The organism is Streptomyces sp. NPDC059002 (assembly GCF_042740435.1).
Taxonomy (GTDB): Bacteria; Actinomycetota; Actinomycetes; order Streptomycetales; family Streptomycetaceae; genus Streptomyces.
Genome location: NZ_JBHYJI010000006.1, coordinates 1 through 57,671, shown reverse-complemented (window position 1 = coordinate 57,671; position 57,671 = coordinate 1). Strand labels below are relative to the sequence as shown.

At 71.2% G+C, this 57,671-nt stretch carries 47 protein-coding genes (1 of these 47 running past the window's edge); 23 read left to right on the top strand and 24 right to left on the bottom strand.

Annotated elements, in window-relative coordinates:
• Positions 1 to 53, top strand: the final stretch of a protein-coding gene (locus ACFWZ2_RS07980) for a cupin domain-containing protein (protein ID WP_384543499.1). It extends 421 nt beyond the left edge of the window; 53 of the gene's 474 nt are visible here — the last part of the coding sequence; the start codon falls outside the window, past its left edge; the stop codon is at positions 51 to 53.
• 58 nt (positions 54 to 111) lie between these two features.
• Here ACFWZ2_RS07980 and ACFWZ2_RS07975 read toward each other — a convergent pair whose 3' ends face one another.
• Positions 112 to 1,335, bottom strand: coding sequence for an Ig-like domain-containing protein (locus ACFWZ2_RS07975; protein ID WP_384543497.1), 1,224 nt, complete (start codon positions 1,333 to 1,335; stop codon positions 112 to 114).
• Between the two features lie 196 nt (positions 1,336 to 1,531).
• On the opposite strand from ACFWZ2_RS07975, the gene ACFWZ2_RS07970 reads away from it, so the two are divergent.
• Entirely contained in the window at positions 1,532 to 1,834 is a 303-nt protein-coding gene (locus ACFWZ2_RS07970; RefSeq protein ID WP_384543495.1) for a hypothetical protein, read from the top strand.
• Between the two features lie 93 nt (positions 1,835 to 1,927).
• On the opposite strand, the gene thrC is transcribed toward ACFWZ2_RS07970, so the two are convergent.
• Complete coding sequence (gene thrC / locus ACFWZ2_RS07965) at positions 1,928 to 2,944, bottom strand: threonine synthase (protein WP_384543799.1); 1,017 nt, start codon at positions 2,942 to 2,944, stop codon at positions 1,928 to 1,930.
• 175 nt (positions 2,945 to 3,119) lie between these two features.
• Here thrC and ACFWZ2_RS07960 point away from each other — a divergent pair, with 175 nt between their 5' ends.
• Positions 3,120 to 3,971 (top strand): MurR/RpiR family transcriptional regulator, encoded by an 852-nt coding sequence (locus ACFWZ2_RS07960; RefSeq protein WP_384543493.1) that lies wholly within the window; start codon positions 3,120 to 3,122, stop codon positions 3,969 to 3,971.
• Between the two features lie 23 nt (positions 3,972 to 3,994).
• Here the strand turns inward: ACFWZ2_RS07960 and ACFWZ2_RS07955 are convergent, their stop codons facing one another.
• On the bottom strand, positions 3,995 to 4,579 hold the full coding sequence (locus ACFWZ2_RS07955) for a hypothetical protein (RefSeq protein WP_384543491.1): 585 nt from the start codon (positions 4,577 to 4,579) through the stop codon (positions 3,995 to 3,997).
• Positions 4,580 to 4,705: 126 nt separating this feature from the next.
• On the opposite strand from ACFWZ2_RS07955, the gene ACFWZ2_RS07950 reads away from it, so the two are divergent.
• Positions 4,706 to 5,299 (top strand): DinB family protein, encoded by a 594-nt coding sequence (locus tag ACFWZ2_RS07950; RefSeq protein ID WP_384543489.1) that lies wholly within the window; start codon positions 4,706 to 4,708, stop codon positions 5,297 to 5,299.
• Positions 5,300 to 5,349: 50 nt separating this feature from the next.
• On the opposite strand, the gene ACFWZ2_RS07945 is transcribed toward ACFWZ2_RS07950, so the two are convergent.
• Positions 5,350 to 6,798 carry a carboxylesterase/lipase family protein gene (locus tag ACFWZ2_RS07945; protein WP_384543487.1) on the bottom strand — a complete coding sequence of 483 codons (1,449 nt, stop codon included), beginning with the start codon at positions 6,796 to 6,798 and terminating at the stop codon, positions 5,350 to 5,352.
• 52 nt (positions 6,799 to 6,850) lie between these two features.
• On the bottom strand, positions 6,851 to 7,780 hold the full coding sequence (locus ACFWZ2_RS07940) for an MBL fold metallo-hydrolase (protein ID WP_384543485.1): 930 nt from the start codon (positions 7,778 to 7,780) through the stop codon (positions 6,851 to 6,853).
• A 241-nt stretch (positions 7,781 to 8,021) separates the two neighbouring features.
• On the opposite strand from ACFWZ2_RS07940, the gene ACFWZ2_RS07935 reads away from it, so the two are divergent.
• Positions 8,022 to 8,930: a helix-turn-helix transcriptional regulator gene (locus ACFWZ2_RS07935; protein WP_384543483.1), complete on the top strand. Its 909-nt coding sequence runs from the start codon at positions 8,022 to 8,024 to the stop codon at positions 8,928 to 8,930.
• Here ACFWZ2_RS07935 and ACFWZ2_RS07930 read toward each other — a convergent pair.
• The gene (locus tag ACFWZ2_RS07930; protein WP_384543481.1) at positions 8,916 to 9,977 is read right to left on the bottom strand and encodes a saccharopine dehydrogenase; all 1,062 of its coding nucleotides are present in this window, start codon (positions 9,975 to 9,977) and stop codon (positions 8,916 to 8,918) included. The genes ACFWZ2_RS07935 and ACFWZ2_RS07930 overlap by 15 nt on opposite strands.
• Before the next feature lie 84 nt (positions 9,978 to 10,061).
• On the opposite strand from ACFWZ2_RS07930, the gene ACFWZ2_RS07925 reads away from it, so the two are divergent.
• From ACFWZ2_RS07925 to ACFWZ2_RS07910, 4 genes are all read left to right on the top strand, one after another.
• Positions 10,062 to 10,652, top strand: a complete 591-nt coding sequence (locus tag ACFWZ2_RS07925) for a TetR/AcrR family transcriptional regulator (RefSeq protein WP_384543479.1) — start codon at positions 10,062 to 10,064, stop codon at positions 10,650 to 10,652.
• A 300-nt stretch (positions 10,653 to 10,952) separates the two neighbouring features.
• A complete protein-coding gene (locus tag ACFWZ2_RS07920) occupies positions 10,953 to 12,359 on the top strand; it encodes an alpha/beta hydrolase (protein ID WP_384543477.1) in 1,407 nt (468 codons plus the stop codon).
• A 22-nt stretch (positions 12,360 to 12,381) separates the two neighbouring features.
• Positions 12,382 to 13,155, top strand: coding sequence for an alpha/beta fold hydrolase (locus ACFWZ2_RS07915; protein WP_384543475.1), 774 nt, complete (start codon positions 12,382 to 12,384; stop codon positions 13,153 to 13,155).
• Positions 13,156 to 13,240: 85 nt separating this feature from the next.
• Complete coding sequence (locus ACFWZ2_RS07910; RefSeq protein ID WP_384543473.1) at positions 13,241 to 13,921, top strand: DNA alkylation repair protein; 681 nt, start codon at positions 13,241 to 13,243, stop codon at positions 13,919 to 13,921.
• Positions 13,922 to 13,929: 8 nt separating this feature from the next.
• Here ACFWZ2_RS07910 and ACFWZ2_RS07905 read toward each other — a convergent pair whose 3' ends face one another.
• The 4 genes from ACFWZ2_RS07905 to ACFWZ2_RS07890 form a co-directional block, all read right to left on the bottom strand.
• Positions 13,930 to 14,403, bottom strand: a complete 474-nt coding sequence (locus ACFWZ2_RS07905; RefSeq protein WP_384543471.1) for an NUDIX hydrolase — start codon at positions 14,401 to 14,403, stop codon at positions 13,930 to 13,932.
• A 112-nt stretch (positions 14,404 to 14,515) separates the two neighbouring features.
• Complete coding sequence (locus ACFWZ2_RS07900) at positions 14,516 to 15,859, bottom strand: phosphatase PAP2 family protein (protein WP_384543469.1); 1,344 nt, start codon at positions 15,857 to 15,859, stop codon at positions 14,516 to 14,518.
• Positions 15,860 to 15,985: 126 nt separating this feature from the next.
• Positions 15,986 to 16,675 carry a 1,4-alpha-glucan branching protein gene (locus tag ACFWZ2_RS07895; RefSeq protein WP_384543467.1) on the bottom strand — a complete coding sequence of 230 codons (690 nt, stop codon included), beginning with the start codon at positions 16,673 to 16,675 and terminating at the stop codon, positions 15,986 to 15,988.
• Positions 16,676 to 16,797: 122 nt separating this feature from the next.
• Entirely contained in the window at positions 16,798 to 17,343 is a 546-nt protein-coding gene (locus tag ACFWZ2_RS07890; protein ID WP_384543465.1) for a DUF1707 domain-containing protein, read from the bottom strand.
• 476 nt (positions 17,344 to 17,819) lie between these two features.
• On the opposite strand from ACFWZ2_RS07890, the gene ACFWZ2_RS07885 reads away from it, so the two are divergent.
• The 9 genes from ACFWZ2_RS07885 (at position 17,820) to ACFWZ2_RS07845 (ending at position 38,005) form a co-directional block, all read left to right on the top strand.
• A complete protein-coding gene (locus ACFWZ2_RS07885; protein WP_384543463.1) occupies positions 17,820 to 18,737 on the top strand; it encodes a hypothetical protein in 918 nt (305 codons plus the stop codon).
• A gap of 49 nt (positions 18,738 to 18,786) precedes the next feature.
• Positions 18,787 to 19,806 (top strand): UDP-glucuronic acid decarboxylase family protein, encoded by a 1,020-nt coding sequence (locus ACFWZ2_RS07880; protein WP_384543461.1) that lies wholly within the window; start codon positions 18,787 to 18,789, stop codon positions 19,804 to 19,806.
• A gap of 134 nt (positions 19,807 to 19,940) precedes the next feature.
• Entirely contained in the window at positions 19,941 to 20,840 is a 900-nt protein-coding gene (locus ACFWZ2_RS07875; protein ID WP_384543459.1) for a TauD/TfdA family dioxygenase, read from the top strand.
• A gap of 65 nt (positions 20,841 to 20,905) precedes the next feature.
• Positions 20,906 to 26,203, top strand: a complete 5,298-nt coding sequence (locus ACFWZ2_RS07870) for an amino acid adenylation domain-containing protein (protein WP_384543457.1) — start codon at positions 20,906 to 20,908, stop codon at positions 26,201 to 26,203.
• A gap of 210 nt (positions 26,204 to 26,413) precedes the next feature.
• Complete coding sequence (locus tag ACFWZ2_RS07865) at positions 26,414 to 31,018, top strand: AMP-binding protein (protein WP_384543455.1); 4,605 nt, start codon at positions 26,414 to 26,416, stop codon at positions 31,016 to 31,018.
• Between the two features lie 56 nt (positions 31,019 to 31,074).
• The gene (locus tag ACFWZ2_RS07860) at positions 31,075 to 34,638 is read left to right on the top strand and encodes an amino acid adenylation domain-containing protein (RefSeq protein WP_384543452.1); all 3,564 of its coding nucleotides are present in this window, start codon (positions 31,075 to 31,077) and stop codon (positions 34,636 to 34,638) included.
• Positions 34,639 to 34,643: 5 nt separating this feature from the next.
• Positions 34,644 to 35,816 carry a Gfo/Idh/MocA family protein gene (locus tag ACFWZ2_RS07855; protein WP_384543449.1) on the top strand — a complete coding sequence of 391 codons (1,173 nt, stop codon included), beginning with the start codon at positions 34,644 to 34,646 and terminating at the stop codon, positions 35,814 to 35,816.
• A gap of 27 nt (positions 35,817 to 35,843) precedes the next feature.
• On the top strand, positions 35,844 to 36,782 hold the full coding sequence (locus ACFWZ2_RS07850) for an LLM class F420-dependent oxidoreductase (RefSeq protein ID WP_384543446.1): 939 nt from the start codon (positions 35,844 to 35,846) through the stop codon (positions 36,780 to 36,782).
• Positions 36,783 to 36,784: 2 nt separating this feature from the next.
• Complete coding sequence (locus tag ACFWZ2_RS07845; RefSeq protein ID WP_384543443.1) at positions 36,785 to 38,005, top strand: tryptophan 2,3-dioxygenase; 1,221 nt, start codon at positions 36,785 to 36,787, stop codon at positions 38,003 to 38,005.
• 55 nt (positions 38,006 to 38,060) lie between these two features.
• Here the strand turns inward: ACFWZ2_RS07845 and ACFWZ2_RS07840 are convergent, their stop codons facing one another.
• From ACFWZ2_RS07840 to ACFWZ2_RS07820, 5 genes are all read right to left on the bottom strand, one after another.
• A complete protein-coding gene (locus ACFWZ2_RS07840) occupies positions 38,061 to 39,287 on the bottom strand; it encodes a glycosyltransferase family 4 protein (protein WP_384543440.1) in 1,227 nt (408 codons plus the stop codon).
• A 47-nt stretch (positions 39,288 to 39,334) separates the two neighbouring features.
• On the bottom strand, positions 39,335 to 41,278 hold the full coding sequence (locus ACFWZ2_RS07835) for a PIG-L family deacetylase (RefSeq protein WP_384543437.1): 1,944 nt from the start codon (positions 41,276 to 41,278) through the stop codon (positions 39,335 to 39,337).
• A 128-nt stretch (positions 41,279 to 41,406) separates the two neighbouring features.
• Positions 41,407 to 42,063, bottom strand: coding sequence for a response regulator transcription factor (locus ACFWZ2_RS07830; RefSeq protein ID WP_384543434.1), 657 nt, complete (start codon positions 42,061 to 42,063; stop codon positions 41,407 to 41,409).
• Between the two features lie 144 nt (positions 42,064 to 42,207).
• Positions 42,208 to 43,599, bottom strand: a complete 1,392-nt coding sequence (locus ACFWZ2_RS07825) for a (2,3-dihydroxybenzoyl)adenylate synthase (RefSeq protein ID WP_384543431.1) — start codon at positions 43,597 to 43,599, stop codon at positions 42,208 to 42,210.
• Positions 43,600 to 43,827: 228 nt separating this feature from the next.
• Positions 43,828 to 44,496 carry a haloacid dehalogenase type II gene (locus ACFWZ2_RS07820; RefSeq protein ID WP_384543429.1) on the bottom strand — a complete coding sequence of 223 codons (669 nt, stop codon included), beginning with the start codon at positions 44,494 to 44,496 and terminating at the stop codon, positions 43,828 to 43,830.
• A 176-nt stretch (positions 44,497 to 44,672) separates the two neighbouring features.
• Here ACFWZ2_RS07820 and ACFWZ2_RS07815 point away from each other — a divergent pair, with 176 nt between their 5' ends.
• A complete protein-coding gene (locus tag ACFWZ2_RS07815) occupies positions 44,673 to 45,113 on the top strand; it encodes a nuclear transport factor 2 family protein (protein ID WP_384543426.1) in 441 nt (146 codons plus the stop codon).
• On the opposite strand, the gene ACFWZ2_RS07810 is transcribed toward ACFWZ2_RS07815, so the two are convergent.
• The 3 genes from ACFWZ2_RS07810 to ACFWZ2_RS07800 all read right to left on the bottom strand — a co-directional run bounded on the left by ACFWZ2_RS07810 (position 45,110) and on the right by ACFWZ2_RS07800 (position 48,013).
• Positions 45,110 to 45,976, bottom strand: a complete 867-nt coding sequence (locus ACFWZ2_RS07810) for an LLM class flavin-dependent oxidoreductase (RefSeq protein WP_384543423.1) — start codon at positions 45,974 to 45,976, stop codon at positions 45,110 to 45,112. The genes ACFWZ2_RS07815 and ACFWZ2_RS07810 overlap by 4 nt on opposite strands.
• A 203-nt stretch (positions 45,977 to 46,179) precedes the next feature.
• Positions 46,180 to 47,373 (bottom strand): MFS transporter, encoded by a 1,194-nt coding sequence (locus ACFWZ2_RS07805; RefSeq protein WP_384543420.1) that lies wholly within the window; start codon positions 47,371 to 47,373, stop codon positions 46,180 to 46,182.
• A 52-nt stretch (positions 47,374 to 47,425) separates the two neighbouring features.
• A complete protein-coding gene (locus ACFWZ2_RS07800) occupies positions 47,426 to 48,013 on the bottom strand; it encodes a TetR/AcrR family transcriptional regulator (RefSeq protein WP_384543417.1) in 588 nt (195 codons plus the stop codon).
• 201 nt (positions 48,014 to 48,214) lie between these two features.
• Between ACFWZ2_RS07800 and ACFWZ2_RS07795 the strand changes: the two genes are divergently transcribed.
• Positions 48,215 to 49,990: a coagulation factor 5/8 type domain-containing protein gene (locus tag ACFWZ2_RS07795; protein ID WP_384543415.1), complete on the top strand. Its 1,776-nt coding sequence runs from the start codon at positions 48,215 to 48,217 to the stop codon at positions 49,988 to 49,990.
• 14 nt (positions 49,991 to 50,004) lie between these two features.
• Here the strand turns inward: ACFWZ2_RS07795 and ACFWZ2_RS07790 are convergent, their stop codons facing one another.
• Positions 50,005 to 51,237, bottom strand: coding sequence for a hypothetical protein (locus ACFWZ2_RS07790; protein ID WP_384543412.1), 1,233 nt, complete (start codon positions 51,235 to 51,237; stop codon positions 50,005 to 50,007).
• Between the two features lie 311 nt (positions 51,238 to 51,548).
• Here ACFWZ2_RS07790 and ACFWZ2_RS07785 point away from each other — a divergent pair, with 311 nt between their 5' ends.
• From ACFWZ2_RS07785 to ACFWZ2_RS07775, 3 genes are all read left to right on the top strand, one after another.
• Positions 51,549 to 52,187, top strand: coding sequence for an SRPBCC family protein (locus ACFWZ2_RS07785; protein WP_384543409.1), 639 nt, complete (start codon positions 51,549 to 51,551; stop codon positions 52,185 to 52,187).
• Between the two features lie 84 nt (positions 52,188 to 52,271).
• Positions 52,272 to 53,117 carry a metalloregulator ArsR/SmtB family transcription factor gene (locus tag ACFWZ2_RS07780; protein WP_384543406.1) on the top strand — a complete coding sequence of 282 codons (846 nt, stop codon included), beginning with the start codon at positions 52,272 to 52,274 and terminating at the stop codon, positions 53,115 to 53,117.
• The gene (locus tag ACFWZ2_RS07775; RefSeq protein WP_384543403.1) at positions 53,114 to 53,716 is read left to right on the top strand and encodes a dihydrofolate reductase family protein; all 603 of its coding nucleotides are present in this window, start codon (positions 53,114 to 53,116) and stop codon (positions 53,714 to 53,716) included. The genes ACFWZ2_RS07780 and ACFWZ2_RS07775 overlap by 4 nt, the downstream gene beginning before the upstream one ends.
• Before the next feature lie 12 nt (positions 53,717 to 53,728).
• On the opposite strand, the gene ACFWZ2_RS07770 is transcribed toward ACFWZ2_RS07775, so the two are convergent.
• The 5 genes from ACFWZ2_RS07770 to ACFWZ2_RS07750 form a co-directional block, all read right to left on the bottom strand.
• A complete protein-coding gene (locus tag ACFWZ2_RS07770) occupies positions 53,729 to 54,079 on the bottom strand; it encodes a hypothetical protein (protein ID WP_384543401.1) in 351 nt (116 codons plus the stop codon).
• A gap of 37 nt (positions 54,080 to 54,116) precedes the next feature.
• A complete protein-coding gene (locus ACFWZ2_RS07765) occupies positions 54,117 to 54,728 on the bottom strand; it encodes a TetR/AcrR family transcriptional regulator (protein ID WP_384543398.1) in 612 nt (203 codons plus the stop codon).
• Positions 54,706 to 56,241 (bottom strand): DHA2 family efflux MFS transporter permease subunit, encoded by a 1,536-nt coding sequence (locus ACFWZ2_RS07760; RefSeq protein WP_384543395.1) that lies wholly within the window; start codon positions 56,239 to 56,241, stop codon positions 54,706 to 54,708. Before ACFWZ2_RS07760 ends, ACFWZ2_RS07765 begins: the two co-directional genes overlap by 23 nt.
• A gap of 107 nt (positions 56,242 to 56,348) precedes the next feature.
• Positions 56,349 to 57,182: an endonuclease/exonuclease/phosphatase family protein gene (locus ACFWZ2_RS07755; protein ID WP_384543392.1), complete on the bottom strand. Its 834-nt coding sequence runs from the start codon at positions 57,180 to 57,182 to the stop codon at positions 56,349 to 56,351.
• Positions 57,183 to 57,219: 37 nt separating this feature from the next.
• Positions 57,220 to 57,576, bottom strand: a complete 357-nt coding sequence (locus ACFWZ2_RS07750; protein ID WP_384543389.1) for a nuclear transport factor 2 family protein — start codon at positions 57,574 to 57,576, stop codon at positions 57,220 to 57,222.
• Positions 57,577 to 57,671 lie beyond the last annotated feature (95 nt).

Here is a 57,671-nt window from a genome sequence, read left to right as displayed (position 1 = left end):
AGGGAAAGCCGCTCGCCGAGCCCGACCTGAGCAAGTGCGACGCCCGACGGTGAACCACCCGTAATCCGAGACGCATCACAGCACTTGGGGGCGGGCCCGGCCAGTGGGCGTTCAGACGGCCGAGCCCGCCTTCCAGTCGGCCCAGCTCATGTTCCAGGCGTTCAGTCCGTTGTCGGGCTTGATCGTGTCGTCCGGGGAGTTCTTGACGACGACCACGTCGCCGACGATCGAGTTGCGGTAGAACCAGGAACCCGGCTGGCTCGGGTCGTTCCCGCCCTTGACGTCGTTCAGGCCGACGCAGCCGTGACTGGTGTTGCTGTTGCCGAAGATCGAGTCCGCACTCCAGTAATTGCCGTGGATGAACGTTCCCGACGTGGAGAGGCGCATGGCGTGCGGCACGTCCGGGATGTCGTACTCACCGCCGAATCCCACGGTGGAGCCGTCCATCCGGGTCTCCTTGAACATCTCGGAGATCACCATCTGACCGTTGTACGTGGGGTTCTTGGCCGAGCCCGCCGAGATCGGAATGGTCTTGATCGTCTTGCCGTCGCGGGTGACCTTCATGCTCTTGGTGGCGACGTCGACGGTGGAGACCTGGCTGCGGCCGACCTTGAAGGTGATCGTCTTGTGCTGGATGCCATAGACGCCCCTGGCCCCCTCGACCCCGTCGAGGTCGAGCTTCAGCGTCACGGTGGAGCCCGCGGTCCAGTACTTCTCCGGTCGGAAGTCGAGGCGCTGACCGCTGAACCAGTGGCCGACGACCTCCTGGCCCGTGCTCGACGTCACCTTGATGCGGGACTGGACGGCCTTCCTGTCGGTGATCGCCTTGTCGAAGGTGATCGAGACCGGCATGCCGACGCCGACGGTGGACCGGTCCTCGGGGGTGAAGTGGCCGATGAAACTGTTGGCCTTGGACACGGTGGTGAACGATGAATTCCCGTGGGCCTCAAGGCCTTTGGAGTCCTTGGCCGTCGCGGCTATCTTGTAGACGGTCCCGCGCTCCAACGGCCCGTCGGGCTGCCAGCTCCTGCCGTCGGCGGCCATCGAGCCCCGCACGGACTTGCCTGTGGAATCCTTCATCGTGACCCGGGTCAGTTTGCCGTCGCTGACGGTGACCTTCGTGTCCTTGTTGATGCTCGTGTTGGTTCCGCCGTTCTTCGGCAGGATGGTTATTCGGGCCTTCGACACATCCTTGGCGGTGTCCGCGTCCGCCCCCTTCCCCCCACTCTTCTTCTCGACACCGCATGCCGAGAGCAACAGCCCCGTGCCAAGCAGTGCGGACGCGGACAGCAGGTTCCTGCGGCTCCTGTATTCCGCCGTCACACGCTTCTCCATTCGCAGTTGATGAAAGAGGCCACCCATTCTGCGACAAGGCCCCGAAAGAAAAGATAAAGGGGACCGACCTTTCGAAACTGTTTCGCCCACCGCCCGGTCGTCCACCGCCGGACATACGCCTGGCGACGCGACCCGATCCGCGGCGGACATCCGTCGCCGGATACTGTCTCCACCAGATGATCAAAGGGGCGGGGGCATGGTGAGACGGTGGTACGCGGCGCTGGGCTTCAATGTCCTCCTGGGAATCCCGGCCGTGATCCCGCTCTGGATGCTGTGGTACATCGCCGCGACATGGGCACATCCGGCACCGGAGGAGAACGACGGCCTGGGGGTCGTCGTCGCGCTGTTCGGGCCCCTGGTCGCCGCCTGCGGTTTCCTCTGGTGGGCGGCCAACCGGCCCCTCGCCCGCCGGACCCACCTCAGCCAGTCCCAGTACTGGCTGCTCAGCCTGCTCGGCATGTGCCTGCCGACCGTCGCGCTCTTCTGCAACACGGTCTGAGCGACCGGCGACGACCGCCGGGCCGCCCCTCTCCTCCGGCTTCCCCGGCGCGCCCGGCTCCTCCCGCAAGGGGGCGAGGGTCAGCTCGCCGGGTCAGGCCAGGCCGAGCGCCCGGGCCACGTCCGACGTGGCCGTGCTCGTCTCCACCGAGTCGTAGCCACCCAGCATCGACACGTCCGGGTCCTTCAGGCCGTTGCCGGTGACGGTGATGACGATCCGCTGGGCGGGGGCCACCCGGCCCGCCGCGTGTTCGGCGAGGAGGCCCGCGATACCGGCCGCCGACGCGGGTTCCACGAAGATGCCCTCGCGGCGGGCGACCAGGCGGTACGCCGCGAGGATCTGCTCGTCGCCGACAGCCGCGATCAGGCCGCCGGACTCGTCGCGGGCGGCCAGTGCCCCGTCCCGGGACGCCGGATTGCCGATGCGGATGGCGCTGGCCACGGTCTCGGGCGTCTCGACGGTCCTGCCGTGCACCAGCGGGGCCGCACCGGCCGCCTGGAAGCCCCAGATCCGGGGGCGGTGCGTGGCGCGGGCGGCCTTCTCGTACGCCGAGTAGCCGCGCCAGAGGGCCGTGATGTTCCCGGCATTGCCGACCGGCAGGCAGTGCAGGTCGGGGGCGTCGCCCAGCGCGTCCACGATCTCGAACGCCACCGTCTGCTGGCCCTCGATGCGGTGCTCGTTCACCGAGTTGACCAGGGCCACGGCGTGCTCGTCGGCCAGTTCGCGGGCGATCCGCAGGCAGTCGTCGAACGTGCCGGTCACCTCGACGATCTCGGCGCCGTACCGCACCGCCTGGGCGAGTTTGCCGAGCGCCACGGCGCCCTTGGGCACCAGCACGACGGCCTTGATCCCCGCCCGGGCCGCGTACGCGGCGGCGGAGGCACTGGTGTTGCCGGTCGACGCGCACACGAGCATGTCGGCGCCGGACTCGACCGCCTTGCTGACGGCCACCGTCATGCCGCGGTCCTTGAACGAGCCGGTGGGGTTGGCCCCTTCGACCTTCAGCCACACGTCGCAGCCGGTGAGATCGGAGAGATGGCCCGCCCGGATCAAGGGGGTGTTGCCCTCGTGCAGGGTCACGACCGGCGTGCGGTCGGTCACTCCCGGCATCCAGGACCCGTAGGCGTGGATCAGCCCCTGCCAGGCAGGAAGGGTGCCCTGTCCGGGCTCGGAGGTGTTCACGGTTTGAAGAGTCACGATCGTTACTCTACATCGCCATCACTCCATGCGGCGTAACATTCGTTTCATGAAGGCGCACGCCAGGCGGCCACGTACGATCAAGCCCATGCCGTACGACCCAAGCCGCCGCCCGGACCTGGTGACCGCGCGACTCAGCGAGATCTATCCCGAACTGCCGCGCGGCGAGCAGGCGATCGTGCGCGTACTGCTCGACGACTACCCCTTCGCGGCCCTCGGCTCCCTGCGCTCCCTCGCCGACCGCGCCAAGGTCAGCCCGCCCACCGCATCGCGCCTCATCACCCGGCTCGGCTGGAGCGGCTTCGCCGACTTCCAGGACGCCGTACGCACCCAGGTCAAGGAGCAGGACCAGTCCCGGCTCCGCCAGTTCGTCAGCACCGCCCCCACCGAGGCGAACCAGGCCGCCGAGCAACTGCTCGCCGGGCTCGGCAGCACCATCGAGGCCGCGAGCGAAACACTCCTCGGCCGCATCGGCGCGCTGCTCGCGGGCGCGGGCAGCGTCTGGGCCGTGGGCGGCCCGCTCAACGAACTCGCCGCCGACTATCTCGTACGACAGCTCTCCGGGCTGCGCCCCGGCGTCCACCGGGTCCCGGCGGGGACGGCTGCGCGGGCCCGGTGCCTGGTCGACCTCGGTCGGCACGACCTGATCGTCGCCTACGACTTCCGCCGTTACGCCGCCGACGTCGAGCGCTTCGTCCGGGCCGCCCGGGCACGGGGCGCCCGACTCGTACTGGTCACCGACGCCTGGGAGTCACCGCTCGCCGAGGACGCCGAAGTACTCCTCCAACTCCCCCGAGAAGCCGCCGGCCCGATCGCCCCGCTGACCCACGTCGTCGCCGTCACCGAACTCATCCTCGTCGCCGCGGTCCCCCACCTCGCGGGCCCCACGGAACGCCTCGCGGAACTCGACGCGCTGACCGAGGAACTTCAGCGGCCCTAGGCACCCCGCCGCAGGGCCCCCTGCTACCCGGCGACCGGGCACCGAACGTCCAGAACAACCGCCGTACCCGCAACGGTCATGTCCTCATGCATCGTGATCACTTGCCCAGGCCGAAGGTTCTGCCACCCCGACCGATCGAGCGGCGCGAGACGCACGGTGGCCCGACCACCCGGCTCGACGAAGGGCACGAACTCCGCCCAAAGAGCGGCCACATGGAGTGTCGGCTCCCCCGCCGGGGTGCGATTCCCGATCTCCCACATGGGCCTAAGCACACCGGCCCCCGAAAACGGCGTCCGTCGACGAGCCTCGCCGACAGGCCTGAGGGTGAGGTCCGCCCGGATGACGCCACATCGGGCTTCGTAGCACCGCCAGCGACACCAGGCAGCACTCCTCTCCAACCTCAACTGCTCGGCAGCGGCGGCGAGAGCCTCCCAGAACTCAAGCGACAACGCCCGCTCGCCCCCGCACTCCTCCAGCAGCCCGATCGCCACCTCCCACTCGTCGCGCACGAGGCACTCCCAGACATCGCTCACCGTCACGTCGCCCTCGTCGGCAACGTCTTCCGGGACCAGCAGGGCTGCCGCTTCCAGCAGTTGGGGGACGTCCATCCCGTCATTGTGTACGAGGACCTGCCGGTAGCCGTTGCCAGCACGTTCGTCCGCGGCATGCACTCTGCCGAGGACTGATCGTCCGTCCATTGAGCAGGACGACGGGGCGTGGCAGGCTCCTGGCCCGTGATCGATGATTTCGCGAAAGAGAATCTGCACAGCGACCTGCGAAATGTGCGCGAGGTGATGCTCTGGAAGCTCGACGGACTTGGCGAATACGACATCCGCCGCCCCCTGACCCCATCGGGAACCAATCTTCTCGGCCTGGTCAAGCACCTGTCGTTCTGGGAGTCCAGGTACTTCGGCGAGGTCTTCGCCCGCCCCTTCCCCGAGCCTCTGCCCCGGTGGGACGACGCCAGGGAGCGTGGTGCCGACCTGTGGGTGTCCGAGCAGGAGACGCGCGAGGAGGTCATCGCTCGCTACCGACGCGTCTGGGAGCACTCGGACGCGACGATCACCACGCTCACCCTCGACTCACCCGGCCACGTGCCCTGGTGGCCGCGTCCCGATGTGAAGCTCTTCAACGTCCTGACCCACATGCTCACCGAGACCACCCGGCACGCAGGGCATGCCGACATCCTGCGCGAGCAACTAGACGGCTCGACAGGGACAACGGCTGAACTCGCGGCCCCGCACGCCGAAGCGGCCCTCTGGGATGCCCAGTGCGCGAAGATCGAGCGGGCCGCCCGAGCAGCCGCCGCCCAGCCCGATCAGGACTGAGACCGCAGACACTCACGCCTGGACCGAGATGACCGTCCAGAGGGGGACGCTCAGCCGCCGAAGATCTCCGGCACGGGCCGCTGCGGATCGTAGGGAGCCCAGCCCGGGTTGCCGGTGGTGGCGAACGCGACCCAGGCGCCGTGTACCTGGGCCGCCAGTCCTGCGGGGGCGGGGGCGGGGCCGAGCAGGCGGGTGGTCCCGTGGAGCCAGGGTTGGTCGGCGAGGTCGAATACGAAGGGGAGTTCGACGGCGTGGGCGGCGCCGAGTCGGCCGTGGAGGGCCGTCGAGCGGTACGCGAACGAGTAGAGGTGCGTGCGACCGCCCGAGATCCGGGCGTGGGCCTGGGCCAGACGCGTCGTACCGGCCTCGAAGAGGGTCTGTCCGAGCACGGCGGAGCGCAGGTCGCCCGGTGTGGCGTCCGGACGTGCCGCGCGGTGTGCGGTGAGGGCGGCGAGGGCGGATTCCGGGGTCGCATGGACCCGGGTGGCGAGGGTGCGCACGTCCGCTTCCGTCGTGGAGTCCAGGTGGCCCTGCGGTACGAGGTAGAGATGCCCCTCCTCGGTGTTGGTGCCGATGAGCAGGTCGACGTCGCGGGCCGGGCCGTCCGCGAGGGCGTCGGCCGACTGGACCGGCAGGACCAGGCTGAACGGGCTGAGCCCGGCGAGCGGGTCCGTGGCGGTGTCGGTGCGGAGGTCGAGGCCGGACAGCGCGGGCAGGATCGCCAGGAAGCTCTCGTCCGGGATCGGCGCGAACGCCTCGGCTGTCGGTTCGACACCCAGCGCGGCGGCCGCCGCCACGGTGACCCGACGCGCCTGCTCCGGCGTGAACGCCCCGGTGCCGTTGCCGCTTTGGACGATCGCCCGCCGGAACAGGCCGCCCGCCTCCGGCGTCGCCAGCAACGCACCGATGAGCGTGGCGCCCGCGGACTGGCCGAAGACCGTGACGTTGCCGGGGTCGCCGCCGAACGCCGCGGCCGCATCGCGTACCCAGCGGAGTGCCGCGAGCACGTCGAGCAGTCCGCGGTTGGCCGGAGCGCCCGCCAGATCGAGGAACCCGGGAATGCCCAGGCGGTAGTTCACGGTCACGAGGACGACGTCGTCGCGGGCGAACGCGCGGCCGTCGTACAGCGCCGCGCGGTTCGAGCCGGTGACGAACCCGCCGCCGTGCACGAAGACCATGACGGGACGCCTGCCACCGTCGGCGCCGGGCGTGTGGACGTCGACGGTCAGGTACTCCTCGCCGGGCACCCAGCCCGGCCCGAAGTAGGGGCTCATGTCGAGCCGGCCGAAGTCGCGGGTCGGCTGGGGAGCCGTGGGCGAGGGCCGCGTACCGTCGCGGACGCCCGACCAGCCCGGGTGCGGTGCGGGCGGGGCGAAACGGGCGGCGCCGGTCGGTGCCGCCGCGTACGGAAGGGCTCGGTAGCGCTCGCCGGATCCGTCACGGACGCCGCGCACGGCGCCCGCCGGGGTTTCGACGACGGGGTCTGCCTGTCGGGGCACGGGACACGTTTCCTCTCTGGAAGGGGAGAGCAAAGGGACATCGAAGGCGCCGTCAGGAGATGCGGGAGAACCCCGCCCACCCCTTGATCGCGAACTTCGACCCGCTGCGAGCGACCTGCACGGCGCCCCTGCCACCGAAGTGCGCGGGGAAGACGAGCGCGTTGTCCTCGGCGGCGCGGCCGAGCAGCTTGTGCCGGGTGGCGCGGGACCGCACCGGGTCCTCGCAGAAGCAGGAGTTGGTCTCCGGCTCCACGATCTGCAGCGCGGTGTGCACCAGGTCGCCGACGAACAGGGCCCGGTCGCCGCCGGATTCCAGGGTGAGTACGGAGGAGCCCGGGGTGTGCCCGGCGGCGAGATCGAGGCGCAGGTTCTTGTCGATCCGGTACGTCCCCTCCCACAGGCGCGTCAGCCCCGCCTCGTGGACGGGTGTGACGCTGTCCTCGAATACGTTCTGGTTGCCGCGGCCGAGCACGGTCGTGTGCCCGTTGGCCGGGTCCCAGAACTCGAAGTCCCGCCGGGTCATCAGATACGTGGCGTTCGGGAAGGTCGGCACCCAGGTCCGGCCGTCGAGGCGGGTGTTCCAGCCGACGTGATCGATGTGCAGGTGGGTGTTGACGACGATGTCGACGTCCTCGGGCCGCACCCCGGCTGCGGCGAGGTGGTCGAGGTAGTGCGTGTCCAGGCGGTTCCACACCGGTGCGTAGGGCCGGTCCTTGTGGTTGCCCACGCCGGTGTCGACGAGGATCGTGCGCCCCTCGCTGCGCAGCAGCCAGGACTGGATCGCCGAACGGCACTCGTCCGCCTCCGGGTTCCAGAAGTCGGGCGCCAGCCAGTCGCGGTGCTCGTCCCACGCGCCGCCGGGGCTGTCGGGGAAGAAGCGGCTCGGGGGCATCTCGACCGAGCCGTAGAACTCTTTGACGCGGGTGACGGTGACATCGCCGAGGGTGATCTGCGCCTGCTCCGGAGTGGGGTTGCGATCCATGGGGTGTGGTCCGTCCTTGAGTCTCGGGAGTACCGAACGTCGGGTCTCGGGGAGTGGCCGGAGCGGCCGAACCTCGCGTCCCACGAGGTGCCGAACAACTCCGACGAGGTGCCGAACAACTCCGACGAGGTGCCGAACAACTCCGAGCCTGGACACCCGGGCAGGCACACACCACTCCCGCGCTGTCGTATCCCTCGCAGGGTGTGGCTGGGACCGGACCGTGCGCCGAATACTGGGGTCCATGAACGGACCCGGCACACTCGGCGCCTTCCTCCAAGCCCGCCGCGCCCGGCTGCGCCCCGAGGACGTCGGCCTGCGTGACCTGGGGCCCCGCAGGCGGGTGGCCGGGCTGCGGCGCGAAGAACTGGCCCAGCTGGCGGGCGTCAGCGTCTCGTACTACGCACGGCTGGAACAGGGCCTGTCCCGCGGGGCCTCGACCGAGGTGCTCGACGCGATCGCCCGCGCCCTGCTCCTCGACGACCATGAGCGCGCGCACCTCGACCGGCTCGCGGGCGCCGCCCGGCACCCGCCCCGGTTGCGCCGCCCGCGGCCCGAGAGGCTCACCGACGAAACGCGGGACCTCCTCCGTGCCGTGGACGGCGTCCCCGCGATCGTGCTCGGCCGCCGTACGGACGTGCTGGCCTGGAACACCCTCGGACACGCCCTGCTCGCCGGTCACCTGGACTTCCACGGCCCGGACACCCCGGCGCGGCGCCCGAACATGAGCCGACTGCTGTTCCTGGACCCGCACTGTCAGGAGCTGTACGCGGACTGGCGGCGCAAGGCGCGTGCGGTGGTCGGCAACCTGCGCATCGCCGTCGGCAAGCACCCGGAGGACGCGCTGCTCGCGGAGCTGATCGGCGAACTGACCATGAAGAGCCCGGAGTTCGTCGCGCTGTGGGGCGACCACCGGGTGGCACCGTGCGATGCCGCGTCGTACGAACTGCACCATCCCGTCGTCGGCACGGTGACGGTGACCCAGCAGACACTGTCGATCGCCCGTTCACCGGGCCAGGTGCTCATCGTGTGCACCACCCCCGCCGGTTCCTCTTCGGAGGAGGCCCTCGCGCTCCTCCGACAGGCGAATGGCAACGGCAACGGCAGCGGCACCCGGGCGCCGATGGATCGAGAGACCCTACAAGCCCCCTGAAACCGGGACCTTCCCAGGAACTTCAGCAAAGGCCGAACCGGCAAGGGCGGCGTCGACGAACGTCGCGCCGATCTCCACCATCCGCTCCACCGCATACGCCGGGTCGATCAAGGCCTCAGGAGTGTGAAGGCCCGGTGGCACGGCCTCGCCGCGCAGGCCCAGCAGTCGTTCGACGCCGAGTGCGATGCCGAGCGCCGTGAGGGGGCGCTGTCCCGCCGGGTGGACGAGGTACTTGCTCGTACGGCATGGTGCGCCCGCTCGGTCCACGCCTTCGAGGTCGAACCGGACCTCGATGGAAGGGTGTTCGCCGCGGCGCCGCGCCGCGGATTCACCGACGGCGAAGGCGAGGCGGACGTTCGGCGCGCCCGTCGCGATGGCGAGGCTCGGCACGTCGAGGACGGCGATGCTCTGACCGGGCAGAACGACTCCGTCGGTGCTGGGCACATCCACTGTCGCATCGGGGCCGTCGACCCAGGTGAAGACGCCGTCACGGCGCACCGTTCCCGCCGTGGTGGCGGTGGCCCACCGCGCCAGATCCGCCGCGCCCGCGGGCCCTCCGGTGTCCGACTCGTCCAGTACGGCGCCGATGTGGATGGTGTCGACCCGGCCGAACTCCCCGGCCAGTTCGAGCGCCGCCAGGGCGACGGCACCGGCGCAGAAGTGACTGGCCATCAGGATGGGTGCGGCGATGGTGCGTTGAGCCGCCACGATGACCTCCGGCGCGATCTCCACCAGGGCGCTGGAGATGCTGAGGTACGGCAGACCGCGGTCTTGTGCGTAGTGCAGCCCGTGCAGGCGGTCGTCCCACAGGGCGGCGACCACCGCCGAGTAGTGGTGATCGGGCGGGAGGCCGAGATCGCCGCGCCCCAGGTCGACGGTCACGGCCGTCGCGGCGCCCAGCCCCTCGGCCACCCGCCGCGCGCGCTCGATGTCGCGGCCCGCGATGGTCAGCGGCAGCTCCGGGTGCCATCGGCGCAGGAGGTCCGCGGTCCCTGATCCGGCCTGTCCCGAGCCGCCCAATATCAGTACTGATTCCGGCAGTTGCACTGTGGATTCCTCTCACCGCAACGAAGCTACATTTTGTAGCCTACGTTTTGTAACATAGGCTGGAGCCCCGGACAACGGAGGACCATGACCACCACGACGACCCGGCTGTCCAAGCAGGCCAGGCGGGAGCAACTGCTCGACACCGCCGTGACGATCGTGCGCACCCAGGGCGCCGACGGCCTGACCCTGGTCACCCTCGCCGAGGCGGCCGGGGTGAGCAGACCGATCGTGTACGACCACTTCGGCACCCGCCCCGGTCTCCTGCTCGCCCTCCACCGGCGCCTGGACGAACGCCACCGGGGCGCGATCGCCCAGGCACTGCGGGATGCCCCGCCCGTCGCCGACCAGGTCGCCCGCGTCCTGAGCGCCGCGCACTTCGCCTGCGCCACCGACATGCCCGAACTCGCCTCCGTTTCCGCCGCGTTGAAGGGAAATCCGGAGATGGAGGCGGTGCAGTACGAGATGCTCGACGACTACACCGACCTGATGACCGCCGCACTCCGGCCCCACTCCGGCCTCGCGCCCGCGGCCCTTCGCCTGCGGTGCGTCGGCGTCCTGGGCGCGGCCGAGGCCATCGCCGCCGAGCTGAACCGGGACAGGACGACCACCGAAGCGGCGATCACCGCACTGTCCGGCCTGATCGTCGGTGGCCTCAACTCCCCTGCGGCCCCTTAGCTCTTGGATGATCCAGGGCTGCTTCGGTCCGACCCCTACGGGGCGATTCAGGGTCTTGCCGGATGTCCGGCGGAGCCTGCGGCGGGCGAAGATCGAGGCCTCGGGTCGGCCTAAGGAGTTGTCACTGTGGTGGACAGTCATGCATCGGGTGAGCGGCACAACCACCGTTGGAGAAGGCGGTTACCCCTTGCCTGTGGCGCAGCGCTCGCCGTGCTGGTCGGTGCCATGGGTGCACAGGGCGCGATGGGGGCGCCCGGCGGAGGGGACGGACGGGACGGCGGAGAGGCAAGCGGGGCTCGGGTGCCGGGGCCGGAGGGGGCGGGCTCGCGCATCGCGTGGAAGCCGTGCGAGGAGGACGCCTCGGCGGAATGCGGCGAGCTCCCGGTGCCGGTGGACTGGAGCAAGCCGGACGGGGAAAGATTCGGCCTCCAGCTCGCCCGGCGCAAGGCCACCGACTCCGACGCACGCGTCGGCTCCATGGTGTTCGGGCCCGGCGGGCCAGGGGACTCGGGCGTGCGGCGGATCGTGGACAAGGGCAACATGCGCCGGTTCAGCGACCGCCTCCGCAGCCGGTTCGACATCGTCAGCTTCGACCCGCGCGGCGTGGGGATCAGCAATCCGATCCGCTGTACGCAAGACCGCCTCGGCAGCCGTCCGCCGACGGTCATCAAGAGCCAGGCCGATTTCGACGCCATGGTGAAGTACAACCGCGACCTGCGCGAGGACTGCAGGAAGAACACCCAGAAGGGGCTCTTCGATCACGTCGACACCCTCAGCATGGTGAAGGACCTCGACGCCATCAGGGCAGCGCTCGGCGAGCACTCCCTCACCTTCCACGGCAGTTCGTACGGCACGCTGCTCGGCGAGCAGTACGCGGAGCAGTACCCGGAGCGGGTGCGCGCCCTGACCCTGGAGTCCGTGGTGGACCACAGCCTGGAGACGAGAGGGTTCCTCTCCACTCAGGCCGCCACGCTGCAGGACTCCTTCGACGAGTTCGTGGCGTGGTGCGGGCGGGCCAAGAAATGCGCCCTGCACGGTGCGGACGTGCGGGCTCTCTGGGCGGACCTGTTGGACCGGGTCGAGCGCGGGGAGCTGTGGGACAACGGCACGGCGCTGGCCCCGTTCGACCTGAACGTCATGGTCATGAAGCTGCTGTACGACCCCGAGTGGGCGAAGCTGGGCGACCTTCTGCAGCGGCTGAGTGGGAGCGGGGCGGGGACGGAGCGGACGACTGCGGCGGCCGACGGGAATCCCCGGAACACAGCCGAACCCGCCCTCGGGGACAATCCGTTCGAGGTCTTCTGTCAGGACTGGGCCTTGCCGGTCAGCAACTACCAGGACTACGCAAGGGAGTTGCGCCGCATCGCCAGGATCGCGCCGGACATGAAGTATCCCCGCGCCCTGATGTCCGTCTCGGCCTGCCTGGGCGCCCCTGAACCCGACAACCCCCAGCATCGGCTGAAGGTGCGCAACAGCCGGCCCATCCTGCTGACCAACTCGGTCCACGACCCGGCCTCCGGCTACAACTGGGCCACCAACGTCGCCGAACAGCTGGGCAACAGCGCGGTACTGCACACCTATCGGGGCTGGGGCCACGGCACGTACTCCAGCAGTCCCTGCGCGCAGCAGGTCATAGACGACTATCTGATATCGCTGAAGGTCCCGGCACGCGGCGCGAGTTGCCCCGCCGTCGAACCGACGGGGTGAGGCGGCTCCTACCATGCGTGGTATGCGCGAGTACTTCACGGTTGATCAGCGGCGGTTGTCGTTCCTCGACTTCGGTGGGCCGGGGCTCCCTCTGCTCGCGCTTCACGGGAACTACAACGAGGCGTCCGTCTTCGCCCCGCTGGCCGAGGCATTGGCGCCGCGATGGCGCGTGATCGCTCTGGACCAGCGTGGGCACGGCGAGTCCGACCGCACCCGCAGCCATGAACGGGCCGACTACATAGCCGACATCACGGCTTTCCATCAGCATCTGGGCCTCGGTCCGGTGGCGGTTCTCGGCCACTCCCTGGGCGGGTTGAACGCCTATCAGTACGCCGCCCGGCACACGGACCGTGTCACGTCCCTGATCATCGAGGACATCGGCGCAATGCTGAACCTGGACTGGTCGTTCACGCTGCAGCTCCCGCGCAGTGCCCCGTCCCGCGAGGCGCTGGCATCGGCCATCGGTGCGATGGCGCCCTACCTGGAGTGTTCCTTCCGGCAGCGCGACGACGGCTGGGGGTACTCGTTCGACATCGACCACACGGTGCTGTCCCAGCAGGCCCTCAACGGCGACCACTGGAGTGACTGGGAGGCAGTGACCTGCCCGACCCTGCTGATCCGCGGAGCGCACAGCGAAGTACTGGCGCGGGAGCACGCCCGGGACATGGTCGCGCGCCGTGCCGGTGGCCGGGCTCGGCTGATCGAGCTGCCCGCCGGACACGTCGTGCATCACGACGTGCCCGATCAGTTCGCCGCGGCTGTGCGTACCTTCCTGTCCCGGCAGCCCACGGCGTGACGGCGGGCGTGTGCACGACGGGCGTCCCCGACCTCCCGGCATAGGCTGAAACCTCGCACGTGAGGGACGGGAGGCGGAGGCTGAGATGGCCGAGACGACGGTGGCCGAGGTGATGGCCGAGCTGGCCGGGCTCGAGGACCCGAAGGCCCGCGAGGTGAACGAGCGGCACGGCGACGACCACGGTGTGAACCTCGGCAAGCTGCGCGCGATCGCGAAGCGGCTCAAGACGCAGCAGGAACTCGCGCGCCGGCTCTGGGCGACCGATGACACCGCGGCGAAACTGCTGGCGCTCCTGATCTGCCGCCCCAAGGCGTTCGAGCGTGACGAGCTGGACACCATGATGCGCCAGGCACGCACCCCCAAGGTGCAGGACTGGCTCGTGAGCTACGTGGTGAAGAAGAGCCCGCATGCCGAGGAGCTGCGCCTTACCTGGACCGCCGACCCGGACCCGGTGGCCGCCGGCGCCGGCTGGGTGCTGACCGCCGAACGCGTGGTGAAGAAGCCCGAGGGGCTCGACCTCGCGGGGCTGCTCGACGTCATCGAGGCGGAGATGAAGGACGCCCCGGAGCGTCTGCAGTGGGCGATGAACACCTGCCTGGCCCAGATCGGCATCGCACACCCCGAGCACCGCGCCCGCGCCATCGCGATCGGCGAGCGCCTGGAGGTGCTCAAGGACTACCCGACGTCCCCGGGGTGCACCTCTCCCTACGCGCCCACCTGGATCTCCGAGATCGTGCGCCGACAGGGCGACAAGCCGAAGGCTTGAGGTGGACCTCAGTGCCCGATCAGCCCGCCGATGGGGACGGGGTCGACATGCCCCGTCGGCGGGTTGGTCCGCGCCAGGGCGAGCCCGATGTCGAGCAGCGATGAACGACCGAGCGAGGCCACGTCGCCGATCGGCGTCCAGATCGACTCGGCGGTATCGCCATTGGGCTCGGGTCGCAGTCGGCCACCAGTAATACGCACCTGGTAGAAGATCCCCACGTTCTGCAGCTCCGGCCGACCGGGCACACGCCGCTCGGCCGCGGGCACCGTCCGCGAATCCACCCCGAGCAACCGCTCCACCACGCCCTCCAACCCCGTCTCCTCGGCGACCTCCCGGACCACCGCGTCAAAGGGATCCTCCGCATGCTCGACCCTGCCCCCCGGCAGCGTCCACACCTGCGCACCATCCGGCTTCACCGCATGCGCAAGCAACACCCGCCCACCCTCGATACACACGGCGTACGCCGCCAGCCGCAAGTCCATCCGCCGAGACTATCGGGCACAGCGGCCGCGACAGCAGGAAAGAAGAACGGGGCCGAGCGCCCCCGGATGCATCCGGGAAGTGCTCGGCCCCGCAGGGTGTGTGCGAGAGGGCTCAGACGACGAGTTCCGGTTGGGGTTGTGCGTCTGTCTGGCGCGGGAGGCGTACGGGGGCGGGCTTGGCGTCCCACTGCTTGGTGGTGCGGGCGTAGGCGTAGATCACCGAGCACATCGCGAGGATGAGGAGGGGGCCGAACACCCACGGGTGGTTGGCCATCGGCAGCGAGAGGTACCGGTACGACGTCAGGAAGGCGGCGAAGACCGTCGCGCCGTAGGCGACCAGGAGGATTCCCGACCGGTCCCAGCCGCGGGTGATCGCGCGCAGGGCCGCCTCGATGGTGAGGGTGAACACCACGCCGGAGATGATGTCCGCGCCGTAGTGGTAGCCGAAGCCCAGCGTGGCGCCGAGGGTGGCGATCAGCCAGAACGTGCCCGCGTAGCGCAGGACGCGGGGGCCCTTGCGGGAGTGGATGAAGATCGCGGTCGCCCATGCGGTGTGCAGGCTCGGCATGCAGTTGCGTGGAGTGATCTCGTCGAACGGCATCGCGTGCGGGGTCATGACCGTCGGCATCGTGTCGGGCCAGAGGTTGGCCACCGCCCAGTGCCCGCCGTCGGCGCCGTACGCGAAGATCGGGCCGACCACCGGGAAGATCATGTAGATGCCGGGGCCGAGGAGGCCGATCACCAGGAACGTGCGCACGAGGTGGTGGCTCGGGAAGCGGCGGTCCTTCGCCACGTTGCGCAGCTGGTACACGGTGACGGCGACCGCGGCGACCGCGAGCTGGATGTAGACCCAGTCGAGCACATGCGCGCCCACCGATCCCGTGGCCTCGACGAGCTTGCCCACCAGCCACGACGGGTTGCCCAGCGCGTGATCGGCGGTCGCCACGTACTGGTCGAGCACCGTCGGGCGGGTCTTCGTCGTGATCAGCAGCCAGGTGTCGCCCGTCTTGCGCCCGGCCACCAGCAGCAGGCCGAGGCCGACGCCCTTCAGCAGCAGGGTGCGCTCATTGCCGGTGCGGCGCGTGACGGCGATGACCGCACAGCCGATGATCACCCACAGTGCGCCGTTGCCGAACATCATCTTGGCGTCGACCAGCAGCCGCACCAGCGCGAAGACGATGTCGATGCCGACCGCGACGCCGATCGCGATGAACCGCTGCCGCCAGGTGAGCACGACCATCATCAGGCCCATGCTGGCGTAGAGCAGCGGACCCGATTTGGGCGCGAAGATCACCTCCTTCGCCTGGTTCGTGATCGGACCCGGCACGCCGTAGTGGCGCGCGGCGATCTCCAGCGCGATGAGGAACCCGAGGGCCACCACGGCTGCCACGGCCCACAGAATCACCCGGGGCTGACGCCATGCGGACGCAGTGCTGCTGTTTATTCGCGAAGACATCCGCGATGACATAGATCTCAATGTTTGACCGATTTGTTAGTTATTGACTAAATAGTTCACTTTTTGTGCATGGCAGCACGTTTTCCGGTGAAGCACGGGCGATGACGGAGATCGTCGCAAGTTAGATCATGCTATCGGAGTGGTACGGGTGGCCTCCGGCTGCCACAGGGCGGCCAGCATCCCGCGGGCGGGTGCGCCGTCCGCCCCGCTCCAGGAGCCGACGACGGTGCCGACGGCCCCCTGCGGAGCGGGGAACTGGCCGTCCGGGGCGGTCCGCAGGACCCGATGCAGACGGAGGATGGCGCCGTGCGGCGCGGTCAACTCCGTGCCCTCCCGATCATCCGCGGCAGTGACCGCGGCGGCGAAGTCCGCACAGACGGAGCCGTCACCCGTGCACGAGCCGATGACGTCCCGGTCGACGACGTCGCTGGCGTTCTGGTCCTGGGCCTGCACCCGCCCCTCGATCAGGGCCAGCAGCTGGCCGACCGCCACGGGGTCCTGACAGCCGTCGTACGCCCAGCGCCGCCCCAGCACACCGTGCTCCATGGTGCCGACGAGGGCGCGCTCGGCCCCCTCCAGCGGGGCGCCGCGATAGGTGAGGGGTACCAGGTAGGTGACCGGGGCAGGACCGGCCGCATCGGTGACCACCATGAACTCGAGCCCGACCTCACCGCGCGGGTCGTCGAGCCGGAATCCGCCGGACTTCGTCAACTCCGGCCCGCCCGCGCCGCCTTGGTACCAAGGGCGGGACGGCAGCCAGGAGTTGAGCAGCTCCAGTTTGTTCGGCTTGAGCGCGGTGTGGTGGATGACGGCCATGCGGGGGCTCGCTTCCCTGAGTGGATGTGAACCCTCACACCTTGGCATCTGTACGGCGCTGACGTGCGGTCGCCCTGAACGGTCCCCCTGCCGGGCGGGGCCTCAGCATGCCGGGCGGGGCCTCAGCGTCGCGCGTGACGGACCGTCAGTCGCCCGTAGCCCATGGCCCCGAAGATGCGGATCGTCGGCCCGTCGCCGGGACGGGCGCGCCGCGGGGCCTTGTACCGCATGTCCTTCCACTCGGTGTGCAGACCGTCGAGGTCGACGGTCGCGTCGCGAGGCACCGTGATCTTCGCCCGCCCCGTGCCGAGTTGGAGCTCGATGTCGACCACCGGGTACTCGATGACCGCCTGGGACAGGTCCAAGTGCACCCGTGCATACGCGGACTCGACCTTGAGGGTCTGCGGCACCTGCCATGCGCCGTGCCGCTTGATCCGTCCGCTGGCGGCGCCGATCGTGGACGTGCTGCCCTGCTTCTCGGCCGGGAGCGAGGCGACGGCCGACACGAGGTCGCCCTGCGTCTTGGCGGTGAGCACCTTGTCGAGGCGTGCGTCCATCTCGTCGTGCGGGATGCGGCCAGCGGCGTACGCCTCCTGCAGGCGCCGCACGGCCGCGTCACGCTCGTCCTCGTCGATCAACTGCGGCAGGTCTTCCGGCACGTCGGTCACCGTCTCACTGTACTGCCGCGCCCTGCGGCCGGATTCGTCGCGAGCGGCTCGGCCCGGCCCGGCTCTGCGCACTTCCGGTCCCGCCCGTGGACGCCGTGGATCCCATAGATCCCGCGGAACCCGTGGAACCCGTAGACGGAGATCAGCATCTTCATGTTTTGTGGGTGCGCGCGGACTTGGGCGGCGAGGGGTGTCAAGGTTCTGTTATGCCGTGGTCACGCAGGTTTCCATGGCCAAACATCGCATGACGGGGCGGGCGCCTCTCATCAGGGCGATTGACCGCTCGTCCCGAAGTCGTGCACCCGGCCTGCCTGTTCGGGCAGCGGACTCTGCCCCGCAGGTCCTCCCGTCGATCCGATAGCCCGCCGTAACCTTCTCGCATTCGCATGCGAATTCGTCGGGAGCCAGATCTCCTGGTCTTCGCATCCGATTGATCTCGTTGCTGTGACTGTCCTTGAAGAGATCGAGAGGGATCCGTGGCCGAAGGATTTCAGACACCAGTCCTTTTTGTTGCCTATCACCGCACGGACCTGGCTCCCGTCCTGATGGACCGGATCCGGGAAGTTCGGCCGACCAAGCTGTTCATCGCCGTGGACGGGCCGAAGGCCGACGTTCCCGGGGACGACCTCGCGGTCGCCGAAGTGCAGCGAATCATCGAGGAGAAGATCGACTGGCCCTGTGAGGTCCAGCGCAGGTACGGCGACAAGAACCAGGGCTGCAAGGTGAATGTCGCGGGTGCGATCGACTGGTTCTTCGAGCATGTCGAGGCCGGCATCATCATCGAGGACGACACCCTTGCGGATGTCTCCTTCTTCTCGTTCGCCGAGCAGCTCCTGCAGCATTACGCGGACGACGAAGAAGTGATGCACATCGGCGGCACCCACTATCTCTCCCCGCACCCGCGCCCTGAGTCGTACTACTTCTCGAAGTACAACACCATCTGGGGCTGGGCCACGTGGCGCCGGGCCTGGCAGCACTACGACATGTGGATCTCCGACTGGCCCGACGTCCTCGAAAGCGGCGTGCTCGCCGAGCACTTCCCCGACCCGACGGAACGGGAACTGTGGGAGGGGCGCTGGGGCCGCATCTATGAGGGGAAGGGACAGGATGACTGGGATTACCAGTGGTTCCTGTGCTGTCTGCTCCGCGGCAAGGCGATCATTCCGACGGTGAATCTGGTCACCAATCTCGGATTCCGTTCGGACGCGACGCACACCTCGGATCCCCAGCATGAATTCGCGGCACTGGAATGCGGCGAGCTGACCTGGCCGCTGACCCATCCCGCGACCAAGGACAGGGACCGGGAGCTGGACGAACGGATCTTTGAGCAGTTGGTCGCCCGGGCCCCGTTCGTGCAGGAGATGCGCCGACGTCACCAGGCCGCCGGTCGTTGATGTCCCCCTTCGGTCAGACGCCCACCGCACCGCTCGCACCGGAGGAACCATGCAGCCCAAGAGAGAGTTCCAGCGCGCAGTCGTCACCGGAGGAGCGGGGTTCCTCGGATCGCACCTGAGCGATGCCCTGCTCGCCTCGGGGTGCGAGGTGATCTGTGTGGACAACCTGTGCACCGGGTCCCGCGACAACATGCGGCACCTGCTGGACGATCCGCGTTTCACGTTCGTCCTGGCGGACGTCAGTGCGGGACTGCACGTGGAGGGTCCCGTCGACCTCGTGCTCCATCTGGCCTCTCCCGCCTCGCCCGTCGCCTACACCGAGCTGGCGATCGAGACGCTGGAGGTGGGCAGCAGGGGGACGTCCAACGCCCTGGAGCTGGCGGCCGAGAAGGGCGCACGCTTCATCCTCGCCTCCACGTCCGAGGTGTACGGGGATCCGCTGGAGAGCCCGCAGTCCGAGGTCTACCGCGGCAATGTCAACCCCGTCGGCGAGCGTTCGATGTACGACGAGGCCAAGCGGTTCGGTGAGGCACTGACCGTCGCGCATGCCACGCGCCGCGGTGTGGACGCCGGAATCGTGCGGATCTTCAATACGTATGGGCCGAGGCTTCGTTCGGGTGATGGGCGCGTCATTCCCAACTTCATCCGGCAGGCGCTCGTGGACGATCCCATGACCGTTTACGGGGACGGCACCCAGACCCGTTCGCTCTGCTATGTCGACGACACCGTACGCGGAATCCTCGATCTCGCGGCGAGCCACCACCTCGGACCCGTCAACATCGGCAATCCCGAGGAAATCACCATCACGGAATTGGCCGAGCGGATACGCGGGTTGATCGGGTCGTCCTCTCCCCTGCGCCATCTTGACCTCCCCGCGGACGATCCGAAGCGCCGCTGTCCCGACATTCTTCGTGCGGGCACCTTGCTCGGCTGGAAGCCGACCGTCTCGCTGAACGACGGGCTGCTCCGGACGATTTCCTGGTTCGAGGAGAACCAGGAAACACCGGACGAGGGTCCGCCGGTGGCCGAGAGTCTTTCCCAGGGTCTCAAAGAGAGGACTGGCCCATGACGAGCGAGACCCGGAGGGAACGCAGGTCGCGTCAGCTCCAGGCATTCGGTGCGTTGAGCCGTGACGCTCCGGCTCCCGTCCCCGAGCCGTCACGTGAACCGGTCTCCATTTCCTGCGAAGGACCGGGTCCCGCCGTGATCGAACCCGCGGTCGACGATGTGGATCTGGCCGGTTGGTGTGCGACCGCAGCCGAATCCATCAGGTCACTTCTCAACACCCATGGCGGAATCCTGTTCCGTGGTTTCCGCCCGCCCGGCAGTGAACTCTTCCAACGGTTCTTCTCCGCCGTCTGCCCGGACGCCATGGACTACCGCGACCGCTCCTCACCGCGGTCCGTCGTCGGCGAACGGCTCTATACGTCGACCGATCATCCGGCGGACCAGACGATCGCGATGCACAGCGAACTGTCGTACTCCGCGCAGTGGCCCACCCTCCTCGCGTTCTACAGCGACAAGGCGGCCGACACCGGCGGCGAAACACCGATCGCCGACACCCGGACCGTACTCAAGGAAATATCCGCCCCGACTCGGGAACGGTTCGAACGCCTCGGCGTGCGTTACCGACGCGAATTGCGGACCGGTGTCGGCCTTTCCTGGCAGGAAGTGCTCGGCACGCAGTCGAGGGAAGAGGCCGAGCAGGCCTGCCGTGAACTCGGAATGCGTCACGAGTGGATCGAGGACGGCCTCCGTATCGAATGGACCCGTCCGGCCATCCGGAAACACCACCTCACGGGCGAGCAGGTGTGGTTCAACCACGCCTCGTTCTTTCACGCGGATTCGGTGGAACCGGGCCTCGCCGACGCACTCGACGCGGCGTCGATGTCCCCGTTCTCCACGGCCTTCGGCGACGGCTCGCCCATCACCCGGGAGATCGCGGCGGAGCTGCGCGGCGCCTACGAGCGGGCGCTCGTGGTCAGACCGTGGGCCGACGGCGACATCCTCCTGATCGACAACCTGCTGATGGCGCACGGACGGCTCCCCTACCGGGGCACACGCCGACTGCTCGTGATGATGGGCGGCTCCGTCGCGCCGTAGCCCCGGCAACTCCCCTCACCCCCTCGATCCCAGACATCACAAGAACCCAGAAGATGGAGGCCGAGGTGCGTCTACACGGACTCTCCGCCCAGCAGCGCCGCAGCTGGCTCCGCGATCCGGAGACGCTTCGGATGAGCACGTGCGTCCTGTCGCTCGCGCACCCCGTCGGCATCGATGACGTGCGACGGGCCCTCTCGACGCCCGCGCTGCGCCACAGCGCGGGCCGGCGGTTCGCCCGGCAGCCGGACAGGATGGTCCCGGTCCGGGTCACCGAGGAGCCGTACGCACCCGTGGTGCTGTCCGACGCGGACGAAGACCGGATCGGCGAAGGCGCGCACCACGGTCCGGTGGAGTCAGGCGTTCCGGTGGAGGACTGGAACATCTCCGTACGGATATCCGGCGACGGCCGACGGCTCGTCGTCCGCGCACCCGCCCTCACCCACGACGCCACGTCGCTCCTGCTGTGGGCGCACGACCTCGCGGCGGAACTGGCCGCCCCGGACGGCGGGCCCGCCGCGGCCGCCACGGACGCGCCGGACTACCGGCACTTCGCGCACTGGCAGGACGCCGTGCTCGCGGACATGGAACCGCAGGAGCACGCCTACTGGCAGGCGCGACGCGACGAACTGACACGGTGCGCGGCGCCGCTGAGCACGACCGCGCAGCCGGAGCCCGGCGGCGCGTGGGAGACGCTTCCCGTCGAGGTCGACGCCTCGCTCCTGGACGATCTCGTGCGTGCCGCCGAGAAGCTCGCCGAGGAACCGGAAGACGTGCTCCTCGCCTCCTGGGCCTTCCTCGTGGCACAGAACGCGGGGGTCCCCGACGTCTGCCTCGGTGTCACCTTCACCGGCCGGGACGTCGACGACTTCCACGCACTGCGCGGCCCCGTCGCCAGGACGCTGCCCATGGGGTTCACGGCCACGCCGAACCTGGCGGACGCGACGCGCGCCGTACGGGAGTCCTGTGCCGAACTCGCCGAGTGGCAGGAGTGCTTCGACTGGGGCGTCGAACCCGGCGACCCCATCTCCTTCCCCGCGGGCTTTCGCGCCGTGACGGTGCCGGGCGGGCCGTCGGGCCAGGTCCTCGGCGGCGTTCTCGTGGAGAGCCTCGTGGACGCGGACAACGCGGCCACGCTGTTCTGCTCCGTGCTGCGCTCGGGCAGTCGGCTCCGGCTCCAGCTGGACTTCGATCCCGGTGTCCACGACCCGGAGTCCGTACGGTCCCTCGCCCGCCAGTTCCAGGTCCTGCTGCGGCACATCGCCCAGGTGCCGGACGCCCCGCTGCCCGAACGCCTGCTGCACGAGGACGACTTCGAGCGGTCCGTGACCGACTTCGCGGGACCGGTCAGGCCCCGCCCCGCCAAGAGCGCCGCCGAGCTGTTCCGGCAGCACGCGGTCCGCGACGGCGGCCATGTCGCCCTCGTCGACGGGGCGCAGAGCGTGACGTACGCCCAACTCGACGCCTGGGCGGGCCGGATCGCCGGGCGCCTTGCCGGTCACGAGACGGATTTCGTCGGTGTGCTGCTGGGCCCGGGCGCCCCGCTCATCGCCGCGATGCTCGGCTGCCTGTACTCCGGCAAGACCATGGTCCTGATGGATCCCGGGCATCCGGACGGCGTGCTGCGCCATGTCCGCGACGACAGCGGCATGGGCGCGCTGATCACCGAGGAGGCGTACGCCGACCGGGTCCGCGACTGGTCCGTGACGGCCTTCTCGGCCGAGGAGGAGCGCTTCGGGCAGGGTCCTGGCGCCGCTCCGGTACCCGTCGGGCAGGCCGGACCCGCGTACGTCATCTACACCTCGGGAACGACCGGCCGCCCCAAGGGCGTCGTCGTCCCGCAGCGCGCCCTGGTCAACTACGCGCTGTGGCTGGGCGAGGACCTCGGCTTCGACGACCGCGACCGCCCGGCCCTGCTCACCTCCGCCGCGTTCGACCTCGGTCATACGGCGTTGTGGGGTGCGCTGCTGCACGGCGGCACGCTCGTGCTGCCCGCGCAGGACACGCTCGGCGACCCGCACCGCCTCCTGGACGACCTGGTGCGGGAGCGCGTCACCGCGCTCAAGCTGACGCCCTCCCTGCTGCGGCTGCTCCTGGACGCGGACGCCGGTCAGCTCGCGCGGCTCGCGCCCCGTGTGGTGGTCACCGGCGGGGAGGCCGTGCGCCCCGCCGACCTCGAACGGCTCCACGCGGTCAGCCCGTCGACCGTGCTCGTCAACCACTACGGCCCGACCGAGACGACGGTGGGCTGCATCGCGGAACCGGTCCCGCCCGCCGGGCTCGCGGACTTCGTCCGGCGGCCCGTGCTCGGCACGCCGATCGCCAACACCACCGTGCACATCCTCGACGACGCGCTGCGGCCCGTGGCCCCGGGCGTCATCGGCGAGATCTGCGTCGCCGGTGACGGACTCAGCGAGGGCTATCTCGGCGACCCCGGCCTCACCGCCGTGCGCTTCGTCGACACGGCCCGGGCCGGGCGCGTGCACCGCACCGGCGACCTCGGGCTGCGGCTGCCCGACGGGCGCATCGCCTTCTGGGGCCGTGCGGACAGCAGGCACAAGGTCCGCGGGCACCGCGTCGAACTCGACGGCGTCGCACAGATCCTGCGCGAGCACCCGGGCATCGAGGACGCGGCCGTCGTCGCCGACACCGACCCGGAGGGGCAGAGCCGGCTCATCGCGTACTGCGTGCCCTCCACGCGGCAGACCGGTCCCGTCGCCCGTCTGTGCGCCCTGCTCGACAGCACGCCCGACATCGCCCAGGGCTGGACGGAGCTGCCCGACGGGCGCCCGGTCCTCACCCTCAACCGGGCCGAGACGACCTTCGCCCACCAGGAACTCTTCGCCGAACGGGCCTACTTGCGCGAGGGCATCCACCTCACGCCCGGCGACGTCGTGGTGGACGTCGGCGCCAACATCGGCATGTTCAGTCTCCAGGCGGCGACCGAAGCGCCGGGTTCGCGCGTCATCGCGATCGAACCCGCACCGGCGGCCTTTGCCCGGCTGACGGCCAACAGCACGCTGTACGACGGCGCCTGGACCCCGGTGGCCGCCGCGCTCTCGGCCGCACCGGGCCGCGGCACCCTGACGACGTACGCCGACCACAGCATGCTCGCGACCCTGCACCCCGCGGCCGACGAGGACCGCCGGATGCTGCGCGGGCTCGCCCAGCAGCGGCTGGGCCGCGGCCTCGACCGCGCCGAGAGCGACCGTCTCGACGAACTGCTCGACGAACAGCTCGCCGCCGACGCCGTCGACTGCGAACTCACCACGCTCTCCCAGGTGATCCGCGACCACGGACTCGACCGCGTCGACCTGCTCAAGATCGACGCGCAGCGCGCGGAGTGGGACATCCTGCGGGGCATCGAGGACGAGCACTGGCCGCTCGTCCGGCAGATCGTCCTGGAGGCCCAGGGCGACGCGGCGCATCTGGCCCGGATCCACGAGACCCTCGCCGATCGCGGATTCCTGGTGACGGTCGACCGTCAGGACCACACCGGCGCCGCCGGTCACGCGCTGATGTACGCGACGCGGCCGGGCGCACGGCGGCCCTCGGCCGAAGGCCCGACGCTCGCGGCGGCGCACTGGGACTCTCCGCGCAGATTCGTCGCGGCCCTGCGCGACCACCTCGCCGTGGAACTCCCCGAGCACGCGATCCCCGCGCGCATCGTCCTGGTCCCGCGCATTCCGCTGACCCGCAACCGCAAGGCCGACCACGCGGCCCTGCGCGCCACGGCCCATGCGCTGGACATCGAACGCCGCCCCACCGAGCCGCCCACCGCCCTGGGCCAGCAACTCGCCGCCCTGTGGCGGACCGCGCTCGGCGCCGACGAGATCGGGATGGAGAGCCACTTCATCGCGGAGGGCGGCGACAGCCTCAGCTCCGCCCGGCTCGCCACCCGGATCCGGGACGAGCTGGGTGCGCACATCACCATGGCGGAGATCCTTCGCACGCCCCGCTTCGAGGACCTGCTCAAGCTCGTGGCGCACAAGTCCACCGCGGCGGCAACCCTGATCGAGCCGTCCACCTGGGGTGACGTGCATCCGCTGTCACACCTGCAGGAACGCATCCGGCTGCTCAGCCATCTGGACGGCGGCAGCGCGGCGTTCAACCTGAGCCGGGCCTTCCGGCTGACCGGTGAGGTGCGTCCCGACCTGCTGGAGCAGGCGCTCGCCGCGGTCGTCGACCGGCACGAATCGCTGCGCTCCGTGCTGCGGCGCTCGGAACTGGTCCAGCAGGTGCGCGCCCCGGGGCAGTGCCGTCCGACGCTGACCGTCGAGACGTCCGCGGACGACTGGTCCCCCGCGGCGGCCGCCGAGCGGGCGCTGGCGGAGGCGCGGCGACCGTTCGACCTCGGGCACGACGTGCTGCTGCGCGGCGCGGTGACGACGTTCGCCGACGGCGGCCACCTGCTGACGCTGACGACCCATCACATCGTCAGTGACGGCTGGTCCGTAGAGGTTCTGGTCGCCGACTTCTTCCAGGCGTACGGCCGTCTGCGCGCCGGACAGACGCCCTTCCCCGCCCCGCTGCCCAGGCGGCACAGGGACTACGTCCACGCGCTGGAGGACCTGGCCCGCAAGGCCCGCGGTGAAGCCGCCGACTACCTGGAGCGCTGGACGGATCCGTCGGTGACGATGAAGCCGCTGCCGACCGACTCCCCGCGCCCGTCCGTCCCCTCCTTCCGGGCCGGCAGCCTCCACCTGGAGTGCCCGCCCGATCTGTACGCGGGACTGCGGGAGCTGGCCAGGGCGCAGGGTGTGACGCCGTTCGCCGTCTGCGTCGCGGCGATCCACACGGTCCTCGCCCAGTGGACCGGGGAGCGCCACCAGGTGCTCGCCGCCAGCCTCGCCAGTCGTGATCTGCCCGGCGTGCGCGACCAGATCGGTCTCTTCGCCAACACCGTGCTGCTGCGCGGCGACGTGGGTCCTGGCGAGCGGTTCGCCCAGGTCGTGGCGAGCACCGGCGCGGAGGTGGAGGAGGCACTGCGCCATCAGTACCTCGCCCTGTCCGACGTGGTCGACCGCATCGGCGCGCGCCGCCACGGCGGTCTGTCCAGCGCTCCGTCCGTGGGCATCACCTGGCACAGCATCGACATGGACGCCGAGGTGGCGGGCATCGACGCGGCGTGCGGGTTCCGCTGCGAGCCGCTGGAGCTGGATGAGCACGCGTCGCGTGCGGAGCTGTGGTTCTTCGTCCGCCCCGGGGACGGGCTGAGCTGGCAGATCATCTACGACTCCGCGCTGTTCCGCGAGGAGACCGTCGCCTCGCTCTCCCGCGACCTGTCGGAGCTCCTGGCCCAGGCGGTCCGCGACCCCGGCCTGCGCGTCGGCTCCGCGGGCCCGGACTTCGAGGTGTTCCTGTAGCGCCCGCGCGGGCCCCGCACCGTCACGAACGCATTCCGGGCGGCACCATCTGCTCGCCCGTCGCCCCGTCCGCCGTTCCCCCAAGTCACCACTTGCTCGCTCCCGGAGGGCACGTTGAGCCACAGCGCACCGCCTCTACCCCGACCCGTACGACCGGGATCCGTCCCGCCCCCGCCGTCCGAGGCCGACGTACGCCTGGAATCCGGCGCGTTGGCCGCCCTCGACCGTGCCGCACGCCACGACCGGTGGAGTGAACTGACCCTCCTGCTGTCCGCCCTGACCTGGTACACGGCGGCCACGGGCGAGGACCGGCCCGTGCGCGTCACCGTGCCGGGACAGGACGGCGCGCCGCGGTCCTTCGCCGTGCCGGTGGACCGCACCGCCTCGCTCCGCGGGCATGTCGGCGCCGTCAAGGGGCTGCTGACGGCCGCGTTGCGCGAGCGGCGCGACGGCACCGACGCGGACAGCTGCGACGTGTACGCCGCTGTGTCGGACTCCGGTGAACCGCTCGGCGGCGCCGGTGTGTCCGTCCGGTACGCGGGTGAGGGCCTGATCCGTGTCGGGACGCCGGACGCCACGCGGAGCCCCGCGGCCTTCGGGTCGGCGATCGGCCGGTTCCTGCTCGCCCTCGAAGAGCCCGGGACGCCGCTGGAGAAGATCGCCCTGCTCGACGACGAGGAGCGCGTACAGGTCCTCCAGTTGGGGAACGGGCCGCTCAAGCCCGGGTGGCCGCGCACGTCCCTGGTCGAGCTGTTCCGCGCGAGCGCCCGCGAGGTCCCGCACCGGCCCGCCGTGATCGACGGCGAACGCCGCATCGACTACGCGGAACTCGACGCGGACAGCGACCGGATCGCGCATGCCCTGCTCACCGACCACGCGCTGGAGCCCGGGCAGGTCGTGGCCGTCGCCCTGGACAACGGGATCGACGGCATCCGCGCCATGCTCGGCGTCCTGAAGGCCCGCGGAGTGCTCCTGTGGCTCGACCCGACCTGGCCCGGGGAGCGGCTGCACGCCCTGTGCACGGATGCCGACGCGCGGGTGGTCGTCACCGCGGACGGCCCGCCCCCGTCGGCGCTGTCCGGGACGCCCGCCCTCGCGATCGGCGCCCCGTCCGCCGGGCCCGCCGCGGATCTGCCGACGGTGCGCCCCGAGGACACCGCCTACCTGCTGTTCACCTCCGGCTCGACCGGCCGCCCCAAGGGTGTGCTCGTCGGGCACGGAAGTCTCGCCAACATGCTGCGGGACCAGTGCGGTTACGTCGGCGTCACCCAGGACGACCGGGTGCTCCAGCCGTTCTCGCCCTCCTTCGACGTCACGATGCTCGCCACCGGCGTGTCCCTGGTCGCGGGAGCCGCCGTCGTACCGGCGCGGATGCGGCGGGCCACGGCCGACTTCGCGGCGGACGTCCGGGCGAGCGGAGTCCGTGTCGCGTTCCTCGTGCCGACCCTGCTGCGCTCGCTGACGCCCGACGACCTGCCCGCCGCCGCCACGGTCATCAGCGGTGGCGAGGCATTGCAGGAGCCGGACGTACGGAAGTGGTGCGGCGCGGGCCGCCGGCTGATCAACTCCTATGGCGCGACCGAGACGACGTGCTGCACCAGCGCCGGTGACGTGGTGCTCGACGGGGAGATCACCATTGGCACCCCGGTCGCCAACACCCGCATCCGCGTGCTGGGCGGCGGGGGCGAGCTGCTGCCGATCGGCGCCGTCGGCGAGATCTGCGTCGAGGGTGTGGCCGTGGCGCAGGAGTATCTGCACGCCGGCGCACGGCAGTTGGCGGAGCCCGTGCCCGGGGAACCGGATGTCCGCCGCTACCGCACCGGCGATCTCGGACGCTGGCGTGCCGACGGCCGTCTGGAGCTGTTCGGGCGCCGCGACCGTCAGGTCCAGATCGGCGGGCACCGCGTCGAACCCGCCGAGGTCGAGGCCGCGCTCCTGAACCGTCCAGGCGTCGAGGCCGCGGGTGTCGTCGCCTCGCAGGGCCGCCTGTTCGCCTTCGTGGCCGGGGACGATGTCGCGGACCCGCGGGCGCTCGCCGCCGAGCTGTCCGCCGTACTGCCCGCCCACGCGCTGCCCGACCGCATCGTGCCGCTGCCCCAACTCCCGGAAACGGCAGGGGGCAAGACCGACCTGGAGGCCCTCGCGCGGTTGGCGGCGGACGAGGGCGACGGCCCGGCCGTGGCCCCGGACGGACCGTGGGAGGAGTATCTCTTCGGGCTCTGGCAGGAACTGCTCGACCAGGCTCCCGCCGGGGTCGGCGACAACTTCTTCGGCCTGGGCGGCACCAGCCTCACGGCCCTGCGGATGCTGTCCCGTCTCGAACTGGAAACCGGCGTCCCGATCGCCGTCTCCGCCTTCTTCGAGGCGCCCACCGCACGGGCCCTGGCCGCCCGGTGCGCCGACGTCCTGCCGCGGCCCGCGACGACGACCGACGCCGCGGCGGACTCCAATGGCCCCGGCGACGACCACGACGAGCCGCTCCCGCTCTCCCCCGGGCAGCTCGGCGTGTGGCTGAGCTGCGCGTCCGGCGAGGCGAGTGCCGCGTACAACGTTCCCCGGTGCTTCGAGCTGACGGGCACCCTCGACGTCGAGGCGCTGCGCGCCGCGGTGGCCGACCTCGGGCGTCGGCACGGCGCGCTGCGGACGACCTTCGGCTCCGTGCGGGGCACTCCGGTCCAGCGGGTCCACGCCGAGCCGTTGACGTCCTTGGAGATCGTCCCGGAGCCCGCGGGACCCGAGGAGCGCGCCGCGGCGGTCGACGCCCTGTGCGCGACACCGCTCCCGCTGGAGACGGGGCCGCTGCTGCGCGTCGTCCTCGTCGAAGGCAAGGAGTCCCGCACGCTCGTCGTCGTCGCCCACCACATCGTGTGCGAGGGCTGGTCGATGGCGCTGCTGCTCGACGACCTCGCCGCGCTGTACGCGGTCCACGCGGGGAACGCGGGGCCGCCGCCCGCACCGGCCCTGTCCTACCAGGCCGTCGCCGCCCGCCAGGGCGCGCAGGCGGACTCCGAGTCGGCCGCGCGGCAACGGGCCGAGTGGCGCGAACGCCTCACCGGCGCCCGCGGGGTGAGCTTCCCCGCCGACCCCGACGCCACGGCCGATGCGGCAGCGGACGGCTGTGTCACCCACCGCTTCGCCGCCCGCGACCGCGACCTCCTGCACGAGGTGGCCCGCACCCACGGCACCAGCCCCTTCGCGGTCGTCCTCGCCGTCGTGTCGTACGCGCTGCGCGAGGCGTCCGGGCAGGAGGACGTCGTCGTCGTCTCGCCCGTCTCCCTGCGCGGCGAGCCGTACTTGGACGACCAGATCGGCATGCACCTCAACATGCTGCTCCACAAGGTCGCCACCGGCGGCGCGCACACCATGGCCGACCTCGTCGCCCGTGCCAGGGACACGGTCCGCTGGGGTCTCGACCGGCGCGCCTGCCCGTACCCCGACGTGCTCGCCGACCTCGGGCTGCCGGGCTCGGCCTTCCCCGTCGAACTCGACTACCGCTCCGGCGACGTGCGGGCGGATCCCGCCGAGTGGGCCCTGGGGGACGTCACAGGGCGACGGCTGCCCCGGCGGACCGCGGTGGGGCGCAAATTCGGCTGGGACCTGCTGTTCACGGAGGACGAGCAGGGGCTGCGCCTCGAAGCGCTGTACGACCCCGCGGTGCATACGGCGGGGTCGGCCACGCGCGTCGTCGAGCGCATCGCGCGACTGCTGACCGACACCGTCGAAGGCCGCGCCCCGCAGCTGCCGCGCACGGCCGCCGCGGGTGACGCGACCACCGCGCTCGCGGCCCGCCGCGCCCGCCTGCAGCGCCGCATGTCGGGCCGGTCCCGCGACGACGCAGCGGTCGATGTACCGGCGCGGCTCCCCCGGCCCGGCCAGTCCATCGCGGAACGCCTCGACGACGACCGGGAGTTGCTCGACGGGCTCGCCGACCACGGCGGCTTCGTCCTCTACCGCGACACCGGCGCCGAGTCGCCCGAGGGATTCCGTGCGGTGCTCGATCTGCTCGGCTCGGCCCCCTTGCCGTACGAGGAGCGCTCGTCCGACCGCCGCGAGGTGGCGCCGTCCCTCTACACCTCGACGGAACACCCCGCCGACCAGCCCATCAAGCTGCACACCGAGCACTCGTACGCGCAGAGCTGGCCGCTGCGCCTGACGTTCTGCTGCGTGCGCCCCGCCGACCACGGCGGGGAGACCACGGTGGCGGATCTGTCGGAGATGACCCGCAGGCTGCGCCCCGGGACCGTCGCCAGGTTCCGCGACGAGGGCGTCCGTTACGTCCGCAACTTCGGCGGCGGCCTCGGCCTGGACTGGCCCACGGTCTTCGGCACCGACGACCGCGACGAGGTCGAGGAGTACTGCCGACGCCACGACATCGCCTACGAATGGCGCGGCGAGGACCGCCTGCGGACGACCTTCCACCGTCCCGCGCTGCGCATCCACCCGCACACCGGGCGCGAAGCCTGGTTCAACCACGCCTACTTCTTCAACCCCAGCAGTCTCGACCCCTCGCTCCGCGCCGAACTGCTCGACCACTGCGCCCCGGAGGACCTGCCGTTCCGGACGCTGTACGGCGACGGCGACGAGATCGAGGACTCCGTGATCGAGGAGATCGGCCGCGCCTACTCCGCGACGCTGCGCAAGGTGCGCTGGCAGAAGGGCGACGTGCTGATCGTGGACAACATGGCGGCCGCCCACGGCCGCATGCCCTACCAGGGGCGCCGCCAGGTGCTGGTGGCCATGTCGCACGGCCACACCCCAGGACCGCACACGTCGTCCCCCTCGGCCGCGCCCGGCCGGTCCGCGGACACGGTCTGACACCGGGCCCACCGCCCACGGTCCCGCCCTCCACGGGAGAAGGAGCCAGAGCCTCCATGCACGTCTCACCCACCCAGCGGCGCCTGTCCGACGTCTGGGGCGCCCACACGCCCCAGACCCGGATCGTCGTCACCCACCACGCGGACATCACCCCGGACGAACTGCGCGCACGCCTGCGGTCCGCCGTCGCACGCCACGACGTCCTGCGCGCCGACGACACCCCCGGCCAACAGCCCGTCGCCGCACCGGACCCGGCGGCCCCCACCTGGACCGAAGGCGTCGTGACCTGCACCTCGCGGTCCGGCCCCACCGGGGAACGGCAGCTCGAACTGCGCGCCCCCGCCGACCGGCTCGACGCCATCGGCGCGGCGCACCTGGCCGCGGCCCTCATCGGGGACACCCCGTACGAAGGCCCTGACCACGCGGACCTCGCGGCCTGGGCCTGGGAGACGCTCGGCGCCCGCGAGGCCGACGGGGTGACCCACTGGGACGGCGCGGAGGAGGGCTGCGCCGCCGTGCCGCCGCTGCCGTGGGGCCGCGCCTCCGACCCGCAGGACCTGCGCGCCGTGTCCGTGCCCATCGCCTTGGACGACCGTGTTCTCAAGGCCCTGTACCAGAGCGCGGCCGCCTCGGGGGCCTCGCCCGCGGACGTCCTGTGCGCCGCGTGGTCGGCGCTCCTCGCCCGCTGGTTCGACCTCGACACGCTGGTCATCGGCGACACCTTCGACGGCCGGGACCTCGATGAACTCGGCACGGCACCGGGGCTGTTGGAACGCACCCTGCCGATGTTCCTCGACTGCGACCACGACCGCGGCTTCGCGGCCCTGACGCGCGAGGTGGCCGAACGGCGCGGCCAGGCGGCCGCGTTCCAGGACTACTTCGTCCTGCCGTCGGGTCCCGACCGTCCCTCCTGCCTGCCGCTGGCGTTCGCCTGGCGCGATCTGCGCACGGCGGACGAGTCCGCGCCGCGCACCCAGGTCGTCTCGCTCGACTCCGTCGTGGAGCCGTTCTCGCTCCGCCTGGAGGCGAGGACCGCGCCGGGCGGCATCGACCTGACCCTGTCGTACGACAGCACCCTGGTCACACCGCCGCTCGCCGACGCACTGCGGGAGAGCCTTCCGTTCTTCCTGCGGGCGGCGTGCGAGAACCCCGAGACCCCGCTCGGCGACCTGCCCCTCGGCGACGGGGCGACGCTCCCGGCCGCGCAGGAGCAGGAGCCGGACCTCGGGCCCGGCATCCGCCGGCGCCTGGCGGACGTCGTGGCCGCCGCTCCCGAGCGGCCCGCGCTGCGGCACCGCGGCGTCGTGTGGACGTACGCCCAACTCGCGGACCGTGTCGAGGAGTTCGCCGCCCGGCTGACCGGGCTCGGGGTCGTGCCGGGAGACCGGGTGGCCGTGCGCATGCCGAAGACGCCGGAAGCGATCAGCGCGTTCCTCGGTGTGCTGCACGCCGGTGCCGCGTACGTGCCCGTCGATCCGGAGCTGCCCGAGGACCGGGTGCGGCACATCCTCGACGACAGCGGCGCGCGCTTCCTCGCGCACCTGGACGGCGCGGGCGAAACGCTCCTGGACCGACTCGACGGGAGCGAGCACGCCGTCCCCGACGACGGCGGGACGCCGCTCGCCTACGTGCTGTACACCTCCGGATCGACCGGCCGCCCCAAGGGCGTGCGGGTCCCCGAGCGCGCGGTGACGAGCCTCGTCGACGCCCTCGCCGCCCCGGTCTACGACGGTCTCGGCGACGGCCTCTCCGTGGCGCTCCTCGCCTCCCTGGCCTTCGACGCCTCCGTGCAGCAGATCTTCGGCGCCCTGCTCCGCGGGCACACGCTCGTCCTGGTCGACGCCGAGGTGAAGCGCGACCCGCAGCGGCTGTGCCACGAACTCATCGAGCACGGCGTCGACGTCGCCGACTGCACCCCCAGCCTGCTCCATCTGCTCACCGCGCACGCGGCGCCGCTGCTGCACCGGCTGCCGCTGCGACGCCTGCTCGTCGGCGGCGAGCGGCTCCCGGCCGCGGCGGTGGCCCGCTTCCACGCGCTGGGCGCGCCCGAGACCGCCGTCGTCGTCAATGTGTACGGACTGACCGAGACCGGCGTCGACTCCGTCGCCCATGTCGTGCACGGCAGCGACGCGGCGCACCCCGCGCGTGAGGACGTGCCCATCGGCACGGCGCTGCCCAACAGCGAGGTCCAGGTCACCGACCGCTCGGGCAGGCCCGTACCGCGCGGGGCCCTCGGGGAGATCCGTGTCACCGGGCCCTGCGTCGCCCTCGGCTACACCAACGACGAGGCCCTCACGCGCGAGCGCTTCCCTCCGCGTGCGGGGCGCCCCGGGCAGCACGTCATGCTCACCGGCGATCGCGCGTGGGTCGACGAATCGGATGCGCTGCACTTCGCGGGGCGGCGCGACGGACAGGTCAAGATCCGGGGGCACCGGGTCGAACTCGGCGAGATCGAGCGGGCGTTGGGCACCCACCCCAAGGTCGAGTCCGCGGTCGTCATCGCCCACCGGACCGCGGGCGGTGACCTCGAACCCGCCGCGTTCGTGGCCGGTGCCGATGTGCCGGAGCGGGCCGAGATCCGCGCCCACCTCCGAAGGTCGCTGCCCGCCGTGATGGTGCCCCGGCTGATCACTTCGGTGCCCGAACTCCCCCTCTCCGCCAGCGGAAAGCTGGACACCCAGGCCCTGCTGGCCTCCCTGCGCCGCGCGGGATCCGGCGACGAAGGGCCGGGCCACACGTTCGCCGACGTGGTCCTCGACACCCTGCGCGGTGTCCTCGACGACCCCGCCCTCGGGCCCGACGAGCACTTCTTCGACGTGGGCGGGCACAGCATCCTCGCGCTCCGCGCGGTCTCCACCCTGTCGCGCGCGCTCGACCGGGACATTCCGTTGCGGGCCCTGCACGACCATCCGACGGCCGATGCGCTCACCCGGTACCTCCAGGCGAACGGTCCGGACGGCGCCACCCGGGTCGTACCTCTGCGGCCCGCGGACCACGAGGCCCTGCCCGTCTTCTTCCTGCCGCCCGCCGCGGGCATCCCCTACATCTTCACGGACCTGGCAGGCGAGTTGCCCGCCTCGTACGCCCCCTGGGGAGTCGACTATCTGACGCCGCAGGGCGCGGTGGAGGACACCCTCCACGAGCTGGCGCGGGCCCTCACCGAGGAAGTGCTGCTCCACACCGAGCACACGGTGGTGCCCCTCGTCGGCTACTCGCTGGGGGCCGCGGTCGCCTTCGGCGTCGCGCGGCTGCTCGAAGAGCGCGGGCGGCGGCCGGTCCTCGTCCTGATCGACCGGATGCTCAACCCGCCGACTCCCTCGGCGGACCGCACCGCCCTCATCGCGGGCGCGGACCACACCGATGTGGCCGCCCGTCTCGACCTGCTGCTCCCCCTCGCCACGGGACACACCACCGACGGCGTCCTCGGCTGCCCGATGGTGACGCTCGAAGCCGCGGACAACCCGGTCCCCGCGGCCATGCCGTCCTGGCGGGCGCACACCACCGGCCCCTTCCACCACAGGGTGATCCCCGGCTCGCACTACACGCTGCTCGCGCCGGAACACCTGCCCGCCCTGAGCGAGCACCTCCAGAACGCCCTCAGCCTCACGATCGGAAGGTAAGACTCATGGACTCCCCCACCCCCCTCCGGCGGCCCGACCGGCCCACCGGCGTGGCGATCCTCGGCTGCGGCTCGGTCAGCGCGCGATACCTGCGCATGCTGCGCCACTTCAGCATCCTCGAAGTACTCCGCTGCGCCGATGTGCTCCCGGAGCGGGCCCAGCGGCGCGTCGAGGAGTTCGGCCTGGGCAAGCCGTCCACATGGCAGGAGGTGCTCGACGACCCGGACGTGTCGATCGTCGTCAATCTGACGCCCCCCACCGAGCACGCCGCGACCACCGAAGCGGCCCTGCGCGCCGGCAAGTCCGTCTATGTGGAGAAGCCGCTGGCCACGGACCCCGAGGACGCCCGGCGGCTGCTCGCGCTCGCCCGTGAGTCCGGGCTGCTGCTCGCCTGTGCGCCCGACACCGTGCTCGGGCGGGGCCCGCAGACCGCGATCGCCGCCGTCGCCGCCGGCGAGATCGGCACCCCGGTCCACGCGTCCGCGTCCATGCTCAGGTCAGGCCCTGAGGTGTGGCACCACGACGCGGACTTCTTCTACCGCCCCGGCGCCGGGCCGCTGCACGACATGGGCCCCTACTACCTGTCCATGCTCGTCCACCTGCTCGGCCCGGTGACCTCGGTCAGCGCGCAGAACCGGACCAGCGACCGCGAGCGCGTCATCGGCCGCGGACCGCGCGCGGGCGAGCGCATCGAGGTGTCCATCCCCACCGTCACCGTGGCCTCGCTGGACTTCGCGTCCGGGGCGATCGCCACGCTCGTCTGCTCGTTCGACGCCTGGGCGGCGCCCTCGCCGCACATCGAACTGCACGGCACACAAGGCTCGCTCGTCCTGCCCGACCCGAACCTCTTCGACGGCGCGGTCCGCATCGCCCGTCCCGGCGGCGGCGGACTGCAGGACCTGCCCGCGCTGCCCGGCTATGTGTACGACCGCGGGATCGGCGTCGCCGACCTCGCCCTCGCCCTGCGCACCGGCGGCACCCCGAAGGCCGATCCGGGCCTGGCCCTGCACGTCGTCGACGTCATGCACGCGGCGTTCCTCGCCGCGGAGCGACGCACCACCGTCGCGGTGGACAGCACGGTGACCCGGACCGAGCCGATGCCCGCCGACCTGTCGGTCTACGGGTGGACCGGCATCGCCGACCCCGACGAGGACGCCCGCCTCGCGAAGATCCGCTGACCCGCCGCAGAAGCGAGAGACACCTCCATGAAACTGTGCATCCTGACCGAACCCCAATCCGGCGCCACCTACGACGATCAGCTGCGCATCGCGAAAGCGGCCGAAGACCTCGGATTCCACGGCTTCTTCCGCGCGGACCACTATGTGCCCATAGGCGGCGGGGACGGCCTGCCCGGACCCACCGACACCTGGACCACCCTGGCCGGGCTCGCCAGGGACACCTCCACCATCCGGCTCGGCTCGCTGATGACCTCCGCCACGTTCCGTGCGCCGGGCCCGCTCGCGATCACCGTCGCGCAGACCGACCACATGAGCGGCGGCCGCATCGAGTTCGGTCTCGGCGCCGGCTGGTACGAGCCGGAGCACACCGCGTACGGCGTCCCCTTCCCCGACGTCAGGGAACGGTTCGACCGGTTCGAGGAGCAGCTCGGCATCATCACCGGCCTGTGGGCGACGCCCGAAGGCCAAACCTTCGACCACGCCGGCACGTACTACACGGTGACCAACTCGCCCGGCCTGCCCAAGCCCCTGCAGCGCCCCCGCCCGCCGCTGCTCATCGGCGGTTACGGCACCCGCCGCACCCCTCGCCTCGCCGCGCGGTACGCCGACGAGTTCAACCTGGCCTACCCGGACTTCGACCAGGTCGCGGACGCGTTCGACCGGGTCCGGCTGGCCTGCGCCGACGCGGGCCGCGACGAGGGTTCCATGGCCTTCTCCGTGTCGCAGGCCGTGTGCTGCGGGCGCGACGCGGCCGAGATCACGCGGCGCGCACCCGCCGGACGCGCCCCCGAGTCGATGCGCGACAAGTGGCTCGTCGGCACCCCGGACGAAGTCGTCGACAAGATCGGCAAGTTGGGCGAGCTCGGCGCGAGCCGGGTCTACCTCAGAACGCACACCCTGGGCGACGTCGACCAGCTGGAACTGCTCGCCCACGACGTACTCCGCCAGGTCGGCACGGGGAGTTGACAGTGGTGCGTGCCTTGGCGGAATGGCGCTCCGAAGCAGAGCTGAGCGCCTTTCCCTACGCCTCCGTCGTCGACGCGTACCAGCTCGTGGGGAAGCACTTCGTGGACCGGGAGCTGCTCGCCTGCCTCGCCGAGCTCCGCGACACCCTGGCCACACTGCCCGGAGACCCCACGGACCAGGAACTCCTCACGGGGTTCCTGGACACGGCGCTGGACAAGTGGGACGAACGCTACGACTACCAGACCTACTTGGCGCTCGGCCTGCTCCTCGGCCCGGCGAACGCGTCCGACCCGTCGGACCAGCGGGCCGCGCAGCGGCGGCGCGACCGGCTGACCGTCCAACTCGTCGCCGACATCCTGCAGTTCGAACTGGACGCGGAGGCGGGCAAGACGGAACGGCTGCCGCTGATGCGGCCCGATGCGCGCATCGTGTCCAAGCGGTGCCGCCTGGGCCTGCGGGCCGCGCGTCCCGCACTGACCCGCCTCGGCCTGGAGGATCCGGCCGCCGCGCCCACCCCCGACCGGTCCGGCGTGGCCGAACAGGCCGCCGAACTGTGCCGCACCGTGCGTCTCGACACCCGGCCCGATGAGCAGCTCCGCCTCGAACTGAGCATGCTGCCCGCCTACACCATCCACGACGAATACCTGTTCATCCGTGTGCTCCAGTGTTTCGAGTCGACGTTCGCGCTGCTCGCCGAGCACCTGACCGCCGCCGTGCGCGGCCTCACCGAAGGGCAACCCGTCGTCGCGGCCGGGCGGCTCGACGCGGCCTCCGCCGGACTGCGCGAGGCGGCCCCGCTGTTCTCGCTCCTCGCGACGATGCGCATCGAGGCGTTCCGCGACTTCCGCTGCTACACCGAGGGCGCGAGCGCCATCCAGTCCCGCAGCTACAAGATCGTGGAAGCGCTGTGCCGGACACCGGACCCGGAGCGCCTCGACTCGGCCGCCTTCCACAACGTGCCCGAGGTGCGCGACCGCGTCCTGGCGGGACTGCCCACGCTCGACGGCGCGTTGCGCACCGCCGAAGCGGACGACCGGCTGACCCCGGAAGGCCGCGAGACCCTGGCACAGGCGATGGAAGGTTTCTCCACCACCTTCGTCCAGTGGCGGCAGACCCACTACCGGCTCGCGGCCCGCATGCTGGGCGAGGAGCGCTCGGGAACCGGCTATACGGAAGGCGTGCCGTATCTGCGGGACGCGCGGTCCATCCCGGTCTTCCGCTGACCACGGGGGTGCGGCGTCCGGCCGGTCCGGCCCGGCACCGCGCCCCGCACCTCCGTCAGTGCGCGCCTTCCGCGCCGAGGGCCGAGCGGCAGGCCACCCGCTCGGCCCGTCGGCGGCGGCGCGCCAAGTCCTGGCGCCCGGCCTTCAGTTCGGCGAAGAGGGCCTCCCACCGGGCCGTCACCCGCCCTTCGGAGAAGCGCGCGACCCCGTCGGCCGCCTGCTCGCCCAGCGCGTGCAGCGCGTCCCTGTCGCCCATCAGCCGACCGAGCACGGCCGCGAGCGCGTCCACGTCACCGTCGGGGACCAAGTGGCCGTCCACACCGTGCCGGATGATCTCGGAAGGGCCGTTCGGGCAGTCGTACGACACCACGGGGACCCCTGCCGCGAGTGCCTCCAGGATGACGAGGCCGAAGGACTCCGCGCGCGAGGTCAGCACGGCAAGATCGGCCCCGGCCCACTCCTGGGGCATGTCGGTGCTGCTGCCGTGGAACCGCACCCTGTCCGCCATGCCCAACTCCTCGGCCAGCGCCTGCAGTCCGGCGCGCTCGGGACCGTCACCGAAGACACGGAGCACCCACTCCGGGTGTTCCGGGGACGCCTTCGCGAAGGCCCGCACGGCATGGTCGATCCGCTTCTCGGCCACGAGCCGGCCCGCGACCGCCACGGTCCGGCCGGTGAGCGTCGAACGCGGACGGCGCGCGGCGGGCAGCGAGTTGGGGATGGTCGCGAGGAGCGGTGCGGCATCGCCCAGCTCCTCCCGCAGCCGGATCCGGCTGCGCTCGTTCACCGTCACCAGCGCGTCGAGCAGCGGCGCGGAGGGCAGCGGCGGAAACCCGGCCATGCGGTGCTCGTGATGCACCGTCAGGACGTCGGGTCCGGTCAGCCGCACCGCGGCCGAGGTGAGCGCGGGAGTGGTCGTGATCAGCACATCACAGTCGAGGGCGGGCAGCAGCAGCCCGAGTTCCAGGTCGGAGAGCCGGGTGAAGATCCGCCGCTCCCAGGCCGGGGCGTCGTACTCCGTGGGCAGACCGGACAGTGCCGCGCACTCGGCCGCGCTGAGCCCCGTCGGGGAGAGCGGGCGCTGGGCGCCGCCGCTGCGGTCCACCAGATAGCGCACGGGGACCCGCGGGTCGAGGGCGAAGAAGGGCTTCTCCTCGGTCTTGAAGACGCTGAGGATCTCCACGTCGTGCCCGGCGGCGGCGAGCTGCGCGGCCTGGGTGAACACCGCCCGCTCGGTGCCTCCCATCACATCCGCCCAGGTGAGCAGAAACTTGATCTTCAATGCTCGTCCCCTCGTCCCCTCGTCCCCTCGTGCCGTCCGACGGCGGTTCAGCGCTCGAAGACCCGGGAACCGGGCCCTGTCTCGGTGCGGATGAGCAGGGAGCCGTCGATGCCGAGCCCCGCCACGACGAACCGGCCCGAGCCGTCCATGGCCGCCGCGGGCGCACCGACGGTGAACGCGTCCGGCATGGTGCACCGTACGGCGCCGTCGCTGCTGCCGCCTCCGGCTCCGTCACCGGCTCGGTCGTACGGCACATCCACCGCCCATGCGTGCAACGCGCCGTCGTCGCTCCGCTGCACCACAAGGACTTGGCGCCCGGCGCCCGCGGCGAGCGCCAACCGGCCGAGTCCGCCGACGGTCGGCTCGGGCAGCGCGACGGGCCGCCAACTGCTGTCGTCGAGGCGCCGGTACACGCCAGGAGCGGCCTCGGCGCAGCGGTACGCAAGCACCAGGGTTCCGTCCCCGGTGACGACGGCGGACGGCGGGCTCACCGGGACGGGCAGCGTGGCGGTGTCCTGTGCGACGGGGAGGGTTCCCTGCGCGGGCTGCGCCCAGTGCCGCAGTCCGGACCGTCCGGCCCCGAAGAGGTGGACCGCGCCCCGGGCGTCGGTGAGCGCGGCGAGCGACTCCCTGACGTCGGAGTCGGCGAGCTTGGCCCAGTCAGGACCGCTGTCGCCCGTCCGCACGGCCACCGACAGATCCGCCTGCCGGGCGAAGACGTACTGGTTGCCCCCGCCGTCGACGGCCGCCGCGGGCACGCCGACCGGGAGGCCCGCGGCCGTCCCCGGGCCGTGCCACTCGCCGGACTCCTCCAGGGCCGACTCCTCGATGAACCCCGTCTCCACCGCGTCCTCGCCGACGTCGACCGACGGCTCCGCCACCCGGGACGCATGGATCCGGCGGCTCCCCTCGGGCCCTGCGGTGACCGCGAGGACCGGCAGCAGCCCGTGCCCGCCGATCCGCCGGGGCTCGGTCCAGGCGAGGTCGCCCGCCTTCTCCTGCCGGGACGTCAGCAGCGTGCCGCCCAGGACCCAGTACGCGGTGACCCTGCCCTGCGCGTCCGTCAGCAAGGTCGGGCCCGCGCCCTCCCAGCGGGGGGTGACGCTCTGCGCCCATCCCGTCATCCGGGAGCGGCCCTGCCCCACCCCGTAGTCGCCGCATCCTCCCGGGTTCCCGCAGTCCGCCGTGGGCAGGCCGCCGTATACGTCGAGTGCCGCGACCTTGTGGTCCTGCTGCGCCGCGCCGAGGTTGGCGGGCCAGCGCGCGTTGTAGTAGCCGCGGAAGGCCTGGACTGAGCAACGGCCCCTGGTCCAGGCGTCGTTGCGGGACAGGGCGGCCAGGACGAACTTCGCCGCGATGGTGTGGTCCCGGTGGTCGGAGAAGCCGGGCTGGTCGAAGTGGCGCCGGTGCTGGGCGTCGTGCTTCTGACGGTCGGGGAAGGGGTCCAGACAGTGGAGGGTGCCGGGCCGGTGGTGCGCCAGGAGCCAGGCGAGGGCGTCGATGAGGTCGCCTCGGGTGTAGCCGGATTCCTCGGTGACGGGGCTGCCCGGTGTGGGAAGCGTCGTCGCCACGCCGCTCGGTCCGTGCCACAGCCCGGCGAGTCCGACGTACGGCGTGTCCGGCAGGGCCTCTTCGCGCAGGCCCAGGTGCACCAGCGTGATCCGGTCGCCGAGTTGTGCCGTCTCGGCCAGCGCGCCGTTCGGCAGCACCAGGGCGGTACGCGACCAGCGGGCGCCCGGCTGCGCCGCGGACATGAATGCGTACGCCTGGCGCAGGCCCTGCATGCGGGCGCTCGCGTAGCCGGGCTTGTCGGGTTCGGCGGGGGTGTCGGCGCCGGGGACGGTGTTGCGGCCGTCGGACTCTCCTGCGGTGAGGTAGACGGTCACCACGCGGTGGCCCGCGCGCAACGCGGCGACCACCTCCGGATTCATGAAGTACAGGTCGTCGTCCGGATGAGCGACCAACTGCAGCAGCGTTGCGGAAGCCTTCATGCGCCCCTCCGGCGTCGATCAAGACGTGCTTGCCCTTCGAGGCGGGCTTTCCTTCGTCGTGCACGTGCGGGCTCAGTCCCGTCGTCGTGCACGTACGGGCTCAGACCCTTCATCGTGCACGCACGGGCTCAGATGTATCCCGCGCGCATCGCGTAGGCCACCGCGTGGGCGCGGTTGCGCAGTTGGAAGCGCGAGGTCAGGTTGTGCAGGGCCTTCTTCACCGTTCGTTCGGAATACGCGAGCTTGACCGCGATCTCCCCGGTGTCAAGACCGTCCGCCACGAGCCTGAGGATATCGACCTCCCGCGACGTCATCCCAACGGGGGCTCTGCCGGGCGCACTTGGCGCCTCCTGCCCCGGCCCTCCCATCCCGCCGATGAGCAGGCCCGACAGATCGACCGGAACGTCGCGGTCGCCTCGATGGGCCGCGAGAACGGCCTCGAGGAGCCGCGGCGCCGTGGCCTCGCGCCGCCACACGATCGCGGCGACGCCGCAACCGGCGACATCCAGCAGGTCGGCTTCCCGGATGCGGTCCACCACGAGGACCGCACGGACGCCATCGGGACGACTGCGGGGTCCGTACGGGCACAGCAGGACCGACTCGTCGACGGTGCCCGCGAGCAGCAGGGCGACCTGGGCGCCGTCCTGACGCGGGCTGTCCACCAGCGCGATCTCCGGGCACTGCCGGAGCTGACTCAGCGCCCCGGCCCTGGATATCGGGTCCGCCGCGTGAACGGTCACCCGCACCCGCGCAGTCGTGGTGCCGCCCTCGACGCTCTGCTGCACAGCTCAAGAACCTCCTGCTCCCACGCAGGCCCCCATGGGTCCCGCGCGGCGCTGCCTGCTACCGTCCACCAGGCTGAGGCGCACCGCTCACGTTCCGCTCATCTTTCGCTGACGTTCTGCTGACGTTCGGCTAATGTCCGCTCGTCAGAGGCCGGTCGGGCCCTCGCGGTCGGCCCGCCGCGGGGCGTCGTCCTCGATGCGGCCGGTCACCACCAGGTTGTGGTCCGGGGTGCGCCGCGCGGTCGCGCCGGTTCGGAGGTAGCCGCCGGTGGTGAAGGAGCGTGCGGTGCGGTCGGGTGCGCGGTAGTAGCCGCGCACGGTGTACGGGCCGCGGGCGAGGAGTTCGCCGGGTTCCCCTTCGGGCACGTCCTTGCCGTCGGCGTCGACGATGCGGATCTCGTCGTCGGGCGAGAGCGGGCGGCCCTGCGTGCCGAGCACGCACTGGTCGGGGTCGGCGGGCCGGGTGAGCGTGAGCAGTCCTTCGGCCACGCCGAAGACCTGTTGCGGGCGGCAGTCCCACGCGGAGCCGATCCGTTCGGCGGTCGCCCGGTCCGGGGGCGCGCCGCCGATCTGGACGAGGCGCAGTGTGCTCAAGTCCGCCCGGACCGTGGCTGATGCGTCGAGCCAGAGCCGGGCCTGGGCGGGCACCACCGACGTCAGCGTGACCCCTTCGCGTTCGATGGCCGCGAGGCACGCGGCGGGTTCCGGGTCCTCGACCAGGACGACGGTGCCGCCGACGGAAAGCGTGCCGAGGATGCCGGGGCAGCCGAGGGCGAGGTTCGACTCGGCGGGCTGCGCGGCGAGATACACGTCGTTCTCGGTGAGCGACACCAGCTCGGCGGCGGCCTGCACCTGATAGGCGTAGTCGTTGTGGGTGCGCGGAACGAGCCGGGGTCCCGCGGTGGCGGCGCCGGACAGCAGGAGGAACGCCACCTGGTCGGCGCCCTGCACGAGTGCCCGTTCGGGCGCGGCGTCGATGGAGCTCAGCGGGAAGTAGTGGCAGCCCGCGGCATCGGCGGCCATGCCGCCGTACGGGGAGGCGGTGCCCGGCGGCTCATGGGTGAACACCCGGCGCAGGAAAGGGCCTTGGGCCGCGATGTCGGCGGCCATCGCGGTGTGGTCGAAGCCCTGGTACGTCGCGGGGCCGACGTAGCCGACGGCCTCGGTGACCTGGACGAGGCGGGACACCTCGGGCGCGCGGTGGGCGAGCGGACAGAGCACGGGGACCGCGCCGACGCGCATCAGCGCGAACACGGTGACGACGAACTCGGGCACGTTCGGCAGCTGGACGACGACCCGCCCGCCGGGCCGGATGCCGCGCAGCCGGAACCCGGCGGCCATGCGGTCCACCCGCCGGTTCAGGGCGGCGTACGTGAGACGGGTGCCGTCGTGCACGAGCGCGGTCCGCGGTCCGTGCTCCAGCGCCCCTCCGCGCAGCAGGCTGTCCAGCGTGGTGCCGCGCCAGTGCCCGGCCGCCCAATAGCGGTCGACGAACTCCTCGGGCCAGGGGGTACAGCCGTCGAGCATGGGTGACATCCGCTTCCTGGAGTGCGCGTGCGCGGGGCCGGTCGAGCACGCCCCCTTCTCGGCCGGGGGCGCCCGGCCGTCCTGACCTTGGCCAGCCAATCCGCCGGCAGCTCCGGTACGCAATGCGCTGTCCCGACCATGGACGCGGCCCGCCCTCGGCGGAAAGTCCAATGAGCCCTCGCTGACCAGGGGGAACGTTCGCGGCTCCGGCCGCCTCGGCGCGCCAGGGCCGGGGACTCAGAGGCCCAGGATCTCCACCACACCGGCGAGGGAGGTGACCTCGTGCGCGTGGTAGAAGGGCGCCGACGGCTCGGTTCCCCGGTTGAGGTACACCGTGTCCCGCACGCCGAGGTCGGTCGCGGACTGCAGGTCGTAGCGCGGGCTGGACGACACATGCATGGTGTCCTCCGGACGGCAGCCCAACTGCTCGTACATGAACTCGAAGGCACGCAGCCGCGGCTTGTAGGCCTGCGCCATCTCCGCCGTGCACACCGCATGGAAGGGGGCGCCGAGCTTCGCGACGTTCCGATGGGCGTGCCGGTCCGCGGCGTTGGAGATGATGACGAGGGGGAAGTGCTCGGCGAGCTTGGCGAGCGGGCCGGGGACGTCGGGGTGGGGTCCCCACTCCGGGATCGCCGCGAAGACCTTCGCGGGGTCGCCGGGACGGAACTCGACTCCGGTGCTCCTGCAGGCGCGTTCGAAGGACCGCGCGACCACCTCGTCGTAGGGCCGCCAGTCCCCCATCACCTCGTCGAGCTGATAGCAGGCGAACCGGTGGAGGAAGGCGTCCAGCTGCTCCGGCGGGGCCACGTCCTCGATCACTTCTCTGGCGGCGGCACCGATGGCGAAGTCCGTCAGCGTTCCGTACATGTCGAAGGTGATGAACCTCGGCTCAGGACCACTCAACGGACTCTCCTCGTAGCAGGCGACACTCCGGCAGCCGCTCCAGCAGCCGCCCCGGCGTGCCGAATCGGCGTTGCTCCCTGGCCAACCGAGCCGACCGACCGGGGATTCCCGCCGCATTGTTTTGTACTGTAGTGTTCAAAACTCATCCGAACGAACCACCCCTACGGAGGCGTGACATGACGCAAGCGGATTCGGTGACACCCGGCACGCGCAAGGTCGTCGAGGAGTTCCAGGCCCGGCTCGCCGCGGGAGACGCCGACGGTGTCGCGGCCCTCTTCGCCGAGCGGGTGGACTGGGACGTGCCGGGCGCGCAGGAGGTCCCCTGGCTCGGTGTCCGCACACGGCGCGCCGAGGTCGCGGAGTACTTCACCACGCACCCCACCTACATCGTCAAGGAGGAGTTCACCGTCGAACGGACCCTTGTCGACGGCACGGAAGCGGCCCTCACGGGCCACTTCCGGAGCCGGACCGTACTCAATGGCGCGCTGATGGAGAGCTGGTTCGTGCTCCAACTGACCGTCGTGGACGGCGAGATCACGCGCTACCGCTTCTACGAGGACAGCCGCGCCATCGCCCACGCATGGGCGACGGCCCAGGGGACACCCCCCGCTTCCTAGAGGCTGGGCGGTCCCGCCTCGATGCGGCGGAGCACCGGGTCCAGGCGGTCCAGGTCCGGGCCGGTCTCGATCTGGCGCTCGTCCCACCAGGTGGCACCGGCGTCGTACAGCGGGCCGATCACGTCCTTGGCCCTGGCCGCGTCCGGGGGCGTGGCACCGCCGAGCACGAACTCGAAGGGGCGCTCGGACGGTTCGGCCGTACGATGCTTGCGCACATGGGCGACCAGATCCCGCACCTCCGCCACATCGGGCGCATGGCCGTGCAGGGCCGTCTCGAAGAGCGGCACCGCCCCGTCCCACCGCGCCGCCCTGCGCATGGGCGCACGACGCGGCCAGAACCCGCCGATCCACACCGGCGGCCCCGGCTGCTGGACGGTCGCGGGCACCAGCGTCACGTCCCGGACCTCGTAGTGCGGGCCCTGGTGGTCGACCGGCTCGCCGGACCAGAAGCGCCTCAGCAACTCGAGGCCCTCGTCCAGCCGTTCGGCGAGGACGCGCGGTTCCGCGGTGTCGCCGAAGCTGCGGTACTCGTCGTCGAGCGGACCGCCCAGACCCGCGGCGAAGGTCACCCGCCCGCCGCTGAGCCGGTCCAAGGTGGCCACCTGGCGGGCGAGTTGCTGCGGGCGGTAGCGCGGGACCGGGGTGAGGAGGGTGCCGAGGCGGATCCGGGAGGTCGCGAGCGCGGCCGCGGTCAGCAGCATCCAGGCGTCCCCGAAGGGGCGCCCCTGGTGCCTCCGGTGCAGCACGTGGTCCCAGACGAAGAGCCCGTCCCAGCCCGCCTGTTCGGCGGCGGCCGCCACGGTCGCGACGTTGCGGGCGTCGGCGAAGTCGCCGAAGTTCGGGATGTTGATGGAGAAGCGCATCCCAGCAGGATGCGCGGTGCGCCGCGCGGGGGCAATCAACTTTCGTCGGCCCCTGGTGCGGCGCCCGCCCGTGGGGCTTTCCGTCGGGCCTGCGTTCGGGTTTCCCGTCGGGCCTGCGTTCGGGTTTCCCGTCGGGCTTCCTGTCGGCGCGACGTCCGGGGTGCCCCCTCCCCCAGTCGCGCCCTCTCCGTTCCGTACGCCAATCAGCCCTGCGCCACGGCCGGCTGACTGCCCGCCACCTTCTTCGAGGCGCCGATGGCGAGAGCCAGCAGCACCAGGGCACTCAGCCCGAGGACGGCCGCGACGACCGGCAGCAGCCCGGCCCCCAGGGTGCTGACGGTCAGGCCTCCGACGGCTCCACCCAGCGCGACACCGAGGTAGGTGCCCGACGTATTGAGTGCCAGGGCCTGGGCGGCGGCCGGTCCCGCGAGCAGATAGAGGCGCGCCTGAATCGCCGGGGAATTCCAGAACGCCGTGCCGCCCCAGACCGTCCCCACCACGACCAGCACGGAGAAGGGCACGGGACGGGCGGCATAGAGCACCCCCAAGAACGCCATGATGCCGGTGAAGACGCCGATCCCGGCGACCAGGGAACGGTCGGGACCCCACCGGTCGGCCGCCCTGCCGCCCGCCCAGATGCAGACGATGCCCGCGAACCCGGACAGGCTGAACGACAGCGCACGCTGATCCACGCTCGCCTCGCTCACCGCGTCCAGATAGGGGGCCATGTACGTGAGCATCATCATCGAGCCGGTCATGAGCACGCAGTTCGCCATGAGGCCGAGCGATACGGGCGCGGCGGCGAGGGCACGCATCTGTTCGCGGATACTCGGCGGTTCGCCCGCCCCGTCGTGCTCGCGGGGCAGCGTGCCGAGCAGGAAGGCCAGGGCCGCGGCTCCGGCCACCGCCATCGAGACGAAGGTCGCCCGCCAGCCGAAGTGGCCGCCGATCCAGGTGCCGATGGGGACTCCGGCCGCGATCGAGCCCGTGACGCCGAGCGCCACGACGGCGACGTACCTGCCGATATGGCTTTCGGGAGCGCGCTCGGCCGCGTGGGCGAATACCGCGGGAGTCGTGGCCGCCGCCGCGAGCGCCGCCACGATGCGCAGGGCCAGCAGAAAACCGAAGCCGTCCGCCGTGGCCGCCATGAGGTTCGCCGCGACGAAGGTCAAGAACGAGGCGGCGAACAGGCGTCGGCGCGACACCCTCGCCAAGGCGACCGCGGCGACGGGCGCGGCCAGGGCGACCGTGAGCGAGAAGACGGTGACCAGTTGCCCGGCCTGCGCCTCACTGACGTCCAGGTCGCGCGCGATCTCGGGCAGCACCCCCGCGATCACATAGTCATCGGTATAGAGGACGAAGGCCGCGGCGAGCAGCGCGAACAGCCACGCGGGCACGACTGATCTCCTTTCGGGCTTGATCGGTGCCTGTGTCGGGTCTCAGGCGTGGTCACACGATCGATCGCAGGTGCGCCCGCAACGTCCTGCGCAGGCGTGTGGGGGTGAGTGACCCGTGCGGTGTCACCGCGTCGAGGGCCAGACCGCCCAGGAGCGCGACAAGTCGCTCGGCCTCTTCGGCCGGTTCGGGTACGCCGAGCACGCCCAGAGCGTCCGCGATCACGTGGCGCATGTCGGCGGCCATCTGTTCCGTGACCGGGCGGAAGTCGGGGTTCACCCGTGCGGCGACGATGAATTCCATCAGGACGATCGACTCGACGCGGCGTTCGTCATCGAGCGGAAGCAGCTCCTCGACGAAGGACTGCAGGGCGTCGACGGCGGGTTCGCCCTTGAGCCCGGCCAAGGTGTCGGTCGCATACCGGGTGAGCCTTCTCCCCATGCGGTCGCCGACTTCGGTCGCGGCGGCGACGAGAAGGCCCCGGTGGTCGTCGAAGTAGTGGCGCACCGATCCGATGTTCAGTCCCGATTCGGCGGCCACCTTTCTCAGCGAAAGGCCGCTGAATCCTTCGGCGACCAAGAGACGGAAGCCCGCCTCGATGACATCTTTGCGGCGCTGTTCGAGGTCGATCCGAGCTGGCATGGCCCGACAGTATCACAGGCGTGATAAATAAAACCGGGGCCGTTCGCGGCACGTCCCGCACCACCGGCCCCTGCGCGACCTCTTGACGCACCCTTCAAGCGGATGAACCATTCCCGGGCGAGAGAGCGCTCTCACGACTCCTGATCGTTCACTTCCTGAAACCAGAAACAGGTTCCTCAAACCAGAGACAGGAGAGTCCGCATGCCAACCACCCCCACACGCCGCACAGTTCTGGGTGCGATCGCCGCGACGACCGCCGCCGCCGGACTGGCGGCACCGGCCGTGCCCGCCACGGCCGCCCCGGCCACCGCGCGCAGTGCCGCGGACCCGCTGCCCGGCGGCGGCGACCTCGGCCCGAACGTGATCGTCTTCGACCCCGCGACGCCCGGCATCCAGGCCAGACTCGACGAGGTGTTCAAGCGGCAGGAGTCGGACCAGTTCGGCGCGGGCCGCTACGCGTTCTTCTTCAAGCCCGGCACCTACCACGGCCTCAACGCCCAACTCGGCTTCTACACCTCGATCGCGGGCCTCGGGCTCTCCCCCGACGACACGACGATCAACGGCGACGTGACGGTCGACGCGGGCTGGTTCAACGGCAACGCGACCCAGAACTTCTGGCGTTCGGCGGAGAACCTCGCGCTCAAGCCGGTCAACGGAACCAACCGGTGGGCCGTGGCGCAGGCCGCCCCGTTCCGCCGCATGCACATCAAGGGCGGTCTCAACCTCGCACCCGACGGCTACGGCTGGGCCAGCGGCGGCTACATCGCCGACAGCCGCATCGACGGCAGCGTGGGCCCCTACTCGCAGCAGCAGTGGTACACCCGCGACAGCTCCGTGGGCGGCTGGCTCAACGCCGTCTGGAACATGGTGTTCTCGGGCGTCGACGGCGCACCCGCGCAGAGCTTCCCGAACCCCCCGTACACCACGCTCCCGACCACACCGATCTCGCGCGAGAAGCCCTTCCTCTACCTGGACGGCAACGACTACAAGGTGTTCCTGCCGGAGAAGCGGACCGACGCCCGCGGCACCACGTGGGGCAGCGGCACACCGCGCGGCACGGCACTGCCGCTGAGCCGGTTCTACGTCGCCAGGCCCGGCGTCACAGCCGCCACGCTCAACGCGGCCCTGGCGCAAGGCCTGCACCTCCTCCTCACGCCCGGCGTCTACCACCTCGACCGGGCCGTCGAGGTGAACCGCGCCCGCACCGTGGTGCTCGGTCTCGGATACGCCACGCTGATCCCCGACAACGGCGTCACCGCGCTGCAGGTCGCCGATGTCGACGGCGTACGGCTCGCCGGACTCCTCATCGACGCGGGACCGGTCAACTCGCCCGTCCTGCTGCAGATCGGCCCCCGGGGCGCCAACGCCGACCACGCGGCCGACCCGATCACCGTCCAGGACGTCTTCATCAGGATCGGCGGCGCGGGACCGGGCAAGGCCACGGTGAGCATGGAGATCAACAGCCGCCACACGATCATCGACCACACCTGGGTGTGGCGCGCCGACCACGGTGCGGGCGTGGGCTGGGAGACCAATCGCGCGGACTACGGAGTGCGTGTCCACGGCGACGACGTCCTGGCGACCGGCCTGTTCGTGGAGCACTTCAACAAGTACGACGTCCAGTGGTCCGGCCAGCGCGGGCGCACGATCTTCTTCCAGAACGAGAAGGCGTACGACGCCCCGAACCAGGCCGCCGTCCAGGACGGCAACGTCAAGGGCTTCGCCGCCTACAAGGTCGACGGCTCCGTGACCTCCCACGAGGGCTGGGGCCTCGGCAGCTACTGCAACTACACCGCGGACCCGAGCATCCGCCAGGACCACGGATTCGCCGCGCCGAAGACCCCGGGAGTCACGTTCCACGACCTGCTGGTCGTCTCGCTCGGCGGCATGGGGCAGTACGAGCACGTCATCAATGACACGGGATCCGCGACGTCGGGCTCCTCGACGGTGCCGTCCACCGTCGTCTCCTACCCGTGACGCCCCGCCGCCCGCTACCGCACCCTGCGCACGAACACGTCCTCGAACCCGTTGGTGTCGTCCGGCACGAAGTTCTCCTTGTCGAACCCGGAGAACACGACGGTCCGCCCCGCGGCATCCATCCGGGCGTCGATCGCGTTCGCGGGCGTGCCGTCCTTGTCCGGTGAGACCAGGACGTTCACGCCGGTCCGCAGATCGCGGAGGTACTCGGCGTCCTCCACGGTCAGGATCGGCCAGGTGTCGAGCAGCAGCTTCGACCCGTCGGGCGACACCGCGTCCACCGACAGCACGCCTTCCGGGCCGGGCAGCACCGCGTCCACCCGCGTGAGGGTGCCGGTGCGCAGATCGCGTACGAACGGGTTGAAGCTGCTGTTCGGGTCCGGGCCCGGGATCAGATTGGAGGCGCTGGAGTCGAAGGCGAGCGTGGAACCGTCGGCGCTGAGCAGCGGGTTGGTGGCGGCGTGGTCCGCGGGGCTGCCGTCGTGCGTGGTGTCGGCCTGGGTCCGCTTCCCGGTGGCACGGTCGTAGACGTAGAGATCGGACCAGTCACCGCGCGGCGGGGTGCCGTGCGCGTACTGGTAGGCGACCTTCTTGCCGTCGGCGCTCAGCGAGGGGGCGCGGAAACTGTGCATGCCCTCGTCCGAACCGGCCGGGGCGCTGACGCGTTCGGTGTGCCGGGTGCGCAGGTCGCGTACGTAGACGGCCCCCGCGCCTTCGGGGCCCGAGCCGGTGCCGTAGGCCGCGAAGGCCACGGTGCGGCCGTCCGCGGAGAGGGCGGGGCTGTGTCCGTCGGCGTGCCCCGGTGCGAGGTCCACGTCGACGCGTTCGGACCGTCCCGTCCTCAAGTCCCGCACGACAGCGGCGGAGTTGGTGCCGTCGTTCGCCGTGTAGGCGATGTACCGGCCGTTCGCACTGAGCACCGGCGAGAAGATGTCGCCGCGGTCGTCCACGATGCGCTGCAGCTTGCCGGTGCGCAGATTCCGTACGAACAGGTCGGACCTGTCGTTCGTATCGCCGTGGACGAGGTTGGTGGCATGCGAGGTGAACGCCACGGTACGGCCGTCGGCGCTGACGACCGGCGAGCCGGAATGCCCGTCCGCGGGGCCCCCGTCGGCGGCGACGCTGATCAGTTCGGTGGTCCCCGGAGCGGCCACGGCCGCCGGTGCGGCGGAGTCGGCGGGTGCGGCAGCGGTCGCGGGCAGGGCCGCCGCCGAGAGTAAGACGGCGAGGGCACCGCCGCCTGCCACGCGTATGCCTCTGCCCAGTCTCTTCTTCCGTCCTGTACTGCCCATGTGTTCCCCCCACTTGGCCTGCGCCCCGGCCGGCCGCCGGGGCCTCTCGGGGATGCAAGCGCACGCCGGGCTTGCGGGTCAATGGGATGGAATGCGTACAACCCGGACGGGATGTCAGGCGTCCGCGACCGCCGCTCCCCCGCCCGTCGGGCTACGCCTTCGAAATTCAGTGAGAGGGCGTCACGCAATCCGTTGACCCCCCACCTTGCGTAGCGTTATAACTTCTAACAGACGCAGGACCCTCTATCTCCAACGAAGGGAACCCCATGCCTCGCACCCGCAACACCACTGCCCACGCAGCCCTGTTGACCGTCCCGCTCGCGATCGTCGGCATGCTCGGCACCGCGGCCGCACCCGCCGGAGCCACCTCCCTCCATCACGGCAGGCCCCTCACCTGCCGCGGCGAGGGCGTCGATCCTGACGCGCGGGTCCGCTACAAGACCGACGTCGTGATCCACGCGCCGCTGCGCACCATCTGGAAGCTGCAGACGGACGTGGAGCGCTGGCCGTCCTGGCAGGCCCACGTCACCTCGATGGACCGGCTCGACGACGGGCCCTTCCGGAAGGGTTCGGCGTTCCGGTGGACGACCCCCGTACCGCCGAACCCTTCAACTCCCGCCACCAGCCTGGAGATCACGTCGACCGTCGAGCAGCTGAAGCACCACTCCTGCATCCGCTGGACCGGTCCCGCCGACGGCGAGGGGCTGCACATCGACGGCGTCCACGTATGGAAGTTCACCAAGGTCAAGGGCGGTGTCCGCGTGAGCACGGAGGAGACCCACACCGGCCCCCAGGTCGACGCGGACGTGCCCGCCGCGACCAAGATCCTCGGCGACGGACTCGAGGCGTGGCTGCGCGCGTTGAAGACCACGGCCGAGGCCCAAGTCGGCACCTCCCACACCTGAGTTCGCACCGCGCCCCGTCGAGTGCGCACCGCATCCCGTCATATTCCTTGACGCGAATATTCGCCCTGACGCATAGTTCTCTCCATGGACGCACTCCTCTCCGCACTGGCCGACCCGGCCCGCTGGCGGCTCGTGAGCCTGTTGGCCGAGCGGCCGCGGTCGGTCGGTGTGCTCGCCCGACTCGCCGAGGCGCGCCAGCCGCAGACGACCAAACACCTGCAGACGCTCGAACGCGCCGGGGTCGTCACCTCCCAACGCACCGGCCAGCGCCGCATCTACGCGCTCCAGTCCGCTCCCCTGCGGGACCTCGCGGCCGCGCTCGGCCGGCTCGCCGACACCGCGGACCGGGCCGGTGGCTCCCGCGAGACGTACGACCGCTATGGCCTCAGCCTCCGGTCGGAGCGGCTCGCCGCGAAGGGGGCCGGGTGGGCCGACAGCCGCTCGTTCCGGTTCCACCGGTCCCTGTCGGCACGCCCCGAGCTGGTCTGGAGCCATCTGACCGAGGCATCGCTGCTCGCCAAGTGGTGGACGCCCGACGACCTCCGCGTCTCCGAGCTCGTCTTCGAGGCACGACCGGGCGCGCGGATCGTCCACGAGTACCGCGACGTCGAGGACTCCGGCGACGCCGACGCGGTCGCCGGACGCGCGGAGGGAGTCGTCGACGACGTACGCCCCGGTGAGCACCTCTCCTACCGGCTCGCCCCGCTGCTGCCCGACGGCGGGCCCGCCTTCACCGCCCATGTCGGCCACGACCTCCGGCCCACCGGCTCCGGCACGGACCTCGACGTCCACTTCCGGATCAGCGACAGCACCGTCGGATCCGCGGACTTCATCGCGGGCATCGAGATCGGCTTCGGGCAGAGCCTCGACAAGCTCGCGGCAGCCCTCGCCCCCCACGCGCGCGACACCGGCAAAAGGAGCACCGCATGACCACGCAGACCGGCGGCCGCAGGGTCGTCACCAACATGGCCCTCTCCCTCGACGGCCACTACGCGCGGCCGGACCGCCCCGAAGACATGAGCTGGGTGATGCCGTACGCCCACACCGACGTCGCCCGCGACCATCTGACCGCCCTGTGGGAACCGGCGACGACGGCCCTGCTCGGGCGGGTCAACGCGGAGGGGTTCCTCGCGTTCTGGCCCACCGTCATCGGCGCGGAGGGCGTCGACCCGCGCGACGAGCGCTTCGCGCGGTGGCTCGTCGACGCCGACAAGGTGGTGCTCTCCTCCACTCTCGGCGCGGCCCCGTGGGAGCGGACGACGCTCGTCGACAAGCCGACCGCCGAGGTGGTCACGGACCTCAAGGAGACCGAGGGCGGCGACATCCTCGTGCTCTCCAGCGCCCGCGTCATCAAGGACCTGCTGGCGGCCGACATGGTCGACCGCCTTGCGCTCACGGTCTTCCCCGTCTTCCTCGGCGGCGGGCCGCGCCTCTTCGACGACGGCCTGCCCGCGGCACGGTGGACGCTCACCCGTCAGGCCGCAGGCGAGCACGGCACGTTGTCCCTCGTCTACGACCGGGTGCGCTGAGCGTCGGCCGCTTCAGTCGCCCTGCGCCCAGGCGGCCACGGGAAGCGACAGATAGATGCCGAAGTCGCTCTGTCCGGTCGCGGCCGCGATGCTGTCGTACAGCTTGTCCACGCGCTCCTGACGGTCGGCGGCCCTGCTCTCGAAGAACTTCGACCGGATCTCGATCACGAAGTCCAGGCCGCTGCGGTCGAAGGGCCCGAGCGGCCGGAAGCGCACCTCCACGTCGCCCGGCTGAAGGTCTCCGTCGTAGGGCTCTTCGGGACACTCCACCGCCACGGACACCAAGTGCGGGAGTACGGAACCGAGTTGGCGCAGGGTGTCATCGGCGACCTGCGGCGCGTAGGTGATCTCGACGAGGGGCATCGGCCCACTCTATCCACGGCACGACGGCCCGCCCCGGTCAGGGGCGCAGCCCTTCCAGGCACTGCAGCGCCTCGTCGAGGGCGGTGGCGAAGTCCATCTCCGGGTCGTCCGCCCACTCCAGCGAGACCTGCAGCATCACGCCGAACACGGCCCCCGCGTAGGCGCGCACCGTGGCATCGCCCGGGTCGCGTCCGGCCCGCGCGGCGACCTGCTCGGACATGACGCGCATGGTCTGGGTGATGCCGCCCAGGCTGGCGCCCCACAGTTCCGGTTCGGAGATGATGAGGATCCATCGTTCGCGCTGGAGGGCCAACTCCTGTGCGGAGATGCCCTCCAGCATCGAGCGGATCGTCCGCCGTTCGGCCTCGATCGGTGTCAGGTCGGGCGACTGCGCCTGGAACAGCACCGAGAACGGCAGGTCGTATTCGCGGGAGAAGACCAGGTCCTGCTTGGTCGCGAAGTAGCGGAAGACGGTGCTGGGGGCGACCTCCGCGGCCTCGGCGACCTGTTCGACGGTGGTGGCCGAGTAGCCCTGTGCGCGGAACAGCCGCACCGCTTCGCGCTGGATCGCGGCCTTCGTCCTGGCCTTCTTGCGTTCTCTCAGACCAGGCGCCGCTGCGGGCTGGTCAGACTGCGTCTGCGGCTTCATGCTCAGATTCTGCGGTGCGGGCGCCGCTGCGACCAACCTGGCGCGGGAGCCACACCGCCGCGATCAGTACGCCGAGCAGGCCGAGGCCGCCGGACACCACCAGGACGACGTCCAGGCCGTGCACGAACGCGGACCGCACGGAGTCGGCGAGCGCGGAGGACTTCGCCGCCCTGGCCACGGCGAGGCCGCCGAAGACGGATTCCTTGGCCGCGTCCTGCGCGCGTTCGGGCAGCCCGTCGAGTTCGAGTCGGCCCCGGTAGCCGGAGTTGAGGATCGAGCCGAGGATGGCCGCGCCGAAGCTGCCGCCGAGCGTACGGATGGACTGGTTGACGCCGGAACCGACTCCGGCACTGTCCTCCGACAGCGCACCGAGAGCCGCGTCCATCACGGTGGGCAGCGCGAAGCCGAGGCCCAGTCCGTACGCGGCCGTCCACGCGGCCGCGAGACCGGTGCCGCTGGTGGTGTCCGTGGTGGCGCCGTAGAAGAGTCCCGCGGCGAGGAGGGCGAAGCCGATGCCGACCGCGGTGCTCGGTCCGATCGCCTTGGCGAGCCTGGGGGCGACGGACACGCCCACGAGCAGTCCGCCGACCATCGGGAGGAGCCGGAAGCCGCTGCCCAGCGCGTCGGCGCCCAGGATCGCCTGGTAGTACTGCGGCATCGTGAACAGCACGCCGAACATGGTGAAGTTGATGACCGTGCCGAGGAGTGTGCCGGTGGTGAAGCGGGCCGAGCGGAACAAGGAGAGGTCGACCAGCGGATCGGCCACCCGCTTCTCCCAGACCACGAACACCACGAGGGCGAGCAGGCCGCCGAGCAGCGGCGCCAGGGCGGTGACGTCCGTCCAGCCCTTCTCGCCGCCCTGGATCACGCCGTAGGTCATCGCGGCGAGCCCGGCGCTGGAGTACACCAGGCCGCCCGCGTCGAACCGCTTGGCCTCCCTGGACCGCGACTCCGGCAGCCAGGCGGACACCGCGAGGAAGGCGAGGACCACCACCGGCACATTGATCAGGAACACCGATCCCCACCAGAAGTCGTCGAGCAGATAGCCGCCCAGGATCGGGCCCAGCGGATAGGCGAGCATCGCCGCACCCGCCACCGCCCCGATCGCCTTGGGCCGTTCCTCGTCGGAGAACATCACCGGCAGCAGCGCGAGCGTGGTCGGCATGATCAGGGCGGCGCCCAGGCCGAGCACGGCCCTCGCGGCGATGAAGACGCCCGGGGACGTGGCGTACGCGCAGGCCAGCGACGCCGCACCGAAGACCACCAGCGCGCCGAGCAGCACCTTCTTGCGCCCGTACCGGTCCCCCAGCATGCCGGCCGGGATCATCCCTGCCGCGAACACGAGCGTGTACGACGTGACGAACCACTGCAGTTCCACGTTGTTGGCGCCCAGGTCGTCGGCCATGACCGGGAGCGCCAGGCTCAGGATCGTCACGTCGAATCCCACGACCAGGGAGGCGAGCACAAGGGCACCGACGGCCCACCACCTGCGCGCGCCCAGTTCTGCCGACATCAGAGCCCACCACCTAACGAGAGTCCACTCTTTTTTGAGAGGCTACTCTCATTTTTATTCGGCGGCCACCAACTCCCGCGCGCAGGGGGCTGGTTGTGCTCATCGGCTCAGGTCGGGAGCAGCCCCACTTCCAGGTCGGCGACCACGCCGTAGTGATCGCTCGCCCATACGCCGTCGACCGGCTTGTCGAAGGCGAGGCGGGCATCGCGTACGTGCGCGAAGGCGTGCGGGTGGGCGTGCGGCGAGCCGATGAAGATGTAGTCGAAGCGGCTGCAGTGGCCGGGCTGGCGGACCAGGCGTCCGATGTCCTCGGCCGCGTTGGGGTTCTCGGCGCACCAGGTGTGTCCTGGCCCGGCCCCCGCGACCTCCCACGCGTCGTGGAAGTGCGTGCTGCGCCCCGAAAGCGACTGCCGCCCGGTCAGATAGCGGATGCTCGCCGCGTCGGGGTTCGCGTTGAAGTCGCCCGCCATGATCGTGGGCAGCGCGGTCCTGTGCCGGGCGTCCAGGTCGCTCAACGCCAGTGCCTGACGCTCCCGTTGGGCTTCCATGTCGAGCCGGAACGACGTCGTGGGCGCGATGAACAGCACGTCGCCGAGGTCGGGCAGCGGCACGAGCGCCGCGGGCGTCAGCCATGGGAGGTCGGGGGCGTCCGCGCCGCGCTGGTCGAGGACCTCGACGACGCGATGCGGCCACCGCGTCGCGATCGCGGTCCCGCCATAACGGTCGACATGGGGCGGTGCGGTCGCACCCGTCTGCGCCTGGTGCGTGCCGTGCAGCCCGGTTCCTTCGATCAGTTCCGGCAGTTGGTCCGGCAGGACCTCCTGCAGGGCGACGACGTCCGGTGCGAGCCGCCGCAGCTCGGCATTGATCAGCGCCGCCCTGGCGGCGGCGTCGCCCCGGGTGTTCCATACGTTCAAGGTCACGACGCGCAGGTTCGTCACCACCAAGTTCCTTTCTCTGGGGGCCTTGTGGAGGGGGTCAGGCCGTCGGTTCCATGTCGGCCGCGATGCGTGCACGGACCTCGGCGATCGTGCGCGGCGTCGAGCCCGCGAGCGGGGTGTTGTCGAGGTACGTGACCTCATAGACGCGCCCGGTGAACTTCCAGCCGTCCGGGGTCCGTTGATAGCGGTCGTGGTACACCGCGTGGTTCTGGTGCGAGCTGCCGTCGCGCATGCGCCCGAACTCCGCGACGTAGGCACGGCCTGTCGCGGTGTCGCCGTCGAGCCTGACGACGCCCGGGTGCACGGTCTGCACGAAGAACTCCCACAGACCCTGCATCCGCTCGACCGCGGCCCTGATCTCCACTCGGTCGGCGACTCTTCGCAGGTCGGTCACTGACTTGCTGCCTCTCTCGATCGACCCCCGGGAAGGGCCGCGCCGGGGAACGGCGGGGCCCGGGCCGGGGGGGGGCGGGGGGGGGTGTGTCGGAC

Coding starts and splice junctions, on each gene's coding strand:
- ACFWZ2_RS07975 (WP_384543497.1), bottom strand. CDS start 1,335: ATGGAGAAGCGTGTGACGGCGGAATACAGGAGCCGCAGGAACCTGCTG.
- ACFWZ2_RS07970 (WP_384543495.1), top strand. CDS start 1,532: ATGGTGAGACGGTGGTACGCGGCGCTGGGCTTCAATGTCCTCCTGGGA.
- thrC (WP_384543799.1), bottom strand. CDS start 2,944: ATGCCGGGAGTGACCGACCGCACGCCGGTCGTGACCCTGCACGAGGGC.
- ACFWZ2_RS07960 (WP_384543493.1), top strand. CDS start 3,120: ATGCCGTACGACCCAAGCCGCCGCCCGGACCTGGTGACCGCGCGACTC.
- ACFWZ2_RS07955 (WP_384543491.1), bottom strand. CDS start 4,579: ATGGACGTCCCCCAACTGCTGGAAGCGGCAGCCCTGCTGGTCCCGGAA.
- ACFWZ2_RS07940 (WP_384543485.1), bottom strand. CDS start 7,780: ATGGATCGCAACCCCACTCCGGAGCAGGCGCAGATCACCCTCGGCGAT.
- ACFWZ2_RS07935 (WP_384543483.1), top strand. CDS start 8,022: ATGAACGGACCCGGCACACTCGGCGCCTTCCTCCAAGCCCGCCGCGCC.
- ACFWZ2_RS07925 (WP_384543479.1), top strand. CDS start 10,062: ATGACCACCACGACGACCCGGCTGTCCAAGCAGGCCAGGCGGGAGCAA.
- ACFWZ2_RS07915 (WP_384543475.1), top strand. CDS start 12,382: ATGCGCGAGTACTTCACGGTTGATCAGCGGCGGTTGTCGTTCCTCGAC.
- ACFWZ2_RS07910 (WP_384543473.1), top strand. CDS start 13,241: ATGGCCGAGACGACGGTGGCCGAGGTGATGGCCGAGCTGGCCGGGCTC.
- ACFWZ2_RS07905 (WP_384543471.1), bottom strand. CDS start 14,403: ATGGACTTGCGGCTGGCGGCGTACGCCGTGTGTATCGAGGGTGGGCGG.
- ACFWZ2_RS07900 (WP_384543469.1), bottom strand. CDS start 15,859: ATGTCTTCGCGAATAAACAGCAGCACTGCGTCCGCATGGCGTCAGCCC.
- ACFWZ2_RS07895 (WP_384543467.1), bottom strand. CDS start 16,675: ATGGCCGTCATCCACCACACCGCGCTCAAGCCGAACAAACTGGAGCTG.
- ACFWZ2_RS07880 (WP_384543461.1), top strand. CDS start 18,787: ATGCAGCCCAAGAGAGAGTTCCAGCGCGCAGTCGTCACCGGAGGAGCG.
- ACFWZ2_RS07860 (WP_384543452.1), top strand. CDS start 31,075: ATGCACGTCTCACCCACCCAGCGGCGCCTGTCCGACGTCTGGGGCGCC.
- ACFWZ2_RS07855 (WP_384543449.1), top strand. CDS start 34,644: ATGGACTCCCCCACCCCCCTCCGGCGGCCCGACCGGCCCACCGGCGTG.
- ACFWZ2_RS07850 (WP_384543446.1), top strand. CDS start 35,844: ATGAAACTGTGCATCCTGACCGAACCCCAATCCGGCGCCACCTACGAC.
- ACFWZ2_RS07835 (WP_384543437.1), bottom strand. CDS start 41,278: ATGAAGGCTTCCGCAACGCTGCTGCAGTTGGTCGCTCATCCGGACGAC.
- ACFWZ2_RS07825 (WP_384543431.1), bottom strand. CDS start 43,599: ATGTCACCCATGCTCGACGGCTGTACCCCCTGGCCCGAGGAGTTCGTC.
- ACFWZ2_RS07815 (WP_384543426.1), top strand. CDS start 44,673: ATGACGCAAGCGGATTCGGTGACACCCGGCACGCGCAAGGTCGTCGAG.
- ACFWZ2_RS07810 (WP_384543423.1), bottom strand. CDS start 45,976: ATGCGCTTCTCCATCAACATCCCGAACTTCGGCGACTTCGCCGACGCC.
- ACFWZ2_RS07800 (WP_384543417.1), bottom strand. CDS start 48,013: ATGCCAGCTCGGATCGACCTCGAACAGCGCCGCAAAGATGTCATCGAG.
- ACFWZ2_RS07795 (WP_384543415.1), top strand. CDS start 48,215: ATGCCAACCACCCCCACACGCCGCACAGTTCTGGGTGCGATCGCCGCG.
- ACFWZ2_RS07785 (WP_384543409.1), top strand. CDS start 51,549: ATGCCTCGCACCCGCAACACCACTGCCCACGCAGCCCTGTTGACCGTC.
- ACFWZ2_RS07780 (WP_384543406.1), top strand. CDS start 52,272: ATGGACGCACTCCTCTCCGCACTGGCCGACCCGGCCCGCTGGCGGCTC.
- ACFWZ2_RS07775 (WP_384543403.1), top strand. CDS start 53,114: ATGACCACGCAGACCGGCGGCCGCAGGGTCGTCACCAACATGGCCCTC.
- ACFWZ2_RS07770 (WP_384543401.1), bottom strand. CDS start 54,079: ATGCCCCTCGTCGAGATCACCTACGCGCCGCAGGTCGCCGATGACACC.
- ACFWZ2_RS07765 (WP_384543398.1), bottom strand. CDS start 54,728: ATGAAGCCGCAGACGCAGTCTGACCAGCCCGCAGCGGCGCCTGGTCTG.
- ACFWZ2_RS07760 (WP_384543395.1), bottom strand. CDS start 56,241: ATGTCGGCAGAACTGGGCGCGCGCAGGTGGTGGGCCGTCGGTGCCCTT.